This window comes from Chitinophaga costaii, assembly GCF_900094705.1.
Lineage (GTDB): Bacteria > Bacteroidota > Bacteroidia > Chitinophagales > Chitinophagaceae > Chitinophaga > Chitinophaga costaii.
Genome location: NZ_FMAR01000009.1, coordinates 1 through 57,671, shown reverse-complemented (window position 1 = coordinate 57,671; position 57,671 = coordinate 1). Strand labels below are relative to the sequence as shown.

46 protein-coding genes (1 of these 46 running past the window's edge) are annotated in these 57,671 nt (G+C 46.3%); 19 read left to right on the top strand and 27 right to left on the bottom strand.

Going from position 1 to position 57,671, the window contains the following annotated elements:
• A protein-coding gene (locus tag GA0116948_RS13220; RefSeq protein ID WP_205686141.1) for an HTTM domain-containing protein crosses the window boundary here: on the top strand, positions 1–505 show its 3' portion. It extends 872 nt beyond the left edge of the window; the window shows 505 of its 1,377 coding nt (coding positions 873–1,377); its start codon lies off the left edge, out of view; the stop codon is at positions 503–505.
• Positions 502–2,712: a TonB-dependent receptor family protein gene (locus GA0116948_RS13215; RefSeq protein WP_089712954.1), complete on the top strand. Its 2,211-nt coding sequence runs from the start codon at positions 502–504 to the stop codon at positions 2,710–2,712. The genes GA0116948_RS13220 and GA0116948_RS13215 overlap by 4 nt, the downstream gene beginning before the upstream one ends.
• A gap of 66 nt (positions 2,713–2,778) precedes the next feature.
• Here GA0116948_RS13215 and GA0116948_RS13210 read toward each other — a convergent pair whose 3' ends face one another.
• The 4 genes from GA0116948_RS13210 to GA0116948_RS13195 all read right to left on the bottom strand — a co-directional run bounded on the left by GA0116948_RS13210 (position 2,779) and on the right by GA0116948_RS13195 (position 5,666).
• Positions 2,779–3,330: a P-loop NTPase family protein gene (locus tag GA0116948_RS13210; RefSeq protein WP_123891803.1), complete on the bottom strand. Its 552-nt coding sequence runs from the start codon at positions 3,328–3,330 to the stop codon at positions 2,779–2,781.
• Between the two features lie 187 nt (positions 3,331–3,517).
• Positions 3,518–4,282 (bottom strand): SDR family oxidoreductase, encoded by a 765-nt coding sequence (locus GA0116948_RS13205; RefSeq protein WP_089712948.1) that lies wholly within the window; start codon positions 4,280–4,282, stop codon positions 3,518–3,520.
• Positions 4,283–4,363: 81 nt separating this feature from the next.
• Positions 4,364–4,756 (bottom strand): helix-turn-helix domain-containing protein, encoded by a 393-nt coding sequence (locus tag GA0116948_RS13200; RefSeq protein ID WP_165798470.1) that lies wholly within the window; start codon positions 4,754–4,756, stop codon positions 4,364–4,366.
• A 58-nt stretch (positions 4,757–4,814) separates the two neighbouring features.
• The gene (locus tag GA0116948_RS13195; protein WP_089712942.1) at positions 4,815–5,666 is read right to left on the bottom strand and encodes an NAD(P)-dependent oxidoreductase; all 852 of its coding nucleotides are present in this window, start codon (positions 5,664–5,666) and stop codon (positions 4,815–4,817) included.
• Positions 5,667–5,870: 204 nt separating this feature from the next.
• Between GA0116948_RS13195 and GA0116948_RS13190 the strand changes: the two genes are divergently transcribed.
• Positions 5,871–7,019, top strand: a complete 1,149-nt coding sequence (locus GA0116948_RS13190) for a lactonase family protein (protein ID WP_089712940.1) — start codon at positions 5,871–5,873, stop codon at positions 7,017–7,019.
• A 132-nt stretch (positions 7,020–7,151) separates the two neighbouring features.
• Here GA0116948_RS13190 and GA0116948_RS13185 read toward each other — a convergent pair whose 3' ends face one another.
• From GA0116948_RS13185 to GA0116948_RS13170, 4 genes are read right to left on the bottom strand one after another with little or no spacing between them, the layout of a single operon-like run.
• A complete protein-coding gene (locus tag GA0116948_RS13185; RefSeq protein ID WP_165798469.1) occupies positions 7,152–7,589 on the bottom strand; it encodes a DUF2147 domain-containing protein in 438 nt (145 codons plus the stop codon).
• A gap of 59 nt (positions 7,590–7,648) precedes the next feature.
• Complete coding sequence (locus tag GA0116948_RS13180; RefSeq protein WP_089712935.1) at positions 7,649–8,755, bottom strand: ABC transporter permease; 1,107 nt, start codon at positions 8,753–8,755, stop codon at positions 7,649–7,651.
• Positions 8,756–8,778: 23 nt separating this feature from the next.
• The gene (locus GA0116948_RS13175; protein ID WP_089712932.1) at positions 8,779–9,546 is read right to left on the bottom strand and encodes a 3-oxo-5-alpha-steroid 4-dehydrogenase; all 768 of its coding nucleotides are present in this window, start codon (positions 9,544–9,546) and stop codon (positions 8,779–8,781) included.
• On the bottom strand, positions 9,543–10,526 hold the full coding sequence (locus GA0116948_RS13170) for an NAD-dependent epimerase/dehydratase family protein (RefSeq protein ID WP_089712929.1): 984 nt from the start codon (positions 10,524–10,526) through the stop codon (positions 9,543–9,545). Before GA0116948_RS13170 ends, GA0116948_RS13175 begins: the two co-directional genes overlap by 4 nt.
• 194 nt (positions 10,527–10,720) lie before the next feature.
• On the opposite strand from GA0116948_RS13170, the gene GA0116948_RS13165 reads away from it, so the two are divergent.
• Together GA0116948_RS13165 and GA0116948_RS13160 are read left to right on the top strand one after the other, a co-directional pair.
• Positions 10,721–11,098 carry a hypothetical protein gene (locus tag GA0116948_RS13165; protein ID WP_240619206.1) on the top strand — a complete coding sequence of 126 codons (378 nt, stop codon included), beginning with the start codon at positions 10,721–10,723 and terminating at the stop codon, positions 11,096–11,098.
• 107 nt (positions 11,099–11,205) lie between these two features.
• Complete coding sequence (locus GA0116948_RS13160) at positions 11,206–12,276, top strand: alkene reductase (RefSeq protein ID WP_089712923.1); 1,071 nt, start codon at positions 11,206–11,208, stop codon at positions 12,274–12,276.
• 262 nt (positions 12,277–12,538) lie between these two features.
• Here the strand turns inward: GA0116948_RS13160 and GA0116948_RS13155 are convergent, their stop codons facing one another.
• Both GA0116948_RS13155 and GA0116948_RS13150 read right to left on the bottom strand, forming a co-directional pair.
• A complete protein-coding gene (locus tag GA0116948_RS13155; RefSeq protein ID WP_089712920.1) occupies positions 12,539–14,266 on the bottom strand; it encodes a RagB/SusD family nutrient uptake outer membrane protein in 1,728 nt (575 codons plus the stop codon).
• 19 nt (positions 14,267–14,285) lie between these two features.
• The gene (locus GA0116948_RS13150; protein ID WP_089713247.1) at positions 14,286–17,276 is read right to left on the bottom strand and encodes a SusC/RagA family TonB-linked outer membrane protein; all 2,991 of its coding nucleotides are present in this window, start codon (positions 17,274–17,276) and stop codon (positions 14,286–14,288) included.
• A 515-nt stretch (positions 17,277–17,791) separates the two neighbouring features.
• On the opposite strand from GA0116948_RS13150, the gene GA0116948_RS13145 reads away from it, so the two are divergent.
• Positions 17,792–19,324 carry a DUF6377 domain-containing protein gene (locus tag GA0116948_RS13145; RefSeq protein ID WP_240619205.1) on the top strand — a complete coding sequence of 511 codons (1,533 nt, stop codon included), beginning with the start codon at positions 17,792–17,794 and terminating at the stop codon, positions 19,322–19,324.
• A 33-nt stretch (positions 19,325–19,357) separates the two neighbouring features.
• Here GA0116948_RS13145 and GA0116948_RS13140 read toward each other — a convergent pair whose 3' ends face one another.
• Positions 19,358–22,300: a DNA polymerase III subunit alpha gene (locus GA0116948_RS13140; protein WP_089712916.1), complete on the bottom strand. Its 2,943-nt coding sequence runs from the start codon at positions 22,298–22,300 to the stop codon at positions 19,358–19,360.
• A 2-nt stretch (positions 22,301–22,302) separates the two neighbouring features.
• Positions 22,303–23,457, bottom strand: a complete 1,155-nt coding sequence (gene dinB, locus GA0116948_RS13135) for a DNA polymerase IV (RefSeq protein ID WP_089712914.1) — start codon at positions 23,455–23,457, stop codon at positions 22,303–22,305.
• A gap of 123 nt (positions 23,458–23,580) precedes the next feature.
• Here dinB and GA0116948_RS21285 point away from each other — a divergent pair, with 123 nt between their 5' ends.
• A complete protein-coding gene (locus GA0116948_RS21285; RefSeq protein ID WP_165798468.1) occupies positions 23,581–23,739 on the top strand; it encodes a hypothetical protein in 159 nt (52 codons plus the stop codon).
• Positions 23,740–23,811: 72 nt separating this feature from the next.
• On the opposite strand, the gene GA0116948_RS13130 is transcribed toward GA0116948_RS21285, so the two are convergent.
• From GA0116948_RS13130 to GA0116948_RS13105, 6 genes are all read right to left on the bottom strand, one after another.
• Positions 23,812–26,403, bottom strand: a complete 2,592-nt coding sequence (locus tag GA0116948_RS13130; protein WP_089712912.1) for a S9 family peptidase — start codon at positions 26,401–26,403, stop codon at positions 23,812–23,814.
• The gene (locus GA0116948_RS13125; RefSeq protein WP_089712909.1) at positions 26,400–28,400 is read right to left on the bottom strand and encodes a TlpA family protein disulfide reductase; all 2,001 of its coding nucleotides are present in this window, start codon (positions 28,398–28,400) and stop codon (positions 26,400–26,402) included. The genes GA0116948_RS13130 and GA0116948_RS13125 overlap by 4 nt, the downstream gene beginning before the upstream one ends.
• A gap of 94 nt (positions 28,401–28,494) precedes the next feature.
• Entirely contained in the window at positions 28,495–29,853 is a 1,359-nt protein-coding gene (locus tag GA0116948_RS13120; RefSeq protein WP_089712906.1) for a RagB/SusD family nutrient uptake outer membrane protein, read from the bottom strand.
• Between the two features lie 12 nt (positions 29,854–29,865).
• Positions 29,866–33,408, bottom strand: coding sequence for a SusC/RagA family TonB-linked outer membrane protein (locus tag GA0116948_RS13115; protein ID WP_165798467.1), 3,543 nt, complete (start codon positions 33,406–33,408; stop codon positions 29,866–29,868).
• A 256-nt stretch (positions 33,409–33,664) separates the two neighbouring features.
• Positions 33,665–34,825 carry a FecR family protein gene (locus GA0116948_RS13110; RefSeq protein ID WP_089712900.1) on the bottom strand — a complete coding sequence of 387 codons (1,161 nt, stop codon included), beginning with the start codon at positions 34,823–34,825 and terminating at the stop codon, positions 33,665–33,667.
• A 65-nt stretch (positions 34,826–34,890) separates the two neighbouring features.
• On the bottom strand, positions 34,891–35,445 hold the full coding sequence (locus tag GA0116948_RS13105; protein WP_165798466.1) for an RNA polymerase sigma factor: 555 nt from the start codon (positions 35,443–35,445) through the stop codon (positions 34,891–34,893).
• Positions 35,446–35,682: 237 nt separating this feature from the next.
• Between GA0116948_RS13105 and GA0116948_RS13100 the strand changes: the two genes are divergently transcribed.
• The 9 genes from GA0116948_RS13100 to GA0116948_RS13060 all read left to right on the top strand — a co-directional run bounded on the left by GA0116948_RS13100 (position 35,683) and on the right by GA0116948_RS13060 (position 49,329).
• On the top strand, positions 35,683–36,261 hold the full coding sequence (locus GA0116948_RS13100; RefSeq protein ID WP_089712896.1) for an RNA polymerase sigma factor: 579 nt from the start codon (positions 35,683–35,685) through the stop codon (positions 36,259–36,261).
• A 112-nt stretch (positions 36,262–36,373) separates the two neighbouring features.
• Positions 36,374–37,486, top strand: a complete 1,113-nt coding sequence (locus tag GA0116948_RS13095; RefSeq protein ID WP_165798465.1) for a FecR family protein — start codon at positions 36,374–36,376, stop codon at positions 37,484–37,486.
• 173 nt (positions 37,487–37,659) lie between these two features.
• Positions 37,660–41,001 carry a SusC/RagA family TonB-linked outer membrane protein gene (locus GA0116948_RS13090; RefSeq protein ID WP_089712892.1) on the top strand — a complete coding sequence of 1,114 codons (3,342 nt, stop codon included), beginning with the start codon at positions 37,660–37,662 and terminating at the stop codon, positions 40,999–41,001.
• An 11-nt stretch (positions 41,002–41,012) separates the two neighbouring features.
• A complete protein-coding gene (locus GA0116948_RS13085; RefSeq protein WP_165798464.1) occupies positions 41,013–42,446 on the top strand; it encodes a RagB/SusD family nutrient uptake outer membrane protein in 1,434 nt (477 codons plus the stop codon).
• 34 nt (positions 42,447–42,480) lie between these two features.
• Positions 42,481–43,266: a DUF4843 domain-containing protein gene (locus tag GA0116948_RS13080; protein WP_165798463.1), complete on the top strand. Its 786-nt coding sequence runs from the start codon at positions 42,481–42,483 to the stop codon at positions 43,264–43,266.
• An 18-nt stretch (positions 43,267–43,284) separates the two neighbouring features.
• A complete protein-coding gene (locus GA0116948_RS13075; protein ID WP_089712887.1) occupies positions 43,285–44,892 on the top strand; it encodes a PKD-like family lipoprotein in 1,608 nt (535 codons plus the stop codon).
• A gap of 21 nt (positions 44,893–44,913) precedes the next feature.
• Entirely contained in the window at positions 44,914–46,041 is a 1,128-nt protein-coding gene (locus GA0116948_RS13070; protein WP_205686139.1) for a TlpA disulfide reductase family protein, read from the top strand.
• Between the two features lie 82 nt (positions 46,042–46,123).
• Positions 46,124–47,236: a TlpA disulfide reductase family protein gene (locus GA0116948_RS13065; RefSeq protein WP_165798462.1), complete on the top strand. Its 1,113-nt coding sequence runs from the start codon at positions 46,124–46,126 to the stop codon at positions 47,234–47,236.
• 788 nt (positions 47,237–48,024) lie between these two features.
• Positions 48,025–49,329 (top strand): tetratricopeptide repeat protein, encoded by a 1,305-nt coding sequence (locus tag GA0116948_RS13060; RefSeq protein WP_108675046.1) that lies wholly within the window; start codon positions 48,025–48,027, stop codon positions 49,327–49,329.
• Between the two features lie 14 nt (positions 49,330–49,343).
• On the opposite strand, the gene GA0116948_RS13055 is transcribed toward GA0116948_RS13060, so the two are convergent.
• The 3 genes from GA0116948_RS13055 to GA0116948_RS13045 all read right to left on the bottom strand — a co-directional run bounded on the left by GA0116948_RS13055 (position 49,344) and on the right by GA0116948_RS13045 (position 51,445).
• A complete protein-coding gene (locus GA0116948_RS13055) occupies positions 49,344–49,997 on the bottom strand; it encodes a HupE/UreJ family protein (RefSeq protein WP_205686138.1) in 654 nt (217 codons plus the stop codon).
• A 75-nt stretch (positions 49,998–50,072) separates the two neighbouring features.
• Complete coding sequence (locus GA0116948_RS13050) at positions 50,073–50,609, bottom strand: DUF4331 family protein (protein ID WP_089712881.1); 537 nt, start codon at positions 50,607–50,609, stop codon at positions 50,073–50,075.
• 152 nt (positions 50,610–50,761) lie between these two features.
• On the bottom strand, positions 50,762–51,445 hold the full coding sequence (locus GA0116948_RS13045; protein ID WP_240619204.1) for a DUF4331 family protein: 684 nt from the start codon (positions 51,443–51,445) through the stop codon (positions 50,762–50,764).
• A gap of 296 nt (positions 51,446–51,741) precedes the next feature.
• Between GA0116948_RS13045 and GA0116948_RS13040 the strand changes: the two genes are divergently transcribed.
• The gene (locus GA0116948_RS13040; protein WP_089712879.1) at positions 51,742–52,035 is read left to right on the top strand and encodes a putative quinol monooxygenase; all 294 of its coding nucleotides are present in this window, start codon (positions 51,742–51,744) and stop codon (positions 52,033–52,035) included.
• Positions 52,036–52,098: 63 nt separating this feature from the next.
• On the opposite strand, the gene GA0116948_RS13035 is transcribed toward GA0116948_RS13040, so the two are convergent.
• The 4 genes from GA0116948_RS13035 to GA0116948_RS13020 all read right to left on the bottom strand — a co-directional run bounded on the left by GA0116948_RS13035 (position 52,099) and on the right by GA0116948_RS13020 (position 53,805).
• Positions 52,099–52,401 (bottom strand): hypothetical protein, encoded by a 303-nt coding sequence (locus GA0116948_RS13035; protein WP_089712877.1) that lies wholly within the window; start codon positions 52,399–52,401, stop codon positions 52,099–52,101.
• The gene (locus GA0116948_RS13030; RefSeq protein ID WP_089712875.1) at positions 52,401–52,970 is read right to left on the bottom strand and encodes a sigma-70 family RNA polymerase sigma factor; all 570 of its coding nucleotides are present in this window, start codon (positions 52,968–52,970) and stop codon (positions 52,401–52,403) included. The genes GA0116948_RS13035 and GA0116948_RS13030 overlap by 1 nt, the downstream gene beginning before the upstream one ends.
• A gap of 83 nt (positions 52,971–53,053) precedes the next feature.
• Positions 53,054–53,377, bottom strand: coding sequence for a DUF6799 domain-containing protein (locus GA0116948_RS13025; protein ID WP_123891801.1), 324 nt, complete (start codon positions 53,375–53,377; stop codon positions 53,054–53,056).
• 71 nt (positions 53,378–53,448) lie between these two features.
• Positions 53,449–53,805 carry a nuclear transport factor 2 family protein gene (locus tag GA0116948_RS13020; RefSeq protein ID WP_089712872.1) on the bottom strand — a complete coding sequence of 119 codons (357 nt, stop codon included), beginning with the start codon at positions 53,803–53,805 and terminating at the stop codon, positions 53,449–53,451.
• A 404-nt stretch (positions 53,806–54,209) separates the two neighbouring features.
• Here GA0116948_RS13020 and GA0116948_RS13015 point away from each other — a divergent pair, with 404 nt between their 5' ends.
• Positions 54,210–54,977 carry an alpha/beta hydrolase gene (locus tag GA0116948_RS13015; protein ID WP_089712870.1) on the top strand — a complete coding sequence of 256 codons (768 nt, stop codon included), beginning with the start codon at positions 54,210–54,212 and terminating at the stop codon, positions 54,975–54,977.
• A gap of 196 nt (positions 54,978–55,173) precedes the next feature.
• Here GA0116948_RS13015 and GA0116948_RS13010 read toward each other — a convergent pair whose 3' ends face one another.
• The gene (locus tag GA0116948_RS13010) at positions 55,174–55,932 is read right to left on the bottom strand and encodes an SDR family oxidoreductase (RefSeq protein ID WP_089712868.1); all 759 of its coding nucleotides are present in this window, start codon (positions 55,930–55,932) and stop codon (positions 55,174–55,176) included.
• Between the two features lie 154 nt (positions 55,933–56,086).
• Between GA0116948_RS13010 and GA0116948_RS13005 the strand changes: the two genes are divergently transcribed.
• The gene (locus tag GA0116948_RS13005) at positions 56,087–56,398 is read left to right on the top strand and encodes a winged helix-turn-helix transcriptional regulator (protein ID WP_240619203.1); all 312 of its coding nucleotides are present in this window, start codon (positions 56,087–56,089) and stop codon (positions 56,396–56,398) included.
• A 78-nt stretch (positions 56,399–56,476) separates the two neighbouring features.
• On the opposite strand, the gene GA0116948_RS13000 is transcribed toward GA0116948_RS13005, so the two are convergent.
• On the bottom strand, positions 56,477–56,959 hold the full coding sequence (locus tag GA0116948_RS13000) for a YybH family protein (RefSeq protein ID WP_089712864.1): 483 nt from the start codon (positions 56,957–56,959) through the stop codon (positions 56,477–56,479).
• Positions 56,960–57,671 lie beyond the last annotated feature (712 nt).

Sequence of the window (57,671 nt, the reverse complement as noted above, 5' to 3'; positions counted from 1 at the left end):
TTTGCCAGAGCAACAGGTGGTGCTGCCATGGCCGCCTCATAAGGCAAAGGCGATGTATGGACTGCTGGTACTGTATTTTAGCTGGCAGCTATTCATGCCTGTCCGCTTTTTGCTGTACCCGGGCAAATTGCTTTGGACGGAGGAAGGTTATCGTTTTTCCTGGCGGGTTATGCTCATGGAAAAGGGCGGCACTACTTTTTTCTACATAAAAAATCCTGCCACTGGGCGGCAGTTTGAGATTAACAATGCCAGGTTGCTGACCCCCTACCAGGAGCGGATGATGGAAACGCAGCCAGACATGATGTTGCAATACGCACACCTCCTGCATGATACCTATGCGAAAAAAGGCATTCCCGATCCGCAAGTCTCGGTGGCCAGTTATGTATCGCTGAATGGAAGCGGCAGCCGTTTGTACATAGACAGTACGGTGAACCTGGCCACGCAGCGCGAAAGCTGGTTTGGCCACAAAACCTGGATACTGCCTTTTAAAAAGAACCAACCATGAAATTTAATATATTGATCAGTGCCAGCCTGTGTGCCTGTGCGGTGGCGGCTTTCGGGCAGGATACCACCCACATCCGCAACCTGGATTCTGTGATAGTTCGCCGCAACGAAGGCAAAGCCGGCTTCTCTCACCTGCACGATGTGGAGGGCACGTCTATTTACGCCGGCAAGAAAACGGAGGTGATCGTGCTGAAAGACGTGGTGGCTAATACGGCTACCAACAATCCCCGCCAGGTATATGGCAAAGTAGCGGGCCTTAATATTTGGGAAAATGACGGTGCCGGCATACAGTTGGCCATTGGTGGTCGTGGACTAAGCCCCAACCGGGTGGCCAATTTTAATACCCGCCAAAATGGGTACGACATCAGCGCCGATGCATTGGGCTATCCAGAGAGTTATTACACCCCGCCGGTAGAACTGATGGACCGCATAGAAATTGTGCGGGGAGCAGCATCCCTGCAATACGGCACCCAGTTTGGCGGCATGATTAATTTTAAACTCCATGAAGGCCCCACAGATAAAAAGTTCTCCCTGACGGAACGCGCCACCGCAGGATCCTGGGGCTTTTTTAATAGCAGCACCAGCATAGGTGGCACGGTGAAAAAGTGGAATTACTACGCCTTTTACCAGCATAAGTCTGGCAATGGATGGCGGCCTAACGCGGAGTTTAATACTAACACGGCCTATGGCTCACTTACCTACAAGGCCAATGAAAAATTGGCTGTCACCTTTCAATATACTTTTATGGACTACCTGGCCCACCAGCCAGGAGGGCTTACAGACGCCGATTTTGCCAAAGATCCCCACCAGTCTGTGCGCGCCCGTAACTGGTTCCGGGTAAACTGGAACCTGGGCGCGGTGATGCTGGATTATAAAATTAACAGCCACCTGCAATTTAATACCCGCTTTTTTGGTTTGATGGCCCGCCGCGATGCGCTAGGCATTCTCACCTTCATAGACCGGGTAGACAATGGAGAGACCGACCGTGATTTGTATAAAGACCATTATCAGAACTGGGGCAATGAAAGCCGGCTGTTGTACAATTATAACATCGGGAAAGTGGCGTCTACGTTGCTTTTGGGCTTCCGGTATTACCAAGGCCATACCGACCGGGAACAGGGTTTTGGGAACAACGGTACCACGGGCCATGGCAACGACTTTTCCTTTACGCCAGCCTTGCAAACGGATACCCTGCGTTACTCGGATTACATTTTCCCGGAACGGAATACGGCGGTATTTGCCGAAAACATTTTCCGCATTACTTCCCGCTTCAGCATTATTCCAGGTGTGCGTTTTGAACATCTCGTGACCAAGGCAGATGGTAATTACACCAACGTAGCATTTGATTTGGCAGGCAACCCGATAGACCCGCAAAAGGTGATGGATAATAAGATAAACCGTCGCAGCTTTGTGATAGGTGGGGTAGGAGCTACTTACCAGGTACGCAACGATATACAGGTCTACGCCAATTTCTCCCAGAACTACAAGGCCATTAACTTCAATGACCTGCGCACCCTGAATCCAAATCTGCGGGTAGACAGTGCATTGCACGATGAAAAAGGCTACTCTGCCGATGCGGGTATCCGCAAAACTGCGGGTGTACTGCGTTTCGATGTAAGCTTGTTTATGATTAATTACAATAACAAAATAGGCAGTATTTTATCAGTAGACCCCCAGACCTCCATCATTTATAACCTGCGTACGAATGTGTCGCAGTCGCGTCATATCGGCGTAGAGTCTTATGTGGAGGCAGATATATGGAAATGGATAGCCGGAGATAATGCCAAAACAAGCGTATCGATATTTTCCAACTTTTCCTACCTCAGTGCAAAATATGTGAATAGTAAAGAAAAAGTGATTGAAGGCCGCAAAGTAGAATTTGTGCCAGACATTATTTTTAAAACGGGTCTAATGGTACGCCGAAACAAATGGACGGCCAGTTACCAGTTCGCTTACACCGGCCAACAATTTACAGACGCTACTAACGCAGTTTTCACGGCCAATGCGATTGATGGCAAGATACCAGCCTACCACATCATGGACTTATCTGCCGAGTATACATTTAGTAAAATGATCTCATTGTATGGCAGTGTAAATAACCTGGCCAATACGATGTACTTCACCCGACGGGCAGACAGCTATCCCGGGCCAGGTATAGTACCCAGCGATGCACGCAGTTTTTATCTTACGTTGCAGTTGAAGCTGTAAAAAGGGAGCATCATAAGTAGCATGTAAACAAAAGGCTGGTGCGGGGTTGCGCCGGGCCTTTGTTATTTAATCTGCCTGGGATAAGATTTCGCGGATACGCTCCATCATTATTTCTCTCCGCACGGCTACAGACATATCGCCTTTAATGGTAAGCACCGGGCAGCTGAGGGTATTCATCCAGGCGGTGTGTATGGCCAGGCTGCGGCGCACGTTGCCGGTGTCGTAGCTGGAGGCCCACTCCATAAATTCTTCGTGCATGCGTTTGCGTTGAACATCTTTTTCAAAAATATCACCATAGCGCGCTAGTTCCCGGGCGCGCAAACGCTCCATGCGGATATCGTGTGGCACATAGAGGAATACGGCCAGGTCGAACGCCGATTTCCATTCGGGGCCCCAGCTCACAAGAGAGCCGCTGACAATCCAACTGTCGTAAGGTTCCAAGGCAGCCTTCAGCAGTTCGTTGCGTGCTGCGGGAGATCTTCTTTTTGTGAAGGGAATGCTGGACGGTGCCCAGAAATAATCATCCGTATCAAAAAAGGGAATGTTTAGTATTTCCGCCAGGTCTTTCCCTTGGGTGGTGCAACCTGCACCGGATGCGCCAAACAGGTGAATTTTCATCTTTTGTGATTGAAGGTCCTTTACCAAATTTAAGCGGATCAAAGGAATTTGCAAGCTGTGCAAAACTTATATTGCAGGAATGGCCATGTTACACTAAAAAACACCGGCCATCGCCTGAAGTGATGGCCGGTGCCTAAATAATCAGTCAGGCATACTTTTCTGCGTTTAAAGGTTTATTGGGCATGCTTTACAACATCATGCCGCCAGAAACTTCAATGCGCTGCGCATTGATCCAGCGGGCTTCTTCAGTGCAAAGGAAGGCCACTACGCCGCCAATGTCGTCTGGTAGGCCAGTGCGGCCCAGTGCGGTTACGGAAGCAATGAATTTATTTACCTGCTCATTATCCCTTACACTGCCGCCGCCAAAGTCGGTTTCAATGGCGCCAGGAGCTACCGTATTTACGGCAATGCCCCGGCCACCCAGTTCTTTGGCAAGATAGCGGGTAAGTGTTTCAATACCGCCTTTCATCGAAGCGTAGGCTGCATAACCCGGGAAACTAAAACGGGCCAGGCCAGTGGAAATATTAATGATCCGGCCACCATCTTCCAGGAAGGGCAGTGCTTTTTGCGTAAGGAAGAATGTTCCTTTAAATTGAATGTTGAACAGGGTGTCTAATTGTTCTTCGGTGGTGGATTCGAAAGAAGCGTATATGCCAATGCCGGCATTATTTACCAGGAACTGGAACTTTGATGCGCCGAAGGTGTTTTGCAGGGTGGCCTGGAAGGTTTTAAAGAAGGCGTCAAAGGTTTTGCTGTCGCCTACATTGAGTTGCAGGGCGGCAGCCTTCACGCCTAGTTGGATTAATTCCTTCACCACGGTATCCGCTTCCTCTTTTTTACTGTTGTATGTCAGTACCACGTCTATGCCTTTACGGGCAATCGCGTAGGCCATGTTTTTTCCTAATCCCCGGCTGCCACCGGTTACGAGTGCAATTTTTCTTTGTGTTGCCATACTATTGTGTTTTTTATATTGTAAACACAAAATTGAGCAGAAGTAAGCAGAAAAAATGATGCAGACTTCAGTATTTCCAAATCAGGTGTGTTGGGCTTTTAGCTGTTTGCGGTGTTGCAGGGGGGTAACGCCCGTCATGCCTTTATAGAATTTTACAAAATTGGTGGGGGCGCTGTAGGTAAGCTTGTAGGCAATATCGGCGATGGAGAGGTCCGTTTCTTCCAGTAATCGGGTAGCCTCTGCCACCATGGCCGCTTCCAGGTGATCGCAGGGGCTTTTGCCGGTGGTAAGTTTGATGGTATTGCTCAAATGTACCGGATGCACAAAAAGTTGGGCCGCAAAATCCGATGTGTGATTAATTTTATCTACCCGGTCTTGCTTCAGTTCATGCATGTGCTGGGTAACCAACGTTAGAAACTGTTGGGTAAGCTCGTCTTTGCGGGACAATATTTTTTTTGGTATGGTAGGAGGCATGTGTTGGTATATTTCTACATTAATTACGCCCGTATTTAAGCGCTTACAGACAGATGGATCAGGAAACCGCATCTTTGCCAATCACCGTCCAGTCGTCATTGCCATGACCCTGGGCAATGTATCGGTCCATTTCCGCTGCAATGGCGGGAATTACTGCAAGGGGTACGCCGGCTGCCTGTGCGGCTTGCAGGAACAAGCCCGTGTCTTTGCGGGCCATATTCAGTTCCCAGGTAGGTTGACTGTAATCGCCGGTAGACATACGTTTTACGCGGGCGGGCAGCAAAGCGCCGGGGTTCCAGCTATCGAATAATGACAATACATCTGTGGCGGAAATATGCAGTGCTTTGGCCAGGGCCAGGGTGTCTGCAATACCAGCGGTGAAAGTTACCAGGAAGAGATTGCCAATGAGTTTTATACCGGCGGCCTTGCCTTCTTCGGGACCAAAGTTCAATACCTTGCCCGTCATTTTGGAGAGTGCCGGTTCCAGTTTTTTCACCACCTCCTGGTTGCCAGATACCAGCATAATGCCGGTACTTTCCAGGGCATTGGCCGGACCCATAAATACGGGCGCGTGCAGGTAGGTGAAGCCCTTTGTTTTCCATGCCTGGGTGCGGGCAATGGCGCCGGCGGCAGAGGTGGTGGTGTGGTCTATAATAAGTACGCCCGGCTTAAAGCCTGTACTGGCCGTGGCCAATACTTCATCTACAGTGGCGTCGTCTTTCAGGGTGAGGTGAATTACATCGGCGCCTTTCACCGCGTCTGCTACGCTGGCAAAGGCTTTGGCGCCATCTGCCTCCAGGGCCTTTGCCTTGGCCGTCGTACGATTCCAAACCTGTACTTGTTCTCCTTTTTTGATCAATGCCTTTACAAAATTGGCGCCCAGAAGTCCCGTGCCTAAGAATGCTATCATCGTTTTTCAGTTTACTTAAAGATACGCATTTTGGAGCTGGACGCTGGAAATCATCCGGTCGTTCTGTCTGTACGCTGGTGAGGCCCGCTGCAATGATTGATCAAATTTATTCAGGCTGCCCAATTGCGGTAACGCAGCCGGCAGCAGATAAATGCATGGGTTTACAAAAAAACTTCCTTATTTTTCTGCCCAAATTTTCCATGTATGAAAAAAAATGCATCAAGAATTGCCAGCCTGGCGGCGGTTGCCCTGTTTTCCTTTGAAGGTGCCACTGCACAGCAAGCTGCAAAAGCTCCTGCCAGCACGGATCCTTACCTCCTCCTGGGTACTTATACCAATGGCAAAAGCAAAGGCATTTACGTCTATACATTTAATACTGCCACTGGCAACGCTACGGAAGTTAGTCATGCCGAAACCAGCAACCCTTCTTACCTCTCCGTATCGCCCAACAAAAAATTTGTGTATGCAGTAAATGAAGACAATGGTCCCGGTGCTGTAACATCATTTGCATTCGATCATAAAACGGGCAGCCTCACGGCCATCAATCAGTTGCCATCCGAAGGAGAGTCACCTTGTTACATTACCACTAGTAAAAACGGCAAATTCATAGCGGTGGCCAATTACAGCTCCGGCACCTATGCGGTGTTTCCGGTAGATATTACGGGACATATCGGTGCGCCGGTAGAAAAACGGGCAGACGAGGGTAAAGGCCCTAATGCAGCACGCCAGGAAAAGGCCCATGCCCATGCCACCATTTTTTCGCCCGACAATAAATTCCTGTTTGTAGATGATTTGGGTACAGACAAGATCATGTCGTACCATTTTAACGATGCCAGTGGACAGCTCACACCGGCTTCCCCTCCGTTCGTATCAGTGAAGCCTGGCAGCGGCCCGCGCCACCTGGTGTTTGATGCCAGCGCAAAGTTTGCTTACCTCATCACTGAAATGTCTGGGGAGGTAATCGCATTTGCTTACCACGAGGGCAATTTTAAAGCCATCCAGACTATTTCCAGCCATCCTGCTAATTATAAGGGAGAGATCGGTTCGGCAGACATTCATATTTCGCCGGATGGCAGGTTCCTGTATGCCTCTAATCGCGGCGATGCCAATTCCATTGCCATTTTTAAAAGAGATGCAGCCAGCGGTAAGCTAAGCATTGTAGGGATTACCTCCACCAAGGGCATTGAGCCCCGTGGGTTTAACTTTGATCCCAGTGGAAATTTCCTGCTGGTGGCCCATCAAACCAGCAATGATGTGGTGATCTTTAAGGTGAATAAAGAAACCGGCGAACTAACGGATACGGGTCATCGCATTTCAGTAGGCAGCCCGGTATGTGTACAATGGATTCCTTAAAAAATCAATAACTACCGGAGAAGATCCCGCACGGCGACGTGCGGGATCTTCTGTTTTTCCTGCCTGAAGAATGCCGGAAAAATAGTAAAAGTGTTCAGCAGGGAAGCAGGCTGCTGGCGGGGGATCATTATTTTATTCCGACAGTGTCCATTTAATGGTTTTTCCCAATACGGGAACACCCTTGTACACCCGCATGAACAATGTTTTACCTTCTATTGTTATGGTAACGTTGTAGCTGTTACCATCCTCATAGTTGTAAATTTTTCCGTTGGTCCATTTACCATCCTCGTAGGTAAGGCCGGATATGAGTGTATAGTTGCTCAAAGTCCTGGAACGAAGGGCCGGATCTGGATTGTGAATATCTTTCTTATACGTTTTACCATCTGCTTCGAGTTGGCGTGTGCCGTATATCATTTGCGCATGATAAACATTGCCGGATTTCAGGAAAGATATTTTACTCTCCTTGGTGTCCATTTCCCATATATGCAAAATGCGGTCTGCTTTGGGATCATCTTGGGCAAAAGCAGCGATGCCTGAAAAAAGGCTCAATAGGAGGAGGAGGCTTTTCATAATTTTTCCTTTAAAATTAATTATATAATTGTACTGTTTCCGACTTATGTGTAAAAGGATCATTCCCATTTGAATGAGTATACAGATAATCCACCCACTAAGATAGTCCATACCAGTAGCCCGGTTAGTTGGGAGGGTATCTGCCAGATGTGCAACCCTTCAAAAGCTATTTTACGCAAGCCATCTACGAAAAAAGTGAGTGGCAATAATTCGCAAAAATGACGCAACCAGGCCGGGTAATTTTCCACCGGGAAAAATAGTCCGCAAAGTAAAATCTGTGGAACGGTGATAGTGTTGGCTACTGGCGCAATAGAGCTTTCATTGCGGATAAGCCCACTGATCATGAAGCCCACGCCGGTAAAAATGATCAGCCCAAATATCGATAATAGCAACATTTCCAGGAAAGTAAGGATGCCATTCACGAGGGTAAACTGGAACACATAATAGCCCAGTGCTGTAATAATAATAAAGCAAAATATCTGGAACAGCAACCGGCTGATCATTTCTCCGAGCAGGAAAAAGAGTGGCTTTATCGGGGTGGCATAAATGCGTTTCAGTACCAGCGTAGTGCGCAGGTTAAAGAGCGAAAAGGCAGACCCGAAAACGCCTGCCATTAACAGGGAAAAACCAAGCTGGCCAGGTAAGATGAAATCTATTTGCCGGTACTCTCTGCCGGGAACATTGGTGGTTTTCAGCACTGCAACAACAGGTTGGTCGGGTAATACGGCTTTATTGATATTGCCCACCAGTTCCTGTAAAGCGGCACGTATCAGGGGCAGCTTGGTGCTGGCCGCGCTGGATGTGAGCAGGTTCATGTTGAAATGAGGAAGATCTTTTTCCATGTCAGGAGGTGGCACGTACAGGAGCCCGGCTATCCGGCCCTTCTTGAGCGCGGCAATAGCGGCAGCAGAATCTGTTGTGGTAGACACATCAAAGATGCTGATGGCTTTTATCGCAGTAAAAATAGGCGTGGTAGTATCGCTGTTTGGAGAGAGTACAAGCTTTACTTTAACAGCGGTATTGTCTACCATGGCCCCAAATACCAATACGAATATAATAGGAAATAAAAGGGCAAACACCACAGAGGTGGGGCTGCGTAAAGTGGCGATAAGACTGGCTTTAGACAGTGCGAAAGTTGCTTTTACCTGACTATATTTTTGCGACATAAGTTATTTGTATAAAAGTAAATTCACCATATAAAAGGGAATAAGATTTTTCTTTCCGGCGGATACTCCGAAAATTTTTGTTTGTACCAGCGATGATTGGCTACTGCACGTGGTACCAGGTTGGCGCAGGTCCAGATCAGGAAGGTAACGGCTGGCAGGCTCCAGGTGAGCAGTGCGTACCCACTCCATTCTATTATTTCACCCATCAGATTGGGGGAGGATACATATTGAAAGAGGCCTTGTTGTGGTATTTTATAACCAGTTTCCCCATTTTTGCGCAAATTTATTAGCTGATAGTCTGAACGCCAGTTAATGAGCATACCCGAGATATAAAGGATGCAACCGATAATAAAAGCAGGAGAGGAACACCAGTTGTCGGGGTAGTGGGCAAAAAAGGCAAACCATATGCCCAGCAAGGAACCATTAACGGTATTGAACAGTACCGCCGAAAGCATGATCAACGCGGGCATTTTCTTGCCTTTGGTCCTGATCATAAACGGATAAATAAAACTGCGGTGTATGTAATGAATAAGGAACAGGATGATCATAATGCCCGATGGCGATAACCACTGCATTTGCGGCAAAGGCAACCATAGCAAAACGGTTACGATTACCGTGGCTTCCATGACCATCCAGCCCAGTTTGTTGCTGATCATAGGGCCCCAATTGTTGTTACTAAACTTGCCATAAGGGGCTTCCCTGCGTAGCAGGTACAGACCTGCGCCTATGCCAATTACTATCCAGCATGCAATAAAAAACGTGTAATGTTGATAGGAGATAAAATGATTCATGAAATATTGCCTGTTTGCTTAAACCAGTTAATTGTGTCAGTAAGTGTTGTAGATAAGGGCCTTGGGTGGAACTGTAGCTCCGCGCCAGCCCGGGAATGATCTATTTTTTTGTTGCTGTAAATAAGATTGTAAATAGATTGTTTTGTATAAAATGGAGGGCTTCCGCTGAGACGCGCCCATAATTTCACCAAAGGTAATAGGGAAAATATCAGCCACAGGGGTAACACCGGCAGGGATATCTTTTTCCCTTTTACCTGGCCGATGTACTGGCTTAAGGTAACGAGGGTAGCCCATTCCCCGCCCAGCAGGTAAGCCTTACCCGGTGTGCCGAGGGTGAGGGCGCTAACGATGGCGGCAGCTACATCTCTTACATCTACGAAGTCTACCCCACCCGGAAACAGGGCAGGTACCGCCTCCTGGTAAATGCGCATAATGGCACTGCCCAGTAAGGAAGGCTTTAGATCATGTGGCCCTACAATAGCAGTAGGGGCCAGCACAATTACTTCCAGTTCCGGATCATTATACGAAAGGACAATGGCTTGTGCGGCGGCTTTAGAATGCTCGTAAGTGAATTGAGTAGCGGCCTGCAGGGGCCGGGTTTCATCCAGGCGTTCATCAAAAGGTGCTTGCTGGAAAGCGGTAACGGAGCTGAGATGAATAAAACGCTTTACGCCCGCTTTTTTTGCCGCTTCTAATAATATACGGGTGCCGGTAGTGTTGGTATAAAACATTTTTTCATCCGGCTGGTCGTTTAACGATATCACGGCGGCCAGGTGTATAACAACCGTGGCGTCCTGAACCAGCGATTGTAAGCTTGTCTCATCCGTCAGGGAGCCTGTCACATAAGCTACCTGCTCGCCATAGGCTTCCTTTTGAGAAGGGTCGCGGATGAGCAGTCGTAATGCATGTCCTTCTTTTAATAATAATGGCACCAAAGTGGCGCCGAGGAAGCCTGTAGCTCCGGTTATTGCAATTTTCATTTAAAATAGCGGTCAATGTAACGGCGTACAAGATAACACTTTCAACGCAGGAAGGTACTACGCTGATGCAGGAAAATATTTACCGGGAATAAATCATCCTGCCTGAGCAGGAAATATTTTATCATGCGGGATGATGAAAATATGCTTCCCCTTTTAAACAATCCATATTAAAAGTGGTGATAAGTGCTTATTTCATGACCCAATCTTATTTAAGAAAAAGTGGAAAAGCAGGACCAGGCAAGGTATGCATGATTGCTATTTTTTTCTATCTTAACCGCTCATTACCCCTTAATTTTATGGACTCTCTTAAAATAAGATGCCCCAAATGCAAATGGGAACCGGACGGAAAGCCTTATTGGCAATGTAGTTGTGGCCATGTTTGGGATACTTTTACCACCGGTGGAAGATGTCCGGCCTGTCAGAAAGTATGGGAAGACACCTGTTGTATCTATCCGCCTGCTGGTTGTCTCCAATGGTCGCCGCATTTGGATTGGTATGAACATCTCGATAATATATTGCTGGAGATCCGCGAGGTGATCGCCACACCGGTGAAAAAGCCGGTTGAGGAATAATTTTTTACGCCGGGTTATTTAAAGGCACCCAGCCTAGCTTACGGATAGGATGCTTGTTATATGTGGGCCATAATTTGTGGTACTATTCATAACGTAAAGAAAAAAATATGAAGAAGTTGTTATTGCCTTACAAAAGTCAGGCACTGGATTTGAAAAACCATTTGGTGATGGCGCCCATGACCCGCTGCCGGGCCATTCACAATTTGCCGAATGCCTTAATGGCCTCCTATTATAGTCAGCGTAGCGGGGCGGGATTGATTATTGCAGAGGGTACTTCCCCGGCGCCGGAAGGGCTTGGTTATGCCCGCATTCCTGGTATTTTTTCTAAGGAACAGGTGGAAGGCTGGAAGCTAACTACTGCTGCGGTGCACCAACATCATGCTAAGATATTTTTGCAACTCATGCATACCGGCCGCATTGGTCACCCGGCTAATCTGCCGGCAGGTGCGCAGGTAATAGGCGTATCGGCTATTGCCGCCGCCGGGCAAATGTATACAGATACAGCCGGTATGCAGGATTACCCGGTTCCCGTAGCTTTAACTACGCAAGGGGTAGAAGACGTGATTGAAAGCCATGTTAGCGCCGCCAAAAATGCCATCGCCGCCGGATTTGATGGGGTGGAGCTGCATGCTGCCCACGGTTACCTTGTGGAGCAGTTCCTGCACCCCGAAGTAAACAACCGTACGGACAAGTATGGCGGAAGTGTAGAAAACCGGACCCGGTTTGCAATAACTATTGCCCAGCGCATAGCCGATGCAATCGGCAAAGAAAAGCTGGGGGTTCGTATATCTCCCAATGCTACCGTAGGAGATCTGAAAGCCTACGATGCCGCTACCACGCAAGAAACATACATTCATTTAAGCAGGGAGTTTAACCGCATTGGCCTTGCCTATGTACACGTTAGTCTTTTCCCAGAAGCGCCGGCAGCAACGTTGGCCGCCATTCGCGCAGCATTTAAAGGAACGCTCATCTACTGCAATGGCTTTACCCCGGAAACAGCCGAAGCGGCTTTACATAAAGGAGGGCCTGACCTCATTGCATTTGCTCATAGCTTCATCGCAAATCCCGACCTGGATCAGCACATCCTGAAAAACGCCCCGTTAAATGAAGGAGATCCTTCCACTTTTTACTCGGCAGACGCTAAAGGATATACTGATTATCCCGCGTTATCTCAGTAGAGGTACCGGTTTTAGCTGCGTTTAAGGGGTAACCATACAAGCCCAATTGATGTTGTGGATCTATTGCGCCTGGGCGGTGGCCCAGCACTGTATACACAATGTATAAACAGGTAATACTTTGACGATGAAGTCATGAATAACCGGCAGTTAAATGAAGAACAAATAGCTGTAGGAGTGCTACAAACAGGCGCAAAAAAACTGCTGCCCCATATCCTTATTCATGGTTTCCGGAGGGACAGCAGTTTTACAAATGGAGTTGTAATTAATTATATCCGGGATTTTGTACAAACTGTGGGTTCGCGCCCATAATGTCGCGGCCTATCGGGAAGATGGCCGTGTGGTTGTCGGCATCGGGTTGTTTATCCCACCAGGTTCCCGAGTTAAATACGCCCCAGCGAATGAGATCGGTACGGCGGCGGTTCTCTCCAAAAAATTCGCGTCCCCATTCGTCCAGCATTTCCTGGTCGGTGAGTTGGCTGCCGTCGGTCTTATACAAGCTAGTAGAACCAGCGGGATAATTGCGTTGGCGCACTGCATTGAGCAAGCTTGCCGCGCTTGCCTTATCGCCTGCGCGATATTTACATTCGGCCAAAGTGTAGTAGATTTCAGATAACCGTATTTCGGCATAGGCAGAGGTAATACGGTTGGGATCTGGCGTGGGATATAAAGGATATTTGAGGAAGAAAATGCCGGAATTATGGTCGGCATGATTCATATCAGATTCCTTATCGGCAATGCGTTGTCCTGGTTTGGCATCTAGGAACCATCCTACCTGGTCGCGGATAAACAGGGGATAAGATCCTTTATTCCCCCGCACGGTATCGGTAACAGTATTTCCATTTACGGTATGTTGGTAGGGGAGATAGCCAAACAAGAACATACCTTCCCGTTTGCTATTGCCCAGGTTTTTGTATAGTTTAAGGCGATAGTCGTCGGGATAGTGCTGGAACTTTACGAATGGCTTGCCGAGTGTAAAACTATATTCAACACTGTCTACATCGCGTCCAGGTTGCAGCGCATATTTTGGATTGGCCTGGTTAAAATCTGTGAAGCCACAATACAAGGGTGCTGCATCGTAGGTCATGGCATTAAAATACATGCCTCCGTCGTATTGCCAATGGGTACGGTTGAGGCTAGCGGGGAATCCATAAATGGTTTCAGAATTTACGGTAGAATTGGTATAATCAAACGGGGCATCCCAGCGAGTATCTAGCTGATAGCTGCCGTATTTGCCATTGATGATGTCCTGGCATACCGTAGCGCAATCGGTAAATTTATCCTGGTCTACATACACCTTAGCATTGAGGTATAGGCGGGCCAGTAATGCGGCGGCACCGGCCTGTGTCCACCGGCCAATACCATTATCGCCCAGGGCTGCACGCAGGGGAAGGTCTGGCAATGCGGCTTTCAACTCTGATTCTATATAATCAAAAGTTTCCTGCGGTGTAGATTGCTTGTTGCCGGCGGTGCTGTTTTTTACGTCAGTTACGATTTCAATATTGCGGTAAAAATCAAAGGCTCTTAAGTAAAACCAGGCTCTCAACGTTCTTAGCTCGGCTTTAAAGTCGGCCAATTCGGTGGCCGTTACATTGAGCTTTGTAGGGTCTTCAATACTTTCCATATCCTGCAACGAATTGGTGGAAAGTACAATGCCCTGGTAAAAGGCCGTCCATGCCCCGTTGGTGAAATTATCCTGCGTAGTCCAGGTATGATAATGCATGCGCTGGTAATAGTTGCCATCCTGCCAGTCCCCCTGGCGATTATAGGTGCCTATTTCGTCAGAAGAATTTTCATTAACGGCAAATATATCATTGCCTTGTATGCTCCAGTAAGCGTGTTCAAAAGGTCTTAAAAAATCAGTAATTACATCTTGACGCCTGGTCAGGAATTTAGATACATCCACTTTATCATACACATGCTCATCAAGTTTTGTACATCCGCCAATGAACAGGGCGGTAGTTAAAATAGCATTGATTATATACTTTTTCATCTCTTTGCCTGTTAAGTGTTTAGAATGTTACCTGAACGCCTCCTAATAATTGAATAGTAGCCGGGTAAAAGTTTAAATTACTCTGTACGCCAGGGGTTAAACCATTCACTGGATACAGGTCGGGGTCGCCCCCTTTGAAGTGGGTGAAAGTGTGCAAGTTGCTGGCTGCTGCATAAATACGGAGGTGATGCAGGAACCTGGAATTAATACCGAGGTTATAACCCAATGTCACGTTATCGATCTTTATAAAGGAGCCCGACTCCAGGAAATAGTCAGAAGCAAGCCCTGTGGTAGCCGAATTGGTGAGTTTTGAATACTTGCTTTTTGAATCGTATGCCGATTTTAACGTATTAGCATCTGATTGGGTGGCCGGTGTACCTATATAAAAGGCCTGCATGTTAAACAGACTGTATCCAAAGTTTCCCCTTAAAAAGATGTTCAGATCCCAATTTTTGTAGGAAAATACATTGCCCAATGAACCTGAAAATTTAGGCAAACCATTACCCACAAATTGTTTGTCGTCGGCAGAAGCCTGGTTGGCGGTAACAACGGTACCATCTTTTTTATAGACAAGCAATTTGCCATCCTGATCTACGCCTGCCGATTTCAACATATAAAATTCTCCGATACGGTGGCCTTCTTGCAAACGCTCAATAGTACCGGGTGTGCCTGGGCTCGGTAAGGATGCCAGGTCTTGATAAGGAGCGCCCTGGTAGAGGCTATTGGAAAAAGAAACAAATTTGTTATTGTTATAAGCAGCTGTGAGGGTTAGATTGTAAGTGAAGTTCTTGTTCTGTACCGCTGTGCCGCTCATTTGTACCTCAAAACCGGAGTTCTTCATTTTACCAACATTGGTATAGGTTTGCGATTGAGGGTTGGGAGGAAGGGGCACATTATAGTAGCCCAGCAAGTCTTTGTTGGTACGTGCGTAATAGTTTATAGAACCAGCTAAACGGCTATTAAATAATGCAAAGTCTATCCCTACGTTAAAGTTGATGGCTTTTTCCCATCCCAGGCTTGGATTAATGTTCTGCGCCGGCCCATACACCTGGTAGGTAGTGCCATCGAAGTTGAAGAATCCATAAGGACCATATAAAAGCAGGGATTTGTAATTATCGAAATCCTGGTTGCCGGTAATGCCATAATCGGCCCGGATCTTCAAATCATTCAACCAGCTAACTTTGTCTTTTAGAAAATCTTCATCAATAATGCGCCATGCCGCAGACAGGGCGGGGAAGTCTCCCCATTTCTTATCAGCGCCAAATTTTGAGGAGCCTTCATGCCGTAGGCTGGCAGTTAAGATGTATTTGTTATCAAAGTCATAGTTAATCCTACCAAAGAAGGCTGCCAAACGCGAATCGTTCTGGGTGGAGGCTACCGCCCCCTGTCCATTGCCTGCAGCCCCACCATTCCAGGTGCCGGAGCCCAGATTATTCCAGGTAAATACATCGAAAGGAAAATCGTAGTTATTTGCGCTGAACTGCTGGTAATTGAAGTAGCTGTAAGAGTATCCTCCTAAAATCTTAAAGTGATTTTTTTTGAGGTTAAGCCCATAATTGATCGTCCATTCTAGGTTTTGCTGATCGTTGTCCTTTTGCTCCTGAGAGGCATAGTTGGTTTTGGTCACCTGCCCGGAGTGTACAATAGTGCTGAGGGTAGAGGGACTAAAATTTAAGTTCTTGTAAGAAGATTTTATATTCGACACCGTTACGGTAGAATACAGATTTTTCAAAATATTTACCTTCAGCGAGGCGCTCATGTCTAATTCCTTTATTTCCGCCTCACTTTTGATGAGTTTAGCATTCTCCACCGGGTTATTGGCAAAGAAGCCGGTATTCAGGTAGTGATACCCGGTACTGTCGTAAATAGGCTGGGTAGGATTCAGCGTGATAGCGTTGTTGAAATTGCCCTGATCGGAGTTGCTGGTATGCATATACCGGGGCGCTACGTTCAGAGAAACGGTGTACACATCACTTTTGGAAGTATGATTCAGGTTGATGCGGGCACCATACTCCTTTTTATAAGCTCGTAAGTCTATACCGTTTGCATTGCGATAGTCTGCGGAGGCAAAAAAGTTGTCGTATGGTGTGCCACCAGATATTTGTAACGTATGTTTTTGACCGTATGCAGCAGAACGGGTAACGGATTTGAGCCAATTGGTACTGGCACCGTAATCAATACCCTGGCTGGGGCTGGCGTTTACCCTATATTTGCGGAATTCACTGGCGCTGAGGATATCTGGTTTCATAGTGAGCTGATCCACGCTGAAATATCCATTATATTCCATTTTTGAATCGCCAGTGCCCTTTTTGGTCGTAATAATGATAACGCCATTGCTACCCCTGGTGCCATAAATAGCGGAGGCCGCCCCACCTTTAAGTACGTCTATGGATTCTATATCGTTCTGGTTGATGTTATCAATATTTCCACCTGGCACACCGTTGATCACATAGAGGGGGCCCAATCCGGCATTGCGGGAGGATACGCCCCTGAGCTGGATGGAGGGGGAGGAATTGGGATCGGCAGTAGAGGTATTGGAGATGGTGAGCCCAGACACTTTTCCTTGCAAGGACATCAGCGGGTTATTCCCGGCCACCGTTTTGAGCTCCTTATTGCCCACGTGTGTAATGGCGCTGGATACCTCCCGCTTATCCATCGTGCCATATCCTACGCTAATTACTTCTACCCCTTTTAGTTGTTCGCTGGTTGGGGCAAGTTTAACAGTTATTTCGGTTTGATCGGTGAGGTTTACGGTTTGGGAGGCGTAATCAATGGAAGAAAAAAGGAGGGCGTGTGAGCTAGCTGTTACCGATACCTGGAAGGTACCATTTGCGTCGGTGGTGGTGCCTGTGCGGGTACCGCCCACTCTTACCGTTACCCCCGGAATAGGTGTGTTCGTGCTGGAATCAATTACTTTTCCCGTGATCACCCGGTATTGTGCAAATGCGGGGGGAGCTATGGTGAGCAGCACGGTGAGGTAACTTAAAAGTCGTAGAATTTTTACTGGCATAACAATGCTTATTTGGTTCATGAACGCGGGTATACTATCTCATCAATTGCGAATGATGCTACAAATATTTCACCAGTGATGATTATTGATTGACAGGTCAAATTAAATCACTAATTATGCACTGGAGGCCGTAAGCTGGCCGTTTATTGGAAAAATCTAATGGATTTCGTTTTTATTATATTGATTGTCAATAAGTTATGAAAAATAGAGTTTTAGAAAATCTAACCGTATTAAGGACGCATTTCCTTTATTACAAAGCCAAAATGATAATTCAAGGTAGGTTATAATACCTCATAAGTATCAAAAAATGGTATAATAATGGTATAAATAGAAAAGGAAGTTTGAGCGAATTACCAGGAAAAACCAATTGCAGGTGTCCATCCAGCAAGACCCATAATGGCATTCAATTATATTAGATTAGATCTTAGATCTATATGAAAAAACTATTAAGTGTTACTTTTTTTCTAATAACTTCATTGAATGGTTATGCCCAAAAGGAATCAGCAGACAGTTTAATGAAAGTTTTAAAAACCGAGTTGAACCGAGAACATGTGTATGAGGTAGACAAACAAAAGCGTATAAATCAGCTTCAGGCAGCGTTGTTGTGTGTAGATAGTACGGATTTTGATGCTCAATTAAACCTGTACACCAGGATTTATGAGGAATATCATTCTTATAAATTCGATTCCGCAATGGTATACAGCCAAAAGATATTGACTCTTTCGAAAAAGTTTGGGAAAGCCGACGAACTGATCCAGCATAAAATTTCCCAAGGAAATATGTTGTTAAAGGCTGGATTTTACAAGGAGGCCTTTGATAATATTCGGGAATTGGCGGCGGACAGTATCCCCGAAACACTTAAATCTGATTTTCTGAATTTTGGGGCACGGCTCAATGCCGGCATTGCCGAATATGATAATGATGCTTATTTTTCGTGGAATTATAAGCAGCAATCGGCTGAATATGTTAAAAAGGCTAAGCGAATTACCCCTTATAACGAATTTGAACATACCATAAACCTGGCATTCCAGCCAGATTCGGTAAAGCAAAAAAAACTAACTCCTGATTTTTTCTACCATTATATTATGCGGCAGCAATTGCCGGAGCATAGCCTTGCTATGGTGGCCACCAGGATCAGCTATGCCTTTACCGGGCAGGATAGGATATTTTTTCTTGCACTGGCTGCCATTAATGATATCCGTTCCTCTACCAAGGAAACCCTGGCCATCTTCTTACTTGGTCAGGAGTTGTTTAATTTAAATAAAACAAACGATGCCTTCCTGCTTTTGCAAGAAGCGGTACGTAACGCCAAATTTTATGGAGCCAGGAACCGTGCGGTGCAGATTGAATCCTTACTACCCATGGTAGCCGCTAAACTGATCGATGAGCAACAACATGAAAGAGATAAGTTACTTATCGGCATTCTTGTTTTTTTGATTGTGGCCGTGGTATTGCTTTTTCTGCTGGTTATATACCGGAGGCAATTTTTGCAGATCAAAGCGAATGATGGGGTAATCAAAGAAAAAAACAGCGAGCTGGAAAGCGTTAACGAAAAATTGTGGGAGGCTTCTAAAATTAAGGAGGAGCTTATTGGGTTGTTTTTTAAAACTTGTTCTTCCTACATTGAAATGTTGGATAAAGTAAAACTCCAAACCCAGCATAATATTAAGCTGGGAAAATATAATGATGTGAACCAGTTTTTGAACGACGTTCATATTGAAGAAGAAAAAGGGCAATTATATAATATGCTGGACACCGTTTTTTTAACCATGTTCCCCAATTTCATTACATCGTTTAATGCGCTGTTAAAAAAGGAAGATCAGATTTGGCCCAAAACCGGAGAAACGCTCAATGCTACGCTGCGGATATTTGCGCTTATGCGGCTGGGTATTAATGAGCAGGAGGTCATTGCTAAGATCCTGGATTATAGTGTTAGTACTGTGTATACCTATAAAATGCGGGTAAAGTCCCGGGCGTTAGTGCCGGCCAATGATTTTGAGCGGAAGATCATGGATATTAAATTTATAGATGATGACTATCCAAATTAATGATCCTTGCGGAATGCTTGCCGGTTTATTTCCCTATTCCATCACCGGGTTGCCCACTATTTCCAGCTTGGCAAACCGGGCAACCTCTATGCTTGGAAATCCAACATCTTCCACCACCTTTCCCAGGATAAGGTAACAACCCATGCCCCGGAAGGGATAGGCCGGTGTTGTGTTGGGAAAATGGGTGGTGTCGAAAAAATTACCATCGGCATCCAGGAAAGTGCCGAACCACATTTTTTTACCATTCTTCGTGTGTACCGTTTTTTCACAGACATACAGACCTACGATTTTCACGACCTGGCCTACATGGGCTAGCAAATTATGGGCGCGAACATCGCCCCGATAACTGGTTTTCAACAGGTTGAACATAGACAGCGTGAGCGGAAATCCCAGCAGCTCTATTTCGTGGTAGGCGTCTTCCAGCTTGGTGTTCAGCAATTCGGGCAGGTGGTACAATTTGGCTGCCACCTGAAACAGTTCCGGGCTGGATGCCGGCTTTACTTTGTTACCTAAAAATTTATGTACGTCCCACAGTAGTTGTTTTTTACTGAGGCCGGTAAATCGCAACGCCCCCACACGGATGAGGATAATGGTTTGCTCCAGGCCGATGCCCGTTCTTTTGATAAAATCTTCCAGGTTTGCATAATGCCCGTTCTTGTTTCGTTCCTGGATGATACGATCCATCCATTCCGTTTCCAGGCCCAGGATGCCGATGAAGCCCAGGTACACCACATCGCCATTAATGCTCACCACTGTCTGGCTCTGGTTAATGCAGGGCAGTTGCACCGATGCACCGGTTTTGCGCAGTTCATGCACATACAGCCACCGGGCATAAAAGCCACCATAATTATTGAGTACAGCTACCATAAACTCCCGGGGGTAGTAGGTTTTGAGGAACAGGCTTTGGTAGCTTTCTACGGCGAAGCTGGCAGAGTGGGCTTTGGAAAAACTGTAGCCGGCAAAGGAAGCAACCTGTCGCCATACTTCCTGCGTGATAGATTCTTCCCGGCCCAGGGCCTTGGCCTGCTGGAAGAACTTTTCCACGAGCTTGTCGAATTCCATTTTTGACCGGTATTTTCCACTCATGCCCCGCCGTAATATATCAGCATCGGTGCCATCCATGCCAGCATAATGAATGCAGATCTTAATCACATCTTCCTGGTACACCATTACCCCGAATGTTTCTTTGAGCTGTTCTTCCATTACAGGGTGGAGGTACTGGATGTTTTCGGGGTGGTGAAAGTTTTGAATATAGGCCTTCATCATCCCGGATTGGGCCACGCCCGGGCGGATGATGGAGCTGGCCGCTACTAGTGTGAGGTAATTGTTGCAGCGCAATTTGCAGAGCAGTTGCCGCATGGCGGGCGATTCAATATAAAAGCACCCGATGGTATTGCCAGATTGCAGGTGCCTATTGATCTCCGGGTCTTTCATGAACCGTTTTACATCATGCACATCCACCTTGGTATGCTGGTGCTGTGCAATGAGGCGCACGGCTTCTTTGATATGTCCAATGCCCCTTTGGGACAGGATATCGTATTTGTCGTACCCGATTTTTTCGGCTTCGTACATGTCCCATTGCACGGTGGGTAATCCTTTGGGCGGCAGGTCCAGGGCGGTATAGTAGGTAATAGGCTCTTCGGAGATGAGGATGCCGCCCGCATGAATGCTGCGCTGGTTGGGCATGTCGTTCATCAGCTTGTACACGGCCATTATTTTTTGGAAGGTGGGATTATTGCGGTTCGCGGTGTCCTGGGTCGGGTCGGTAAACCCTTTGATCTCTGCTTCCGGCAGTCCCATTACTTTTCCAATTTCCCGGATAATGCTCCGGTCTTTGAATGTGGTCATGGTGCCCAGCAGGGCCGTATGGGCTGCGCCAAAACGGTTGAAGATGTATTGCTGCACGGCATCTCGCTCATCCCAGGAATAGTCGATGTCGAAATCCGGCGGGGAAGTGCGCTGCGAATTAAGGAAGCGTTCAAAATACAAGTCCAGCTCCAGCGGGTCTACATCGGTAATCCGCAGGCAGTAGGCCACTGTGCTATTGGCGCCGGAACCACGGCCCACGTGGTAATAGCCTTTTGCCTGGGTGTGCTGGATAATGTCTTTGGTGATCAGGAAATAGGTGCAAAAATCCAGGTCATAAATCACCTTCAATTCTTCGTTTACCTTTTTGAGCGCCGCGGGGTGGTGCTTGCCGTACCGGTATTCCAGCCCTTCCATGGCCAGTTGGCGCAGGAGGGTGTAATCGCCCTCCCGGCTGCCGGTGAATGTTTTTCTGTTCAGCTTTACCCTGCCTTTGGGGTAGTCCATCACGCACTGGTGTAGCAGGCTGCGGGTGTTGTCGAGGATAAACTGGTACTTGCCATATTTGGCTTCCAGTGCGCCGGGCGGCATAAATGTATCGGTATTGCGGCATTTATCTGCTGCCAGGGTTTTGGTGAGCAGGGTATTGAGGTGTATAGCCCGCAGGTATTCATGCAGCCGGTATTCCAGTTTGTCGGCCACCACCACCGGTTGCAGGGCCACCAGTTTGTTTTTGATCAGCGAGAGGTCTTTCCCGTACAACTGGTGAAGTTCATGGAAACAAATGCCCAGGTATTCGTTGTCGCGGAGCGGTTGTTGATAGCTGAAAGGATAAATGACAAAGCAATGCCGGAAGGCGATGGGTTGGTCGGGCAGTTCTTTTTTTTCCAGGTTATGGCTGGTCAGAAAATCATTCAGCTCTTTCATGCCCTCCCTGTTTTGGGCAATGCCAATGTAACACAGTGTGTTACCCCTGCGGAATTCTATGCCCCCCACCGGCTTAATGCCGCTACTATGGCATGCCCGCATAAACTCCATGATGCCGGAAGAATTGTTGATATCGGTGAGCGCCATCTGCGTGATCCCGCAGGCCATGGCTTCGTCTACCAGTTTGGCGATAGACATGGTGCCAAACCGGAGACTGTATTGTGAATGTACGTTGAGATACATAACTAAATGTCTATGTCGAGCGTGGAGGCCAGTTTGATGGCGTGTTCTCCAAATCTTTTCCTGATCTTATCCATGGCCTGCACCAGATTGTATTGTTCCTGCGAATCGTTGTACAGGTCTATTTGCTCAAACCCGTTGACCAGGTTAGAGAGGCGTATGCCTACCAGCCGTAGCAGCATGCGTTTTTGATAAACCTGGGCAAACAGTTCCTTTGCCTTTTTAATCAGCACACTGTCCAGCGCCGTATAAGGAATGGTTGCCTGTTTGCTTACGTCTTCAAAATTGGAATACCGGATGGTTACGGTAATGCAGGCTGCCTGCTTGCCTTTGTCCCGTAGCTGGAAGCCAAGACTGGTGACCATGGAGGTGATCAGGTTGCCAATCATGGCTACATCAATAGAATCGGCATGGAAGGTGCATTGGGTACCAATGCTTTTTTGCTCCTGGAAAGGGATGACCGGAGCAGTATCGATACCGTTGGCTTTTTGCAGCAGCACCAGGCCGTTTTTGCCCAGGATGGCGCTCATTTGCTCTGGGTGGATTTGCGAGAGGGTCTGTATTTTTTTGATACCCATGTCGCTGAGTTTAATAAAAGTTTTTTCGCCCATTCCTGGTATTTTGCGGATGGAAAGCGGGTTCAGGAAATTCCGGACCTGCTGTTCTTTAACATTCAGTTCCCCATTGGGCTTACATTCGTTGGTCGCAATCTTTGACACGGTTTTATTGACCGACAATCCGAAACTAATGGGTAAGCAGGTTTCCCGCATCACCAGTTGCCGTAATTCATGGGCGTACTTTTCTACATTGTGAAACTTGTCCATACCGGTCATGTCGATATAATGTTCATCAATGCTGGCCTTTTCAATGAGGGGAGATTTTTCGCGCAGGATTTCGGTGATCTCGTGTGAGGCCTTGGAATATTCATCCATATTGCCGCGCACAAAAATGGCGTGTGGACATAATATTTTGGCCATGCGGGAAGGCATGGCTGCATGTACGCCAAATTTACGGGCTTCGTAACTACAGGAAGCCACCACGCCACGGTCTGAGGTGCCGCCGATGATGACCGGCTTACCGACAAGGCTGGAATTCTTTCGCACTTCCACGGATACAAAAAACGCATCCTGGTCCATATGTATAATGTGCCTGTCTGACATGGTAATAGTTTTTTAGCTGGTGATACAAAAGTATGCTAAACATTTTAGTATAAAAATGTAAATGCTAAAATAATTAGTAATCTACAGGGTGTCAGATGAATAAGCATATAACTAAAAGGGGGTATGATGATTGGCCGGCTGCAGGCGAAAGGAGGAGATCGCCAGCAGGGGAAAATGTGGGGTAGCAGGCAGCGTTTTCACTGGCGCAAGGGGGTAATTATTAAGCGATGCCCGGGAGCAGGCATCGCTTTAAAACCAGCGTTGCTGGTGGGCTGGAAATAGTACAAAGTGGGCAATTAAATGGGGTAGAAGCCGCTGGCCGCAGTATCCCTATATCTTGTGAACAGCCGGGTGTTACTCTGTATATTTTTGTGTATACTTTCGCTCGTCTATACTGATGCCTTCCTTCATCCATAACGGCATGGGCTGTTGCTTCAGGTAATGATCAAAAAATTGCTGCATGCGGATGGCGTAATCCCGTTGTGCTGCTTCGTTATCCAGTGTATGTCCTTCTCCTTTGTAATTGAGCAGCCAGGCGGGCCTTTGCAGCCTGCGCATGGCCAGGAAAAGGTCCAGGCCCTGGGTGAAGGCTACAGCACCATCTTTATCATTGTGAAAAATGAGTAAGGGTGTATGGATACTGTCTGCCCGGAAGATGGTGGAGTTTTGGATATACTTTTCCTTCATCTCCCACAGGCTGCCACCCATGCGGGATTGCCCGCTTTCATACAGGAACATGCAGGGGGCGCCGCTGGCGCGGATAGCGCTGTAGTTGTAGGTCATATTTACCACAGCGGCACAGGGGCTGGCGCAGGCGAAAATATTGGTGCGGCTGGCCACATAAGCGGCCTGGTAACCTGCCCAGCTATGACCTTGCAATCCTATCCTTTTTTTATCGGCAATGCCGCGGGCCACCATGGCCTCGGTGCCGCTTACCACGGCATTGTAAGCGCTTTCGCCCGGATCGCCCAGGGTATAGTGTACGTCTGGCTGAAATACGATGTAGCCATTACTTACATAGGTCACAATATTGAGGATGGAGGTAGGGTACTGTGGGGTGATATAGGCGTGTAAATTGTGCGCATGCGTTTCATAAAAATTTACAATCATCGGGTACGACTTGGTGGAGTCGTAATCCTGTGGGAGGTAGAGTAATCCTTCATTGTTGTTGCCGGCAAAATTTTTCCAGGAAACTACCTTCACCGTGCCCCAGTTATATTGCTGCTGCTGCGGGTTTAGCCGGGTAAGCTGGCGGGTGGTGCGCAGGTTGGCGCTACCCCACCACAGGTCGGGGCTCTGCTGGTAGCTTTCTTTGGTGAACAGCACCGATTTCCCATCGGAGGCGGTAGCCAGTATTTTAATGCTGTAAGCTGGCTGGTCTGCCACTGCGGTTATGTGTTGGCGCTCGTACCGGTATATGCCGGCAGACTTTGTATGCTCGTTAAAGCTGCGTAAGGTAATGGGTTTATCCAGGTTAAGCAGGCCTGCATAATCGGCACCCTGCAAGCGTAGCTGAATGCCTTTAGCCCGGCCTTCCTCCCTCGTTAGTGCATACGTTGGTTTTTGCCCAGAAAGGTCTGCCACCCACAGGTCGTAGCGGTCGTATAACACCGCGCTGCTACCGCCGTTCAGCCAGCCTGCGAGGCCATATGCCAATGGCGGGTGGGCCATATCATAGTCTTCATCGTACACCGGGTAGGGAGGCGGATGGGGAAGTGGTACAAATTGTTGCCGTGTGGTATCCAGGGTAAGCCATTGCTTGCCGGGTGCATCATACAGTAGGGCATGCCTGCCATCGGGGCTCCATTGCGGATAGTCGTAACTATTGGTGGCCACGCGTACCCGCGCTCCTGTATACACATCTACGAGGTAAATGTCTGCATTGGCACTGTATTTCCAATCGATGGAGTACAGGTAGGGATGGCTATCCAGGAGAAAGGCATAGCGATAATCGTTGCCTTCCGGCAGCATGAGCTGGCCTGCGTTCTCGGTCAATACCTGTACGCATTGTTTCGTTAGCGGATGGTAAATAAACCTGGCATCGTCCTGTGGTGTTTTGTTGTACACGCCTTTGCGCTGGCGGCGCTGCGACACACCTTCGTTCCAGGTCCACAGCTCCAGTTCAAAACCTGCATGCAGTGGTGGTGCAGGAGGAGGGGGCGCGGCCTGGTCCTGCCGCACGTCCAGCAGCAGGCTGCTGGTGCCGGGGCTTACGTCGTAGGCGCGTAACACCGGGTGATAAGGTGCTGGTAATTGTATGTCGCGGAAGTCTATGCATTTTACGGGTGGGCCGCCGGATAACGTGAACGTATATACGCAGCTGTCGGACAAAATGCATCCGGTCTTTTTTTCCGGGTGAAAGGTATAATCGGAGAGTGGGCCTTTATACACTACCCGGTAAGGCCCTTTCAACGGGCCATCCAGTAGCGTGTCTTTCCGTTGAAAGCATATACGCTGGTCGTGGTCGTACAACTGGTATTTAGGTACCTCTTCAAAAGCAATGCTGTCGTGCTTTTCCAGGTTATACACTGTAAATCTGCCCGGTTTGCCGATGGTGGCGGCTACTAGCCGCGCCGACTCCTGGAGGGGCTGTGGCCTGCCGTGGGGCCAGTATATTTTTTGATGGGTATCCGGTTGCCAGAAAAAGAGGGAGTCGCCGCTCTTCCGGGATACGGTGTAGGATATCCAGTTTCCTTTGGCAAAGAACGCTACATCGCGCACGCTATCCAGTTGCAGGGACTGGCCGGTCTGCGTATTCACGAAATAGCGGGTGCTGCCACTGCCTTGCAGGAGGCTGTACATCACCCAATGGCCAGTACCTGCCATCAAGGGGCTGGTAATGGTTTTCCAATCCTTATAGGCGCTGGAATCCAGGCTTTTCAACTGCGCCTGCACCACTCCCAGGCAGCAGAGGCAGCACCATGTTATCATTAACCTGCGTTTCATTCGTTTTCTGCTTTCAGTATAGAAATTACGGTGGATATTTCTTCCATCAGCCCACTGGGGCTGCCGGCGTATCCTTCGGCGGTGTAGCGGATATAACCATCTTTGATGATAACCTTGCGCGGAATGGCCGATGAGTGAAACAGGGGCGTCATGCTGCTGAATACACGGTCATTAGCGCCGGTCTTTTTGTTGTTGTCGTCCAGTAATACGTGAAAGCGGTAGCCGCTGGTTTGCAGGTATTGTTGAATATCTTCTTTGTAGCTTTTTTTGCGTTCCATGGTGGCGATGAAATAAAAGGCCACCGTACTGTCTGCCGCAAAATGATCTATGGCCAATTGCATGCCTGGGAAGGCGGCCTTGCAGGGAAAGCACCAAGTAGCCCAGTAATCGATTACAATAATTTTGTGCTGCCAGTTATTACTGTTTACGATTTGCCCATCCAGGCCGGTAAGCTGGAAGGGGGTAATTTTTTCATGGATCATTTTGGCTTTCAGCGCTGCGTGGAGGGCCGCTACATCGGCAGCAGGTTTTAAGCTGGCTACATAGTTATCATACCCATCGAGGTTGCCATGTTTTTCGGTATAATCTTGCTTTAAAGCCGCTATCATGGCGGGGGTGGCTGCGCTGTACCGCATGCCCATTTCCAATACCGGCAGTACCATGGCAGGGGCGCCGGTATGGGCCAGTATATCGGCATGTGCTTCATTCAGCGCTGCGTCGCTGTATTTTCCCTGTTCCGATAGGTAGGCCAGGTAAGGTTTTGCCTCTTCGTAACGCCCCATTTGATCCAGCAAGCGAATGTGGATAGATAGTTTATTATCCAGTTGCAGGGTAGCTACCTCCAGTGCCTGTTGGGGCGTGTAGCGGGTGCCATCCATGTAAGAAAGGTCATTTCTTTTTTTAATCATTTCATCGATCAGGGCATGGGCTACGGGATAAATACGTTCCAGGGGTAGTTTGTGCAAGGTAAAAATGCGGTCTATGTTCCATCGGAAAATCTCGTTAAGGGTACTCAGGTCCATATCTGGTATCAGTGCCCGCAATTTATCGTCCTGCTGGCTGGCGAAGTAGGCGGAAGCCAGTTGGCGATACATATTGTAGTAGATAAAATTTTGTGTGCCGTCGTGGGTCTGCCGGTAAGCATTCACCGGGAAGTCATGTAACAGGCCTTCCATAGCGACGAGTTTCTTTTCATCCAGCGGCATGGCCGAAACATCATTATAGCGTACCTGCCGGGCTATTTTTCCCTGCGGGTACCGGGATAGGATAAAGCGATGCACGGAGTCTGCTTTAGCGGTGTCTTTCAACTGGAAGCGGTAGCAGTTCATCACGGTAATGAGGTCATCTTCCGCAGTGCCGGGTTCTTTGGCATATTTTACCAGGTTACGTTCGGCGATTTGTGGGAAGGCTGCGGAGTCTTTTGCCTGCAAGGCGGCCAGGTACACCTCGAAATACTTATGTATATTTTGGGGAAAATGTTCCCGCTCTTTAGTCATCCATAATTGCCATGCTTCTTTGCTAATGGTAAACTGGTGGAAGTAACCGGTGGGGGCTTTGCCCAATGCGGGGTAGCGGAAAATGCCCCAGGCCAGGTCTGCTCCCGGCATGATCCTGCCAGCTTTATCGCGGGTAGTCATAACAAACCCGCGGTCGTCATTATTATCGGCTATCGTTACAACGCCGCTCACGGTTTTTACAAATTGAATGGCCAGGAAAGCGCATGGTGCCGGTACCAGGTAATGGCCAGTCCAATGTCCGTTTTCCTGTACCAGGGGCAGGTCTACTGCCACCCATTTGTAATCATTGAAGGCGTATGCCATGGCGGTAATATGCTGCTCCTGTTGCAGTGGGCCACCAGCAGGGTAGTAAGTAAAATGCATGGAATCGCCTGCTATGGGCACCGTAATGCCCCGCAGCCGTCCACTGTCGGTCTGTGCGTATAGGCCATGCGAAAGCATCAGCAGTGCAATGAATAAACGTATCCAATATTGTTTCATGGTTTTCCTTTAAGCATGCGGGCAGCAGGCTACCCTTCAGTAGCCTGCTGCCCGCATGCAGTGTAAATAGTCGGTTATTCGTGCGGATGGTTGGTTAATAAGGATTTTGTTCCAGCTCCGGGTTCAGCAGGGTGTATTTAGTCCCGATCGGGTATACGTATTGATTACTATTGGGTGCCAGTGTATAGTCGGTACCCAGGAAATTGCGCGTTACGGTTTCTGCCAGGGCGGACTCTTTATTGTAGCGTTTCTGATCGAACCAGCGCATGCCGGTGCCAAACAGTTCCCGTCTTCTTTCCTGAATCACTGCATTAAGTGCGGCGGTGGGCGTACCCACCGGCAGGCTGGTATAATCTGCCGGTGCAAAACGTTGCTGTCGCAGGGTATTCAGCGTGCCGATGGCAGTAGCCGCATCGTTGGTGCGGGCGGCGCATTCGGCTTTGATCAGCATCATTTCCGGAACCGATGGGCCCTGGTAGATGCCTTCCGAGGTGTAGCGATACCGCCAGTAGCCATACCCATTGAACGAAGGACTAAAACTGCCACCTGGTTTTACAAAGAGTACATAGCGCAGGTCGTTGTTGCCCAGCAGGGAAAGCAGGGCTGTATCGAGTTGAATGCCCTGGTAGTTGGTGCCGGACTGCACTTTCGAGAAAATGATTTCCGGGTCTTGCAGGCGGCGGGGAATGGCGCTGGTATTGTTTACATAAGTATTCAGGTTGGCCAAAGACGATTGCAGTTGTAAGGCCTGGCCGGCGTAGGTGCTGGCATGTGCGTAGTCGCCTTCACACAGGTAGGTGCGCGCCAGTAAGGCATACACTGCGGCCTGTGAAGGGCGGGTCTTATAATCCGGCAGGTCGGGCAGGTCGGGGGCAGCGGCTTGCAGATCGGTGATGATCTGTGCATAAACCGTTGCTACCGATGCGCGGTGCAGGCTGGCAAAAAGGTCTGGCGTAAGCAGCAGGGGCACGCCCAGGTCTGTGGCGGCGGTGGAAGCATCGTATTGTTTGGCATACATATTCACCAGGCACCAGTAAAAATAAGCACGGTGTACTAACGCTTCCGCATATACGGTCTTTTTCAGTTGCTCATCGGTACCTTGGCTGGTGAGTACGCCGTCTGTCACCTGGTTGCACACGTAAATGGACTTATAGAGGGTTTCCCAATCTACGTCGCCCTGTGTTTCAGTGAGGTAAGGCGCCTGCCAGGAGTAGGCGTGCTGGTAGATGTCTGTCAGTTTTTTTTGTTTGGTAGTGTCCAGGAAACGGGTATCGTCGCAGGAATAAATAGGCATGCCATACCCGTTTTCCATCACGCTGTTGTTGTCTAACACCGCGCGGTAATCGCTGGTGAGCGTGAGGGTACGGGTGCCAATCTGCGTCACTTCCACGTATTTGCGGCAACTGCCCATGATCAGGAGCGGTACTGCCAGTAGATATATTAATTTCTTCATGATACGCTTTGCTTAGAATGATATATTAACATTGAACAGGTAGCTGGTTACCGGCGGCAGCGCTGCATAGGTAGCCGTGCTATTGAGGTATTCCGGATCCAGTTTCTCTTTATTACGCGCCCATAGCATGCCCAGGTTGCGCACATTGCCGCTGACAGACAATCCCCTGATTACCTTGCGCGACAATAGCGAAGCCGGGAAATTGTAGGTGAGGGAAATTTGCTGCAAGCGGATATTATCTGAACTCCGGACTAACTTGTCGGAATAGCGGTAGCGTGTAATGCTGTTGGAATTTACATAGTCCAGCCCCGGCACGTTGGTGGTGGCTTCATCGCCGGGTTTTTCCCAACGTTTGGCCAGGTCTTCCTGGCGTCCCAGTGTGCCGCTAAAATAGCCTGCAAAGGTGGGATAGTTATTGATAGCAGGTTTCAGGAACACGCCTCCCATGTAATAGGTCATCTGCACGCCCAGTTCAAACTGTTTATACCGGAATGTATTGAAGAATCCACCGAAGTAGGGTGAAACGCTGGTGCCGGCATATTTCACGTCTTTCTCTCCAAAGTCGGAGGTAAGATTGGTTGTACTGGAAATGATCTTGTTATTGTGGTCGTAGATCTGGGTTTGTCCCTGGTTGTCCAGGCCCGCAGAGCGATACACATACACGCCACCTATGGGACGTCCTTTCACGGGAGTACTACCCTGAATTAAGGAACTGCCGCTACTGGGTTTATAGCGGCTGTCTGTCACCATGTTGGCACTGTAGGAGAAGTTGAAGGTAGACGTGATGCCCCAATCCCGCTGGTCCACGATCTTGCCGGTGATGCCAAGTTCTACGCCATGGCTTTTCATGGTGCCGGTATTAAAGCTCACATAGCTCCAGCCGTAAGTGGGATTAAAAGGCAGGTTAGCGAGAATGCCGCTGTTTCTTTTAAAGTACACGTCTACGCTGGCGGTAATACGGTCGTGCAGTACGCGCAGGTCTGCACCCATATTGAACGTGTGGGTAAGTTCCCATTGCAGTTGTTCATTGGCGGGTGTTTGTATGGTGCCGGTAGGCAGGCCGGTGTTGTAATCGGTACTGTTTACCGTAACAACAGGCAGGGTGCTTCCAGCCAGCGGTACACTGCCGCCGGTGCCATAAGTAATGCGCAGGTCCAGGCCATTTACCCATGCGATGGGTTGCAGGAATCCTTCTTCCTTCATGTTCCACTTAAAACCAACGGAGTAAAAAGGTTTGGCGCGTTTGCTGCGGGCCAGGCCCAGCAACGTATAGTCGTCGAATCGCATGCTGCCGGAAAGGTTGTAACGGCTTTTGTAGGTATAAGCGGCATTGCCAAAATAGGAGAGATAGCGGTTGCGCTGCTCGGTCACCGGATCAAAGGGGTTGCCCAGCGTGGAGGTCCAGCCGTACATGGTGGCGTATGGTGTTGTAGGGTTTACCGTGCCAAAGGTGTTGGATAACGGGTCGTAACCATACTGGGTGCTGCCGTATCCTTTGTTGTAGGCTTGTTTTATTTCTGCACCTGCCAGGGCGGTAAACTGGTTGTCTGCGTTAAACTGGCGGCTGGCATTTAACTGTGCGCGCAGGTTATAATCGTAGGCCGATGCATCGTGGAGGCGGTAAATACCTCCTTTGGGCAGGTTGTACACAACTTTGCCGGTACTGGAAATAGTAGTGGCGTTGTTCACGAAAATACGGCCCAGGTAACTCTGTAATTCATCGATCCCGTTACTGTTGGTCATATTGCGCTGGTACATACCCGTAATGTCGGCATTGAGCCAGTCGGTGATCTTTACGTTAATACCGGTGTTGATGCGGAACTGGTTGGTTTTGCTGATGGTGTTGGAGTAATTCAATTCGTCTACGGCGTTGTAAGAAAACGGCAGATATCCTTTGGCTACCAATCCTTCGGCCACTTCCGGGCGAAACAGGATGTCGTGTTGGATATGCTGTCCGCTGCTGTCTACCAGCATGTCGTAGGGGCGCAGGGACGTTTGGGAAAGGCTTAAGGCATCTACTGCCGAACCATTCACCTTACTGGTGGCATACTGGTAGTTGATGCCGGTGGTAACCCTCACCCTTTTATTAAACAGGTCGTTGGTCAGGTTGGCTGTCAGAAACATGTTTTCTGCGCTGTTGCTTTTATAAATGGGCTGGTCGCGGTTGTAATTGGCCGAAATATAATAGGTGTTGGAATTGTCGCCACCCGATAAGGAGAGGTTGTATTGCTGGGTCACGGCATTTTGCAACAGGTACTTTTTGATCTGGCCGCTGTTATCGCGCGTCGCTATTTTACTAATGGCCGCATCGGCTTCAGCCTGGGTGGCCGTACCGCGCTGCACTTTAAACAACCATTCCTGCACTTCGCTGGGATTGTAGGCCTGTAGCGGGTTGTAGTAGGATGTTTGCGTAGCGTCGGTGATGAAACCTTTATTAACCAATTCTTTTTCGAGGTCTACATACTGGGCGGTATTCATCCAGTGCAGGTCAGAAAACTTAGGGCTGCCGGCTACGCTTACGGTAGAGGAGAGGTTCAGGGTGGTCATGCCACGTTTACCTTTCTTAGTATCTATCACGATCACGCCATTGGCGCCGCGAGCGCCCCAGATGGAGGTGGCTACGGCGTCTTTAAGGAAAGTGATCTGCGCAATGTCTGCAGGATTGATAGTGCTCAAAATGGCATTGTTGGCCATGGTGGAGTTGGTGAGCGAGGTAAGTTTCTGGTTATCGCCCGACTCCAGCATGGGGAAGCCGTCTATTACGATCAGCGGCGGCGTTTGATTCAGTGTATAGGTATTTACGCTGCGTAACTGTATGGTGTTGCGCCGCACGTCTATCATAACGCCAGGTTCTTTACCCTCCAATTTTTCCAGGATATTAGTGGAAGGCACATTCTGCAGTTCTTTGGCCGTTATGACCCCATAGGAGCCGGTGGCGCGTTCTGCGGTGATCTGCTGGTAGCCGGTAGATACGGAGGCCACGGTTACTTCTCCAATGTCTACCCGTGCGGTGTGCAGCTTTATATCTAGATTGGTACTGTTGCCCACGCGAATTTCCTGCGGCTGAAAACCTACGAAGGTGAACACGAGTACGTCGCCCACATTGGCCGTAATGTTAAAGCTGCCATCGTTGCCGGAAATCACGGAACGGTTGGTGCCTTTGATTTTAATGGTGGTGCCGGATAGGGGATTGCCCACTTCATCATAAATGTGGCCCTGTACCGGTACGCCTGGCGATGCCGCTTCTGCCGGTATGGGGGCAGCTTTTGGGCTTACGAAAATAGTTTGCTCCCGCACCAGGTATTGCAGCGACTGGTTTTTGAGCAGCAGGTCCAGGAATTTCTGTAAAGGCATGTTAGTGGCGCTTACCGTTACCGGCGCCGCCTGCGACAATAGCCGGTCGTCGCAAAACACGTGGTAGCCTGTTTGCGAACGGACGACGGAAAATACCTTTTCCAGCGATACATTTTTGCCCGTGAAGGTCACGGACTGAGAAAGTACCTTAGCGCTTACACTCATGCAAGCAAGGGTAAGCAGTAACGCGGTTAGTTTCATGACTAACTTGATTTTGGTTGATAACCGGAGGCCGTATGGAGCCTGGAAAGGCATGGCAGGGACGTTCCGATCACAAAGCGCAATTTTTTGCATAATTTGCAATTGGTTTGGAATGATAAAACAGTTGTCCAGAAAATAATTGTTCACTTTCCTGCTACTCAGGCCGTTCCAACTCTCACCCTGGAACGGCTTTTTTGCAGGCAGAGGTTTGCCTGATCGCTATCTATTTACATTTTTTTCTACCTACTGCATGCTGTTACGGCAGCACGATGAGCCTGCGGCCCGCTTCCAACCTGCAATGCAGGCCGGATAACCGCAATCCTTCCAACACATCCGACAACTGGAGATTACGGCCTATTTCTCCGTAAAACCGGGTGTCGGGTACGCCATTTTCATATATGATCTGCAAGTCGTACCAGCGCGCCAGTTGACGCATGACGGCTGCTACATCCATTTTATCGAAATCGAAGATGCCCTCTTTCCAGGCAACTGCTTGTGCTATGTTTGCCGCCTTTACCAGTTGCACGCCATTGGCCGCTACTGCCTGCTGGCCTGGTTGCAGTAGTAAGTCTTTGCCGGAAGCACTTACCCGCAGGCTGCCGCTTACCAGGGTGGTGCGTACGGCCTGTTCGTCCGTATAGGCGTTTACGTTAAATTGTGTGCCAAGCACCGATATCGTAGATCCGTCGCTCACCTTCACCTGGAAGGGCTGTTGTGCGCGGGGGGCTACTTCAAAATATGCTTCCCCGCTAATGGTAACGCTACGCTCCGGCCCGTTAAAGGCGGTGGGATAGCGCAGGGCGCTGCCGGCATTGAGCCATACGGAAGTGCCATCTGCCAGCACAACCTTAAACTGCCGGGCGGCCGGAACCGTAATGGTGTTATACGCCACATCCGTCGCAGCGGGCTGGTGGCCGGCATAGTTCAATTGCCCTTTCAGCGTATCCAGTTGAGCACCCTGCTGCGCCACAATCGCTGTGTTTCCGGCGCTATCCAGGTTTACCACCACTCCATTGGCTAGCGTGAGCAAGGCTCCGCTTCTGCCGGGGGCTACATCCACATGGGCTATAACTGCCGCAGGAGAGGCAGTAGGCTGGCGGCGCAGCAGGTAAGTAACGCCTGCCATGATCAGTAAAGAAGCCGCTATCCACCAGCCTATGTGCAGGCGGCGTAATTTACCGGATACTGCAGGCACTGCTTTGATGGAAGTATCGGCGGCGTCCAGGCTGCTTTCCAATTGGTTGCGGAAGGTCAGTGGCATTTCCCTTCCCGCAGGTTCCCCCGCTGCATGCAGCAACCTTTGTACATCTGATATAGCGGCCTGATGATACCAGGAAAACAATGCCGCTTCCTCGTCGGGACTTAAATTCCCTGATTTATATTTAATAATTAATAATATGATATCCTGGTCTTGCATGCAGTAGATTATAATATACAGACGAAGTAAAAGAAGGTTCGTATATGGTCGTCGGAAAAAAAAATTTAATGGCGGGTCCAGAGGATAAAAAGGAAAGCAAACAGGCCGCCATGTTCACTGATCAGGGTTTTGAGGGAATGATAGGTATCGTAGTAATGTTTTTTGACTGTCACCACGGCCAGGCCCATTTTTTCGGCGATCTGTGCAAAGGGCATGGCTTCCTGGGTGCGGAGCAGGAATATGTCGCGTTTCAACGGGTCTAGCTGGGCAATGGCGGTGGCGGCAATATCGTAAAACTCTTTGTGCAAAAGGGGATCTTCGTGGTCAATGCCATTTTCCTGCGCACGGAGGGCTTCCAATGCGCGCTCATGTACTTTTTCGCGGCGCAGCAGGTCGTACAGGAAATTGCGGGCTATGCGGAAGGCATAACTTTCAAAAGAGCGTACCAGCACCAGCTTTTCCCGGGCAGCCCACATGCGCAGAAAGGTTTCCTGAAGAATTTCGTCGGTCTGGTCGGTATTTTTAGTGATGAAGTTAATGGCTGCCTGCAAGGTAGGATAGTAATGCGTGTACAGCCGGGCAAACGCGTCCCGGTGGCCTTCGGCGGCCTGTTGTACCAATGCATGCTCAATATCCAGTGGTGCCTGTTGAAACAGATGACAAGTCTTTTAATGCGATGAAACTTAGGGCAAGGTAATTAATTACCTGCAATTAAACCGGGTGGGCCGGGTGGATGCTGGTTCATCATTTCTATGGGCAGGCACCCTGGAAAATCAGCCTGTATTTTTTTACGAATTATTTTTACCCATAGTTTTGTTATTTTAGGCGTCCTTAAGCGGGCAGTGAACCAATAGCGTATGCCGGAATACAAGACATTAAATGATCAGGTTTTATTTGACCTCATTAAGGCAGATGACCAGACGGCATACACCGAACTTTACGACCGCTACAAGGAAATATTACACCGGTATGCCTATAAGTGGCTACAGGAGCGTGAAATAGTGAAAGACATTATTCAGGATCTATTCATCACCCTGTGGACTAAACGCGGCACACTCACCCTGCCGCAAAATGTAGCCGGTTATTTATATACCTCCGTACGGTATGCCATTCTTCGCGCTATTCAGGAAGACAAGCGTAAAAATAACTACGCCCTTGCCTTACAGGAATATGCGGATAAGGGTATAAGCATTACCGACCACCAGGTCAGGGAAAAGCAGTTGCAGGCTATTATTGAAAAAGAAATATCCGCCCTGCCCGAAAAAATGAGGGAGGTATTTGAACTCAGCAGGATTAATCATCTCACCTACGCAGAGATTGCGCAACAGTTAGACCTGTCTGAACACACCGTTCGCAACCATGTAAAGAAGGCACTTAAAATACTGCGTTCCCGCCTCGGCCTGCTCGCCTATCTATATTTATTACTTCGCTACTAGTACATTTTTTTCTGCTTTAAAGGGTAACCGGCACTGCGAAAAAAAAATTTTCGCGGAGGATGACCCCTAAGCCTTTTTCCCGTCTCTTCTTTATGGAGCTTATATGCAAGACATGAAACAATACAATGGCGTTGACCTGCTTGAACGGTATACGAATGGTACAGCTTCACCCGAAGAAGTTGCGATCGTTGAGAGCTGGCATTTACACTTTTCACTGGACAACCGGGAGGTACTCCCCGCTGCTGCCATGGTAGAGGATCTGGCCGCCATCCGGCAACAACTAATTACCATTTCCAATAAGCCGGTGGTAAGGCCCTTATGGTATAAAGTGGCCGCAGCAGCGGTGTTGCTGGCCGGTATAGCCATGGGTACCTATTTATTGGCCCACCGGCATCCTGTGATGACTGTCCGGGAACTGGCAGCGCATGATATACAGCCTGGTAAAAACGCAGCTACCCTCACGCTCTCCAACGGCACCAGGATAGTGCTGGACGAGCAGCTTCAAGGGAAGGTGGCCGAACAGGCAGGGGTACGCGTTACAAAAAATGCAACTGGAGAGATTGTATACGATGATGCCGCCGTAAGCGGCGGGGGAGAACATCTTTATAATACCCTCACTACCTCGAAAGGAGAAACCTACCAGTTGAACCTGCCCGATGGGTCTAAGGTGTGGCTCAATGCCGCATCATCGCTGCGGTATGCAGCCTCCTTCAATGGTTTGTCGGAAAGAAAAGTACAGCTTACCGGTGAGGCTTATTTTGAAGTAGCCACCGATGCACAACATCCCTTTATTGTAGTGGCCAACCGGCAGGAAGTAAAAGTGCTGGGTACCCGTTTTAACATCAACAGTTATGCCGATGAGCCAGTTACCAAGACTACACTGGCAGAAGGTGCTGTAAGCATAAACGAGCAAGCTATTTTAAAACCCGGACAAGTAGCCACGTCTAGCCAGGCTGGCCTGCTACAGGTACAAACAGGCGATGTGGCAATGGCGCTGGCTTGGAGAACCGGGCAATTCTATTTCAAAGACCTACCGCTACCCGCCGTTATGCGGCAAATTTCAAGATGGTACAACCTGGACATCGAATACCAGCAAACGCCTACAGATGATACCTTCAATGGTGTCATAGACAGGAATGCCAGCTTATCACGTATATTAAAAATATTGGAAAGAGGCGGCGTGCGTTTTCAGGTTCAGGACAGAAAACTTATTGTAATACCATGACATAAAAATGTATACAATTTATTCACCATTAACAAACAGGTAATGTTATAAGATTAGAAACCGGTTAAATTATCTTATGCTTTAAAGCAATCCACCACTTGCACAACAATACGTATAGCGTCAAAATGTAGTAGGTACGCCAACAAATTACACTCAACCAAAATTTACTTAGAATGCAACCAAATGTATGTGGATCGTTTCCGCCTAACTGGCTACGTGTGCCCTTTAAGCGCTTGCGCGCCAATCAACTAAAACGCACACTCTCCCTGATTACGCTCCTGCTGTGCTTTTCCGCAGCTGCCTTGGGGCAACGGATTACTTTGACGGAGAAAAATGAATCTACTGTCAGTATCCTTAATAAGATACAACAGCAAAGTGGCTATGATATTTTTTATAAAAAGAATATTGTACAGGACATTAAGATCAACGTAAACCTGATCAACGTAACATTGGAAACTGCCCTGAAAACGGTGCTGGGTTATCAAAACCTGGAATTCAGTATTGAAGACAAGGTGATCACCATTAGCCTGCCGCCTAAGTCAAAGAATACCGGCACCAGCACGCCGGCAGAAAAGATTAAAGGTACGGTAGTAGATGAAGAAGGTAAACCCATGCCGGGAGCTACCATACAGATTGTTGGAAAAAATGTGCTGGGGTTCCGGGGTAGTGATGATGGTACTTTCGATTTTTCGCCCTCGCCCGGTGATACCGTGATCCGGGTTAGTTTTGTAGGATATAAAACACAATTGATCCGCATAGTACCTGGCAAAACGAATTATAAGATCACCCTTCCTACAAATGATGCCCGCCTGAAAGACGTGGTGGTAACTGGTATCTTCGATAAGCCCAAGGAAAGTTTTACCGGTGCAGTAACCGTGATCACGAAAGAACAGATCAAGATGTACGGCAACCGCAATTTGTTGAAGACCATCGGCAACATCGATCCTTCTTTTGATATTCAGGAAAGAAATAACCTGGGCTCTGATCCAAACTCTCTGCCTGATATTGAGATCCGGGGCAGTACTACACTAGCCAATATTAACGACCTGCAAAGCAATGTGCGTAATACCCTGAACCTGCCGCTGTTTATTTTAGACGGCTTTGAAGTTTCGCTGCAAAGGGTGTATGATATGAACCAGAACGATGTAGAATCTGTAGTGATCTTAAAGGATGCCAGTTCTACCGCCATGTATGGCTCCAGGGGTGCCAATGGTGTGGTGGTGATCACCTCCATTAAGCCGGTATCTGGTAAATTGCGTATTTCCTATGCTACAGGGCTCAATCTTGAAATACCGGATCTTTCCTCCATCCACCGCCTCAATGCCACGGAAAAGCTGGCCCTGGAAAAGTCGGTAGGCCTGTACTCCAGTACCGACCTGTCTTCCCAGGCCACCCTGAGCGATTTGTATAACGCTAATCTGAAGTCTATCAAAGAGGGCGTTAATACCAACTGGGCCCGCGTGCCGCTGCGTACGGGCATTGGCCAGTATCATAAGCTAGACCTGAGTGGGGGGGATGCACAGTTTCGCTACATCATGAATGTATCGTACGACCAGGTTACCGGTGCCATGAAAGGATCGAAGCGTGATAATATCAACGGATCTATGAGCATTGCTTACCTGCTGCCCAAAGTGCGTTTCACCAATAACCTTGGCATTGGTATTAATAATTCTGCCAATAGCACCTGGGGCGATTATAGCAACTATGTGTTGATGAATCCTTACTGGAACCCCTATAATACAGACGGCAGCTCGGTAATGCAGTTCAATACCTTTAGTGGTACACAAGCTAACCCTGCCTACAATGGCTCGCTAACAGACTTCAACAAGGCCCAGTATACGATGATCCGCAATACCACTGCGGTGGATTGGGACATTACCCCCACGCTGAAGTGGAGTAACTCTGCCGGCTACACGCGGCAGATAGGCAGTGCAGATGTTTTTAAATCGCCATCCAATATCGACTTCCTTCAGTTTACCCAGAAAGGTTCTTACGCTAAGACGAACAGTATGCAGCAGGGGTACCAGTTCCGCACTAATCTTAGTTACGGCCAGGTATTCGGAAGGCATAGTGTGTATGTGGGCGCCAATGCTCAGGTGGTTGAAAATAAAAATAATGCCAACTCCTTCATTGTAGTAGGTTTTGCCAACGACCAGCAAACCGATATATCTAACGGGGCGTCCTACAGTGGTAATCAGCCATCTACTACGGAAGCTACTGTGCGTAGTTTAGGGTTTAGTGGTACAGCAAATTATAACTTCGATGGCCGCTATTTTGCCGATGCATCTTATAACATGGAAGGAGGCTCGTCATTTGGGCCCAACACACGTTATGGCAAGTTTTACTCCGCCGGCTTTGGTTGGACGGTGAGCAATGAGAAAATTTTTAAAGACAATGTTACCTTTATAAATCTGCTGCGTTTGCGCTATAACTATGGCGTAACGGGTGGTCTCAATTTTGCCCCCTACCAGTCGCTTACTACTTATACTTACGACCGCACCCAATTGTACCGCTCTATGGTGGGGACTACACTTACAGGAATAGGCAACCCTGATCTTTCCTGGCAAAATACCTACCAGCAAAATTTTGGGGCAGATGTTTCCATTTTCAACGGAAGGGTTTCTTTGGATTTCAACTATTACAAGAAGCGCACACCAAATACCATTACGCAGGCCACGCTGCCGCTGTCGCATGGGTTTAATAGCTATACGGAAAATTTGGGACAGGTAAACAATAGTGGGTACGATTTTTCGGCCTCTGTGTACATACTGCGCAACAATGAAAAAAAGTTCAGTTGGTCTATACAGGTTGCCGCATACAGTAATAAAAACGTGCTCGTAAAACTGAGCGATGCCTTGAAGGAGGCCAATAAAACGCCGGCTGGCACCAATTCAGACCGGTCGTTTTACTATGAATACGTAGAAGGGCAGTCTATCGATGAAATTTATGTACTTAAATCACCCGGCGTAGATGCTGCTACTGGAAAAGTGCTTTACCAGAATATAGATGGTACGGTAAGCAACAACATATCCGGCTTTCAGAAAATAGCGGTGGGTAGCTCTCAACCCAAAATAAATGGACGCCTGAGTACTTCGGTACGGTATGGGTCTTTCGTAGCCAACCTTGGTTTTGCTGCCCGTTTTGGTGGTAAAAAACTGAATCAAACGTTGATGGGACAGGTAGAAAACGCGTATGTAAGAACAAACGTAGACCGTCGCGTATTGAGCAATCGCTGGCAGAAACCGGGGGATATAGCGCCTTATAAATCGCTACTCAATAACACTTCTACACTGGCTAACGATCGCTTCGTGTTTACGGAAAATACCATCTTGTTCAATAGTGTAAATATCATGTATGAGCTGCCGGCACGTTGGCTGTCACGTATAAATATTCAGCACCTGGGCATTTCTGCATCCATGAGCGATTTGTCTTACTGGAGCAATATTGACCAGGAAAGGGGTACCAGTTATCCTTATACGCTCAAGCCTACATTCGCTTTATCATGCACGTTTTAATGAATAAAATCATGAATAACATAAAGATCCTTTTATTATCAGTTACACTGTTAATAAGTATTACCGGGTGCAAAAAATACCTCACCGTGGAACCGGCGCAGGAAACCACCAAAGACAAGCTTTTTGCCAGTACGCAGGGATATACGGATGCGCTGGTAGGTATTTATATAGACATGCGTAAAAACTATTCACCCTCCAGTTTTTTTGTAAATGGCGGTGTGGAATTTATGGCGCAGTTATATTATTCCAATAAGCCTGCTACCCTTAATTATGAACTGATTCATCACGATTATACTGCTACTGAGGCAGATCAGTCATTGGGTACAACGTTTATCAACCAATACAACGTACTGGCCAATATTAATAGCTTGCTGGATGCACTCTCTACCCAAACCATTCTGGAAACCAGGGTAGCCAAGCTCATAGAAGGGGAGTCGCTGGCGCTGCGGGCGTTTAATCACTTCGATATGATAAGGCTGTATGGCCCCATGCCGGGCAATGCGGGTACTAAAACTTATCTGCCCTACGTAACCAGCGTTACTAAAGACGCCATCCCGTACGATACCTATACCAGTTATATGACAAAATTGCTGGCCGATCTGGATAAGGCAGAACCTTTACTCCAAACTTACGACCCTATTGTGAAATATGCTCCCTATTCGCTGAACACAACATGGGCTTCTAAATCTGAATATACCAGCATGTTCTGGTATTACCGGCAAAACCGCATGAACTATTATGCTGTGCTGGGTCTTAAGGCCAGGGTGTACTTATGGATGGGCGATAAAGAAAATGCGTTGAAATATGCGCTGATGGTGATCAATGCGGTGAATACCGACAACAATACCAAAAAATTCAGCTTTGGGGTGCGGGCCAACCTGTCTGCCAAGAACTACGTGTTTTTTACGGAGCACCTTTTTGGCCTGAACATGACCACCTTCGATGATGCGGGAATGTCCAGCGGCTCGCAGGCGTCTAATGTTACTCCTCAAACCAGAACAGCTGTAGACTTATATCAAAACATACCCGACCTCCGGTCCTCCCTTTTCTATAGTGTGTATTCTTATACCGTGGGCACCACCTGTTCTTCTACTAAGAAGTATGCGGAAATGATTGCGGCCACCGGCAACAACAACCCTTTTTCTGTACCATTGATCCGCTTATCGGAAATGTACCTGATAGCCAGCGAATGCGCACCGCTGGATGAGGCCAACGTTTACTTTGCCACTTATAGAACGGCGCGGGAAGCTACCTCAATTACGCTTACAGATGTAAATCGTAATTCCGTACTGCTCACAGAATACATTAAAGAATTTTACGGAGAGGGGCAATCGTTCTATGCGTACAAGCGCTTTGGTATTACCGATATGTTATGGAGCGACCATAGCACTGGCGAAGCCCAGTATGTATTGCCATTGCCATCATTAGAAACTACTAATCTATAGTTAACCAGCTTGGTGCTATTTAAAAATAATGACCATGAATAAGAAAATCACACATATGGGTGCGCTGCTGCTCACCATCTTGTTGTGCGGCTCCTGCAAGAAAGACATGCCTGGGGTGTATTCCGGCCAGCAATTCCTGGAGTTTTATTATGACAATGATATTAAAGCAGTGACGGCAGGATATTCTACCTTTTTTTATAAAGACCCTTCCGTACAATACGATACCGTGCTCTTTCATGTACGCGCGGTAGGTACAGTGCCAAATAAAGACAGTTACATCAAGTTTACAGCCTTTGCTGATACATCGGCCAGCCCGGCTTATCCCGATGCGGTAGCCGGCGTGCATTACGTACCCTTCGATAATGCAGCGCTAAAGCTGTTATGGAAAATAGATGCCGATTCTTTCCAGGCTTATGTGCCGATCATTACCATCCGCGATACTTCGCTGAAAACATCTACTTACCAGTTGCATTTCAAGATAGACCAGTCAGACGATTTTGCACCAGGAAATAGTAACCATACCGAGGGTATTGTGTATATCTCCGACCGGCTCAGTAAACCCTCTAACTGGACGGCCAGTTTCTTCCTGGGTACTTATGGCCCCGTTAAACACCAGTTCCTGATAGACCAATCGGGCGATCGCTGGGATGCAGATTTCATTGCCACCATTGGCAGCAACACCAGTTTGCAGGCTTATTACCTTTTTAAATTCACCCAGGCCCTGAAGGCGGTCAATGCGGCCAGGCTGGCCGCCGGACAAACGGAGCTGCGGGAAGATCCTGCATTAGCCACGTCTGCCGTTACCTTTCCACCTTTGTAAACCATAAAAATGTAGCGCATGTTTAACTCTATATATTACCGTCACTGCCTGCTCCTGATAGCAGGCATCACGATCCTGGCTGCTGCCTGTAAAAAGGAAAATAATAACATCAAACCATTGCCGGATATTGTTATTACCACTCCGGCGATCACTGAAAAAAGCATTGGCGACACGGTTACCATCAGCCCCACGATAGACTATGGAGGCCAGGCAGCCACATTTACTTACAAGTGGTTTCGGTATGCCAGCCGGCCAAATTATGTACAGGTGTTAGAACTAGTGTCGGAGCATAAAGATTTTGTGCAAGTGATGGATAGCCTGGGTACTTACCAGGTACGGGAAGAAGTAACCAACGTTGCCACTGGTGTTACGGCGGCCATTACCCTTTCCTGGAATGTAGTAAGCCGTGCAGAACGTGGATGGTACGTACTGAAAGGGACGGCAGATGGTAATACCGATATGGATGCCTTCCTGATCTCCTCCAATGGTGCTTCGACCAACACGAATATTATTTCGGCCAAATACGGCAACCCGCTCAGCGGTACCCCGGTAGGACTCGCGTTTACATCCCTGTATAATTACCTGGAACCGGTAAGCCACACTTTTTACCAGAACAACAGTTGCCTGATGCCTATGAGCAGCAAGGAATTCCTGGCCTACCGGATTAAAGATGAAAAGGTGCTGGCCAATAGCGATCAGCTTTTTTATGAAGTACCACCGCTTGCTACCCGCAATTACCAGGGTCTGGTGGCAGATCCTAATCTCATGGTATTGGTGAATAATGGAAGGGCGCAAGGGATGAATCCCAAGTCTAATAGCTTCCTTCCGGAACGTACTGGCAATTATTCGCTATCTCCTTATTTCACGATTACACCCAGCGCTGGCTCTACAGATGTGGGGTATGTGATGGGGTTTGATAAACTGAGTGAATCGTTTGTAACAGTACGGTTCCAGCAAACCGATGTTACTTACTTTCCAGACGAGTATTTAAATAGTAGCGGAGGTGGCCAGCAATACAATATTTCTGCCAATCACCTGGGGGGCCAACTGGTGTTCCTGGAAAATACAGACGGTTCGCTGGATACCTTACTTACTACCAATGGACGGGCCTACGGCTTGTTGAAAAGAGATAACAGCAGCGACATGGTATTGCTGGGCTTAAACCTGGCGGAGCTGATTCCTTCCCGCTACAATGGTGCGCATAGTCCCATCCGGTATGCAGACACCCTGTTGGCCAGCCAGTACCCAAACCTTACATCGGCCAGCCTGTATGCACTGAATAAAAATAATCCCATTTTATACTTCGCCAATGCCAATAAGATCGGGGCTTATAGTATCGACAGCAAGAATTACATCGATAATTTATACAGCTTCCCGGCTGGTGAAGAAATCACTTACATGAAATTTATTAATTGCCAATATGATACGCCTGCCAGCTATAATTTTACCAACCTGGTAGTGGCTACCTATTCGGGCGGAAATTATAAAATTTACCAGTTTAATGTACTAGGCAATACGCTGAATCAAACCGGCAGCGTATACCAGGGTACAGGCCGTGTAAAGACTATGCTCTATACAACGCCCAACACGACTTCCTTTTATTACAGCATGTACCGGTACTACTAGTCAACAAAAAAACCGTTAAATATGAAAAGCAAATTGTGGCTGCTGATGACCGCGTTACCGCTGGGCGCAATGGCCCAGCAAAATTATACCGTGGTTGGTAAGGTGAAACACATCCATTATCCGGCCAAAGCGTATGTATGGTACCAGGAGCATGGGGTACTGCGGAGCGACTCGGGCATTGTGGAACACGACCAGTTTATTATACAGGGAAAGGTATCTGAGCCGATGAAGGCCTATGTATTGTTATTTCAAAATGGCGCTTCACCTAAAGACAGGCCGGGACCAGACCAGGTAGGGGTTTATCTGGAAAACGGCACTGTTACGGTAATTTCTCCCGACTCATTGCAGCATGCGCGGGTAGGTGGTACTGCCCTCAATAAAGACCAGCAGGAAATGATGGATTTACTGCAACCATTTAAACAACAAGAAGCTGCGGTAAACGCGGCCTACCTGAAGGCGGAAGGAAATGATGCATTGCAGGTGAAACTAAAAGATGACTATACGGCGCTTTTAGCAAAGAAAGAAAAAGCTCAGATAGCTTTTGTTAAAACTCACCCTGGGTCTGTGGTAAGCTTAAACCTCATCCGTTCATCCTTTACACCTGCTACCGATCCTCCAAAAAGCAGGATGCTGATAGGTATGTTGAGTCAGGATTTGCAGGATTCAGGTCCTGCCCAGCGCTTTTTGGCCGCTACAAAAAAAGCCCGCGAAGTGAACGTAGGATCACCGGCACCGGAATTTTCAATGAAGAACACCAAGGATGAAATGATTTCCCTGTCGTCTTACAAAGGCAAATATGTTTTGCTCGATTTCTGGGCAAGTTGGTGCGTGCCCTGCCGCAAGGAAAATCCAAACGTAGTCAAAGCCTACAATACATTTAAAGATAAAAATTTCACTGTAGTAGGTATCTCATTGGATGGTGGTGCAAGCGACTCCCGTGAAAAATGGCTGGCCGCCATTGAAAAAGATGGCTTGCCATATGAGCAACTGTCGGATCTCCAAGGTGCAGGCAATGCCGCTGCCGGCATGTACCTGGTGTCGTCTATTCCGAGCAATTTTCTGATAGACCCTAGCGGCAAGATCATCGCTAAAGATCTGCGCGGTGAAGATCTTATTAAAAAACTCGAAGAAGTGCTGCCAAAATCTTAACATAAACGAATGACCTGCGCCGCTTCTCAGCGGCGCTATTATCTGTTTTTGTGCATCAATGTCCACCATTATACTATCCATCATGAACAAGGTTTTATTATTGCTTTTAGCATTTATACCCGTTACTGTTTTTGCCCAACAGCATTATGTAATTGAAGGCACTGTAAAAGACCGTAGCGAACCCGTTACTGCCTGTGTTTTTTACCGCCTAGATCGGAAAGGATATACCGATACTGCAGCCATTAGGAATGGGCATTTTATCATTACCGGTACGGTTCCTTATGCGATGAAGGCAACGGTATTTATCCGTTATAGTAAATACCCTTTCTATACAGAACCAGCCCGCATGGATCAGATTGATGTATACCTGGAGCAAGGTACCATTACCATCAATGCTACAGACTCCCTGAAATACGCCACCATCGGAGGTACGCAGATGAATAAAGATTACCGGGAATTAGTGCAACTGCTAAAGCCTTTTAATATAGAATCGGAGGCGCTGTACATCGCCAAAAGAAGGGCTCAGGATATCCCCGAACTAATGCCAGCGGTGCAGGCAGCTTACGACGAACTGGCTAGCCGGCAAAATCCTGCGCAGGAGGCATTTATTAAAAAACATCCCAACTCGCTGGTAAGCCTGGAACTACTGGCAGATGCTATAGATCCGGCCTACAACCTGGAAAAAGCTAAAGCGTATTTCTATAAATTCCCTAAAAACCTTCAGACGTCGCCATCCGGAAAGGCTTATGCCAACCTATTTAATGTGGCCGTAGGTTGTCAGGCGCCCGACTTCACCGTTAAAAATTTACAAGATGCTAATGTGTCGTTATCAAACTACCGGGGCAAGTATGTATTGGTGGATTTCTGGGCTAGCTGGTGCATGCCCTGCCGCGCAGATAATCCGCATTTGAAAGCCGTGCACGAACGTTATAAAGACGTACCGTTCGCCATTTTGGGTGTGTCGATGGACTATACCGATAAGGGCAAAGAATACTGGTTGCGTGCCGTTACAATGGACGGTGTAACTTGGGACCAGGCGTCCGACCTGCAAGGGTTTGGTGGGGGATGTGGCAAGTTATATGGCCTTACCGCCGTGCCTACCAACTACCTGATAGATCCAACGGGCAAGATCATCGCAAAGAACCTGCGTGGTGATAATTTGGATAGAAAACTGGTAGAATTATTCGGAAAGTAAATAGGTTTGGAGATAGTGAAAATGTATAAAAGGATAGCGGTGTTGTTGTTTTTTTCGTTAGAATGAGCGGGGTGCCTGTGGCAATGGCTCAAGCGCCAGGTATGGATAAATTGCAACCCCAAATACAATAAACTATTGAACAAGTGAGCCCTGCCTGAGTATACCTGACCAATTACGATGAGATATTTATTAGGAATAATGTTGCCGTGCATGATCCTGTAAGCTTCATGAATACTATCCGGATGAACAGGCCTAACGACCAGGTTGCTGTAGTATGCCGTCAAAAGGATGTTATCGACACATTAACGGCGCAGTTGCGTTCCTATCCTGTCACTTCCCATCACCAGGCAGCAATGTTTGATGGTGGGAGAAGTACGGTGAGGGATGGCTTCCGGCATATCTTTGTTCAAGATGGTGTCATTACCGCATCAGCATGTGGAGGTCCGGTGTTTGGTATTCAGAAACATTTTGTAGGAATCAATATGGCGTGTTATAGCCGTATAAGTACCATTGTGGTTACACCGCAAGCGCTCTGTGATTTTGTTCAGCCATTCTTTGCAGTCAGTAATCATAATAGTGACTTTTCAAACGGAGCGAAAGGATCTCGATAATGGCGGTTAGTTATCTATCATTCTTAACAAGGTGTTTTTATATTAAAAATAATTTAATATGTCATAAGTAATAAAATGTTTACTTAGCCGGTATTCCTACATCAGCTCACTTTTAGGAATGAAAGCCTAATATTTTGTAAGGAACGTCGTCTACATACGTCATTTAATTAAACACAAATGATGAAACCTTTTTTCCGCTATGGTACAGTGTCCATTTCCCTCATGATAATTTTTGTCTTTAATGCATGCAAAAATGGCAAGCCCATCGTAGATGCTGCATTTGTGGACAGTCTTCAGCATATTTACACGTGCGATTCTTTACTGGCCTCCAATCAACGTAATATGGACTTCTGGTCTGGACGTATAGATTCGTTGCGACCTGGTAATATTAATGAAATGCAGTACGCTGCTACTTTGGTGAATCGATTTAAATTAGCTGGAAATCTACAGGATCTGGATAAGGCGGATGTTATATTGAAACAGGTGGATGCCACTTTTGCACATACTCTAGCGGCGCCACTGTTAAATTTGGTTTCTCTTTCTATTATGCATCATCGTTTTGCAACAGCAGATACTTTCTATCAAAAGGCTTGCAAAATAGGGGTGAAAGCTTATCAAAGAAATGCGTTAGGATTTGATGTTAATTTTGAGCTGGGGAAGTATGAGCAGGCTGCTGGGGTATTGAGAAATAAAGATTATATCCGGGACTATAATTATTTTTTTAGAAGATCAAAATTAGATCATTTGAATGGTGAGCCTGATAGTGCGTTTAGTGCCATGCAACAGGCAGTGGCTTTAGCCGGTAAAAATCCTTATTTACAAAATCTTGCCTGGTCTATGTTGGGTGATTTAGCGGTGCATCAAAAAAAATTGGCAACTGCTGCGAATGATTTAAAACAAGCTATCCGTTTCAATCCTGGAGATATGCATTCGCTGCTGCAATTAGGATGGGTGGCTTTAGTGCAGGATAACGATACTGCTAATGCCAACGCGTTGTTTAATCTTGCGGTGAGCAGAAATAAATTGCCTGATCCATATTACAAAATGTACCAAATGGCACAATGGCAACATGATGAAAATAAAATTATATATTATGCCAACAGGTTTGTTAAAGAGGCTTCTTTGCCTGAATATGAATTGATGTATGATAAATATCTAATTGAATTGTATGCAACGGTACTGAACCGGCCCCAAAATGCGGTGGATGTAGCTTTTGCAGAATTAAAGAATCGTGCAACGCCGCAAACTTATGCCTGGTATGCTTATAGTTTGTTGTGCAATCATCAGCAGGAAAAGGCATATCAGGTATTTCAACAACATATTGCAGGTAAACCCCTGGAAGGAATCGAATTATATTATGTAGGCAAAGTCCTTAACAGTATTCGCCATGGTTTTGATGCAGCGAAATGTTTTGAGGCGGCCATGCAAAACAAATATGATCTTAGCCCATACATGATAGAAGATATGGAAAAGATGTTGTAGTTGTTTTTTTGGCCTTACGCCCAAATGCGTTGAATGGTCCAATAGATTGCGGTCAGCGCGATTATTATGGATATGGGCGTAACAATGTACTTTTTATAATCTAATTTTTTGGAAACCCATTTCACGAGGATAATATAAGCCACTAAAATCACGGTTATTTGTCCGAATTCTACACCAATGTTAAACATCAATACGCCCAATAGATAACTGCTTTGGGGCAATCCTACACCCATTAGTGCATTGGCAAATCCCATTCCGTGTATCAATCCAAAAAGAAATACCACTATTAAACGGGAGGATCGCAACTTGCTGGAAAATATGTTTTCCAATGCCACTATTAAAATGGTGATGGAAATTAACGGTTCCACCAGCTGTGGGATAGGGTGTATGCATCCAAATACCGATAATCCTAATGTGATAGAATGCGCTATGGTAAATGTACTGGCTTGAATCAATAAGGGTTTTAATTTAGGGCTGAGTAACAACAAAGAAAGGATAAATAGAATATGGTCAAATCCCAGTGGTAAAATGTGTCGGTATCCAAGCTTCAGGTATTCCCAGGCGATGGTATTTGATGATTGATGGGAGAGTTCATCTACAATCACATGTGCATGACCAACTATTGGTGTTATTAGCAATAATGCCAAAATGTATAAAGTGTATTTCATTATTTTAAATACATACAGAAGGCTGGGTTTTTACCAGCCTTCTGTTCATTAACTAAAATTTTTCCAATAAATACATTACCAGGGTGTGGCTTCGTAAGGAAATGTGTTGGAAAATTCCTTGTCATTATGATCTACGTGATCAGATGTTAATCCAGGCTTGTCTGTTCCATTTGGGCCACCAAAGATGAGGGTGAAGCTATCATCAATAACATCATCCGTCAGGTTCCGGCCTGTAAGTACATGTGTGCCGTCGTAGTAAGTGGTAGGCCCGGTCAATGATACATTAAGTACATCCGTAGAAAGAGCGCCAGCAAATTGGTCGGCAGTAAGCCCAATTTTATTGGTGGTAAAATCTGGATTTAAAGACAATAGTTTGTTTTTAATTTGTGTTCCAAAAATAGCTGCCATTTGGGAGGGCTCTGTCTGGTTGAAGATGTCGTGATCGGTGCTGCTGATAAATACAACATTTAAACCTGGACGGCCTACCTGATCGCCCTGGATGGTGTACGTATTGCCCTTGTTAGGGTCTGTTGGTGACGTTTTCTTGTCTTTGTGGCAAGCACTGATGCCTACCGCTAATGTAAAAAATACTGGATAGAGAATGTTTTTCATCAATATTGTTTTGATTAGTTAATGAAGTAAATGTTGCCTGTTATGGCTTGTTTTGGTCGATGAACATGAGGAGGTGAAAACTTCTTAATCGATGTTAAAATCAATTTTGTGGATTCAACAGTAATCTTAAGCCGTCTTTTTTATTGGTGGCATTAACTTTTTTGTTTTGTTTCCAACCACACATTGATGCTGCTTCCATTACCCAAAAGAGATTTTGGCAATTCCACCACTACACTTAGTACGTTAGTTCCAGCCAGGGCATCCGTTCCTGGATTATTAAAACTAGTTGCCTGATTAGAGACCACTTTCAGATACTGCGGCAAATCAAAAAAGAAGGGATCATCACGAGGCCCTGCAAATATCTTAATTCCCTTGGAGGTAGTGGTTACGATGGGCGTAGATGAAGCGTAAGGGGTGATGTCGACAATAGCACTGGCTTCGCTATTAATAGTGCTAGATGCAGTACCCACGGTGGCTGGTTGTACAGGTCCATACACATACATTTTCCCGTTTTTGGGTACACATTGAATTACTAGATTTTCTTTGTTGTCATTGTCCGTGTCAATTTTAAATTCCAATAAAGTCTTTTCGTCAAATGCCGCTGTTTTAGATGCTTCCGGACTTAAAAGGCCTTGTACATTTCCCACAAAAACCAGGTTATTATTATTTTCCGGGCTTTGGAATACATACAGGTCTGTAAGGTCTGTTGTTTTACCGCTTATAGCAGGCGCGTCGCCGTGGTCTGAAGCCCATACGGTAGCGCCTCCTAAAATCATCGCCGCAACGACACTTACCAGGATCGTAGTTTTTCTTTTTTTGTGCATGTTAAGTTTCATAAAATAAATTTTGTATCTGCATGGACGAAAAAGAATGATCATCCTTACACATGGAACCTATAATTTTTTTTGTGAAATAGAATTGATAGGTCATGCGCCGACTATATATGCAAGCCTTTCTAGTATGGTCGTGTATCAGGGGAGAGTAGGGGGCAATGTTCTATAGCGCATTCATATGCCTGGTATATTACAGTGCAAGGGTGGATTTAAATTAGATTGTAAGGATAAAATGCTGTATACGTCTATAGGAGAGAAAGGGAATATTTCCTTATTTTTTTAAAACTAAATTTTTAGAAATGATTACAAAGGCATTATTGGCGAGGCTTGAAGCCAAACCAGGAAAGGAACAAGAAGTAGAGACGTTTTTAAAAGGCGCTTTGCCATTGGTGCAAGATGAAAAAGGAACGATACATTGGTTTGCTATAAAATTTGGGACTTCCACTTTTGGTATTTTTGATACTTTTTCCGGTGAAGAAGGGCAACAAGCGCATCTTTCAGGAGCGGTTGCCAAAGCATTGATGGATCAAGCGCCCAATTTGTTTTCCACGCCACCAGACATTGCGCTGCTCGATGTGTTTGCTGTAAAATAAGCATTAGGAGCATTGCTAAAAAAAGCAATGCTCCTTTTTATTAATATCTGTAACACGTTGCTATTATCCCTGGTTTAAATGATTGTTTATTAAAATATTTAAGGCAGCTTTTTTATCCTCACTCATGGAAAAGGTGGAATTTTTGCGCTGCTGAAAAATTTTAACTATCATCTGCTGTATTAAACGGCTTTGCAATTTGTATAATGTACAAAGCGGGCATATAGCCAGATGAGCTTGCATTTGTAGCCATTCACCAATTGTTAAACGGGTGTTTTCTTTTTTTTCAATAAGAAAAGTTGCGCGCCTGCAATTTGACTGTGCATGCAGCTGCATGATCGTATTCCTGATAAGTTTATTCTTTATCATCACCAGTTATTTTGAAAGCATTCTCTCAGGTTTAGTTTAGCGCGATGAATAATCACCCAATAATTAGCGTTTGTAATATTCATTTGTTCGCAGATGACTGAGCTGTCTTCCTCATCGATGTGCTTTAAGGAAAATACAGATGCCCATAATTTGGGTAATTTTTTCATACACATTTTAAGGATCTCGTAAAATTCCTTTGCCTGTAATTTTTCATCTGCCTGCTCTGCAAATGGTTTAGGCGCAAATGCCTCTTTCCAAATACCATTTTCATCAAAAAAATCTAGGGCTTCTTCTTGCTTTCCCGGCATATTTATCATGATTTTGTTTAGTCCGGAAGCTTGTTTGCGGTAGTGATCTATAATTTTATTTTTGAGAATGGCTCTAAGCCAGGTTAGTTCGCTGGAACGCCCTTCAAATTTGTCCATACCTTCTAAAGCAGATAGAAAAGTATCCTGGATCAAATCATTCGATAATGCTACATCATCTACCCGTTGATGTGCATAATGGAAGAGATAGTCGGCATATTCATTGACCCATTTATGAGCCTGGATGTTTTTATTGGATTGCATGCAGGAGAGCTGTTTTATACATAAAAAAGGTAAGGGTGATTTCTCACCACCTACCTAAAGTTAAAAAAAGGATGTTAACAAATCTATTTCTCTTGATACATTGACATTTTTCCGCCCATTGTAACCATTTCATTTTCCTTGATCCTTATTTTCGTTCCATTCAGCAGGGTTACTGTACCGTCTGTATTCACTTTTGCACCGTTATTTAATTTCACCGGTTCCGTCATCGGGGAGGGCTTTCCGTCTACTATTTTCATCATTTTACCCTTATACATCATTACGTAGTTTTCTTTCTTTGTACTGTCGGATGTTACGGAACAGGTAGATTTGTGCTGGTTTTGAGTAGTCTGTGCATTTGCGGCCATGCCAATGGTAGATACCAGGATGGCCATCATTATTTTTTTCATAATTGAATTTTTTAGTTTTTTCTATAGACGCAGTTATAAGGAAGTCCTTACACGGCCTCGTTAATTAGTTTTTAATAGTAGTACACCTCTTGTACAATCTTGCCATCTGAAACGAGGAACACACAAACTTCTGTAAACACTACTTTTCCATTTCCTTTAAAATCAGCATCTAATGTAAAAGTGAGTGCAATGGTATTGCCAGCTACAAGGGGTTCGGAGATTGTTAAACTATTCACTTTTTCAATGCCCTCCCTGAATTTGGCTCCTTTATTTAAGATGTTAGCTAGCCCTACAGTTTCTTTAGGAAAAAATGTAGCATTGGGCTCAATGCTGACAGCGTCCTGAGCGAGTAGCTTTTTTTGGGCTTCTTCAAAATTACCGGCTCTCAGCAAGCCTACTAAGGTTGTTGCGATTTCTTGCGTTGTCATATTTGATTTTTTTTGTGAATAATCAAATAGATAGACGCGTCTGGTATTAGTTCCTTACAGCATTTTTTTTATTTTTTTTAAGTCGGAGTGGGGGTTGCCTGGCTATAATCGCTATCTGGAGTTGTAAAACCGTTTTATTGTTTGGTAAGGCTGTCCGCAAGGCCAGTACGGTCCTGCGGATGGATGGCAATACTGCGCAGCGGTACGGGAAGCATAAGTATACCATATCCGTTTATAGGTATTGTCGTACTTTTACAATTATTAATGTAGGTTGGAACTTACTATAATAAAGTGGATGCTTTATGCAGCATATCGCTGTGTCTATTATTTAAAGGGAACGCCAGCATAAATTGTATGGAGTAAGGGGATGCTTGGTTGTAAGACTCAAAATTAAAAATTAAGATATGAAAAAAGAATTATTAAGCGCTGGTTTACATGAAAGGAAATTTAAAATTCTATTATTAGTCTTTGCTTTGTTGTTTTCCATGATAACCAGTAAAGCACAGTCATCCGCAGGCGGTGACACCCTGTTATATAAGATCAGGGAAGCAACAAGCAAAAACAATCCCGTATTGCTAATCCTGTTGCATGGGTATGGGGCGAATGAAGATGACTTATTAGACCTTGCCCAATTTTTCCCAAATAATTATACCATTGTTTCTCCAAGGGCAACATTCCTCTTACAACCTGGTTCCTATCAATGGTATGAAAGCGTTAAAAAAAATGGTGGCTTTGGTGGCAAACAATCTGATCTTGAAAAGAGCCAGCAGCTTATCCGTTCATTGACATTAAAACTTCAGAAAAGATTACATATCAGCAGTGCGCGTACCATTATTTCAGGATTTAGTCAGGGTGCCAATATGAGTTACCAAATGGGATTGCTCTACCCTGGTTTATGTAAGGCGATAGGTGTTTTCAGCGGTGTAATTTTTGAGGCTCAAAAAGAGGCGATTCTTAAGCAACACAACACATTGCTTGCCATTTTTATCGGGCATGGAATGGAGGATAACCGTATTCCTTTTTCAGAAGCTGAAAAATCAAAACAATGGCTGGAAAGTAAACAATTTAAGCCAGCCTTTTATGCTTACAACGGGATGGCGCACGCCATATCTCCGCAGGAAATGCAGGACTTTAAATCATTTGTTGATAAGAATATTGAACTGAAAAAGTAAAATAGCCTAACGGGGTGTGCTATTTAATTATTGGGGAATGGAGAAAAGGATGTTTTCTGGCGTAAGGTAGGGCTAATAATCCTGTTTTTTCATCTCGCGTTGGCATGGTAATGTTTGTCTTAATTGGTATTTAAAAATCGTCAGTAATCCATTTGCTATATAGATTACTGACGAACAGGTGTATTTTACTATAACGTTATTTCAGTGCATAGTTTGTCATGCCGCCATCCACTAAAAACTCGCTGCCTGTAATAAAACCGGCCTTGTCAGAAGATAAGAAGAGTACAATGTTTGCAATTTCTTCAGGTTCTCCCATTCTTTTTACTGCAGTAGTTGCTATGATTTGTGCTGTAACTTGCTTTTCTACTTCTTTCGGCATGCCTACTTTAGACAAAACACCGGTGTCTGTAGGCCCAGGAGTAACAATGTTTACACGGATTTTCCGGACTGCCAATTCATTTGCTGCAACACGGGCAATGGTATTTACTGCAGATTTTGTAGCTGAATAGGCACTGACATTTATATTTGATAAATGTGCAGCATTAGATGAAGTGAACACTACCGAAGCGCCATCTTTTAAATGCGGTATCATTTTTTGCAGCGTGAAGAAATATCCTTTTACATTAGTATTGAATTGTGCGTCAAAGTCTGCTTCCAGCGCGAATTCAATCGGTGCAAATACTGCAATGCCAGCATTTAAAAACAAAACATCTAATTTTATTCCGCTTTCTGCAATGGCCTTTTCTAAAATCTCTATTCCAGCCAAATTAGAAGTGTCGGAAACAACCGTTTTTAATTGGGGACTATTGATGGTTGCCGCTGCTTTTTGCAAATTGCCGGCACTTCTTCCTGTTATCCAAACGTTTGCTCCTGCGCTGATGAATGCTTTTGCGGTGGCGAATCCTATGCCTGTACTACCGCCTGTTACTACTACGTTTTTGTTTGTAAAGTCCATTTTTTAATCTTTATTTTTTCGTTTAACAACACGAAGGTAGGCTATAAAGTTATTTTTAGTAACTTTGTGCTTTAAAATAACGGTAACATCCGTGTAACAAGGTATCATTATGGGGTGTAAAATTGAAGCGTTCCAACAGGAACAAAGGAAAAGAATGAGATCCGTTCAGGATTCAATGGACGCGCTTAATGGGAAATGGAAGATTTCCATTATTTCTTCTATTTGCTGTTATGGGAAAAGACGGTTTTCAGATATTTTGAATGATGTAGAAGGAATTTCTAACAGAATGTTGAGCAAAGAATTAAAGGAATTGGAAATAAACCAACTGGTAAAACGAACTGTTTTAAATACGCAACCCATAACCGTTCAATATGAACTTACGGAACACGGTAATACGCTACAAACTATCATCAGCAATCTTTCAAATTGGGGAATATTACACCGGAAAAAAATTGTTGGTAAATAGTTATTGGCAAGCTGTTATTATAGAGTATTTAAGCCTGTAGGCAGCGTTCAACTATACCGTGTTTAAAAATAGAGGATGCTATTTTATTCCCTTTTCCAATTTAGCATTTTGCCCGGCAAGGATCTTCCAGTTACCATCGCGTTTTACCAGCACGATCATCCTGCGAAACTCAAATGTTTGTCCGGGAAACCGTTCGTCTCCATCTAAACCGGTACGTACATGAGAGATGGCAAAGTTGGGATAAGGATAGGTAATATCTTCGACGGCGCGGGTATAGTAATGTGTGGCTTTGAAATAGGTAGTGTGCACTTGTTGATAATGATATTGAATATCATCCCGACCTTTGTAATAAGACCCAAACCAATTTACCCACGTGGCATCAACGGTATAATTATCAGCCAGGCCTTTAGGATCATGGCGATTCCAGGCATCTTCATAATTTTTGACCAGTTGCCTTATTTCTGTATTTTCTTTAGCAGTGTCTATTTGTTGACTGTAAACCTTAGACCCACTTAACAAACACAGAACGAATATTATTGACTTAAAATTACTGATTTTCATACCTGTTAATTTAGTTTAAAATATTTTAGTATATAGATGGCTGTTACAGCCCTTTGAAGCCGTGTTGATTTCACGCAACAGCAGTAATGTAGCATCTTGTCCGTCGCTTTAGGGGCATCATATCAAGTATGAATTGTACAGGGGTGGAGTTCACAATCACTTCATTTGGTAAAACTGCATGTCGCCATACCGGCTGTTACATCGCATCCCATCGCCAAGAAAATTTAATGGTGTTAATCAGTAGCTAAGGCACAGGCAATGAGGCGTATAGCCCCAATAATTCCACTAAATACTATGTAGTCTTGGCAAGATGATTTAGAATTTCCGGCAACTCTGTGAAGCCCGGTGGTGGCAGCGTTAGCAAGTTATTAAAGGAAGTATTTTTATTATGGTTCATTTGGGATCAAATTTTGGTGATCTTTCTACTTCCCTGTTTCTTTATGGCTCTTGGCTTAACTTGAGTTGAACAGCATATCTAAAATATCACTATTGTCCGGGAAAATTGTTATGTTAAAAATAAGAAAGGGGCAATTACGCCCCAATAGTTTATAATTTTGGGTTACGACACTCAAAAGATAAACTTGGATAAAGGTAGAAAATTTCCCGGACAGCCGGTATTGTCACAAATATTAGATGTAATACCAAATTCACTAATATATTCTGCTAACCGGAAGCATAAATCAAACCGCTATTATAAGCGGCTCCCTTTAAG

Bases quoted from the DNA above. Each gene is read 5' to 3' on its own strand.
- GA0116948_RS13215 (WP_089712954.1), top strand. From the start codon at position 502: ATGAAATTTAATATATTGATCAGTGCCAGCCTGTGTGCCTGTGCGGTG.
- GA0116948_RS13000 (WP_089712864.1), bottom strand. From the start codon at position 56,959: ATGAAAATCAGTAATTTTAAGTCAATAATATTCGTTCTGTGTTTGTTA.
- GA0116948_RS13045 (WP_240619204.1), bottom strand. From the start codon at position 51,445: ATGAAACTTAACATGCACAAAAAAAGAAAAACTACGATCCTGGTAAGT.
- GA0116948_RS13185 (WP_165798469.1), bottom strand. From the start codon at position 7,589: ATGAAAAGCCTCCTCCTCCTATTGAGCCTTTTTTCAGGCATCGCTGCT.
- GA0116948_RS21285 (WP_165798468.1), top strand. From the start codon at position 23,581: ATGATGATTGGCCGGCTGCAGGCGAAAGGAGGAGATCGCCAGCAGGGG.
- GA0116948_RS13055 (WP_205686138.1), bottom strand. From the start codon at position 49,997: ATGAAATACACTTTATACATTTTGGCATTATTGCTAATAACACCAATA.
- GA0116948_RS13140 (WP_089712916.1), bottom strand. From the start codon at position 22,300: ATGTATCTCAACGTACATTCACAATACAGTCTCCGGTTTGGCACCATG.
- GA0116948_RS13210 (WP_123891803.1), bottom strand. From the start codon at position 3,330: ATGAAAATTCACCTGTTTGGCGCATCCGGTGCAGGTTGCACCACCCAA.
- GA0116948_RS13065 (WP_165798462.1), top strand. From the start codon at position 46,124: ATGAACAAGGTTTTATTATTGCTTTTAGCATTTATACCCGTTACTGTT.
- GA0116948_RS13015 (WP_089712870.1), top strand. From the start codon at position 54,210: ATGAAAAAAGAATTATTAAGCGCTGGTTTACATGAAAGGAAATTTAAA.
- GA0116948_RS13155 (WP_089712920.1), bottom strand. From the start codon at position 14,266: ATGAAAAAGTATATAATCAATGCTATTTTAACTACCGCCCTGTTCATT.
- GA0116948_RS13130 (WP_089712912.1), bottom strand. From the start codon at position 26,403: ATGAAACGCAGGTTAATGATAACATGGTGCTGCCTCTGCTGCCTGGGA.
- GA0116948_RS13150 (WP_089713247.1), bottom strand. From the start codon at position 17,276: ATGCCAGTAAAAATTCTACGACTTTTAAGTTACCTCACCGTGCTGCTC.
- GA0116948_RS13195 (WP_089712942.1), bottom strand. From the start codon at position 5,666: ATGATAGCATTCTTAGGCACGGGACTTCTGGGCGCCAATTTTGTAAAG.
- GA0116948_RS13005 (WP_240619203.1), top strand. From the start codon at position 56,087: ATGAGATCCGTTCAGGATTCAATGGACGCGCTTAATGGGAAATGGAAG.
- GA0116948_RS13035 (WP_089712877.1), bottom strand. From the start codon at position 52,401: ATGATAAAGAATAAACTTATCAGGAATACGATCATGCAGCTGCATGCA.
- GA0116948_RS13180 (WP_089712935.1), bottom strand. From the start codon at position 8,755: ATGTCGCAAAAATATAGTCAGGTAAAAGCAACTTTCGCACTGTCTAAA.
- GA0116948_RS13075 (WP_089712887.1), top strand. From the start codon at position 43,285: ATGTTTAACTCTATATATTACCGTCACTGCCTGCTCCTGATAGCAGGC.
- GA0116948_RS13200 (WP_165798470.1), bottom strand. From the start codon at position 4,756: ATGCCTCCTACCATACCAAAAAAAATATTGTCCCGCAAAGACGAGCTT.
- GA0116948_RS13205 (WP_089712948.1), bottom strand. From the start codon at position 4,282: ATGGCAACACAAAGAAAAATTGCACTCGTAACCGGTGGCAGCCGGGGA.
- GA0116948_RS13080 (WP_165798463.1), top strand. From the start codon at position 42,481: ATGAATAAGAAAATCACACATATGGGTGCGCTGCTGCTCACCATCTTG.
- GA0116948_RS13115 (WP_165798467.1), bottom strand. From the start codon at position 33,408: ATGAAACTAACCGCGTTACTGCTTACCCTTGCTTGCATGAGTGTAAGC.
- GA0116948_RS13040 (WP_089712879.1), top strand. From the start codon at position 51,742: ATGATTACAAAGGCATTATTGGCGAGGCTTGAAGCCAAACCAGGAAAG.
- GA0116948_RS13030 (WP_089712875.1), bottom strand. From the start codon at position 52,970: ATGCAATCCAATAAAAACATCCAGGCTCATAAATGGGTCAATGAATAT.
- GA0116948_RS13095 (WP_165798465.1), top strand. From the start codon at position 36,374: ATGAAACAATACAATGGCGTTGACCTGCTTGAACGGTATACGAATGGT.
- GA0116948_RS13050 (WP_089712881.1), bottom strand. From the start codon at position 50,609: ATGAAAAACATTCTCTATCCAGTATTTTTTACATTAGCGGTAGGCATC.
- GA0116948_RS13170 (WP_089712929.1), bottom strand. From the start codon at position 10,526: ATGAAAATTGCAATAACCGGAGCTACAGGCTTCCTCGGCGCCACTTTG.
- GA0116948_RS13070 (WP_205686139.1), top strand. From the start codon at position 44,914: ATGAAAAGCAAATTGTGGCTGCTGATGACCGCGTTACCGCTGGGCGCA.
- GA0116948_RS13160 (WP_089712923.1), top strand. From the start codon at position 11,206: ATGAAGAAGTTGTTATTGCCTTACAAAAGTCAGGCACTGGATTTGAAA.
- GA0116948_RS13120 (WP_089712906.1), bottom strand. From the start codon at position 29,853: ATGAAGAAATTAATATATCTACTGGCAGTACCGCTCCTGATCATGGGC.
- GA0116948_RS13090 (WP_089712892.1), top strand. From the start codon at position 37,660: ATGCAACCAAATGTATGTGGATCGTTTCCGCCTAACTGGCTACGTGTG.
- GA0116948_RS13085 (WP_165798464.1), top strand. From the start codon at position 41,013: ATGAATAACATAAAGATCCTTTTATTATCAGTTACACTGTTAATAAGT.
- GA0116948_RS13125 (WP_089712909.1), bottom strand. From the start codon at position 28,400: ATGAAACAATATTGGATACGTTTATTCATTGCACTGCTGATGCTTTCG.
- GA0116948_RS13175 (WP_089712932.1), bottom strand. From the start codon at position 9,546: ATGAATCATTTTATCTCCTATCAACATTACACGTTTTTTATTGCATGC.
- GA0116948_RS13020 (WP_089712872.1), bottom strand. From the start codon at position 53,805: ATGACAACGCAAGAAATCGCAACAACCTTAGTAGGCTTGCTGAGAGCC.
- GA0116948_RS13010 (WP_089712868.1), bottom strand. From the start codon at position 55,932: ATGGACTTTACAAACAAAAACGTAGTAGTAACAGGCGGTAGTACAGGC.
- GA0116948_RS13190 (WP_089712940.1), top strand. From the start codon at position 5,871: ATGAAAAAAAATGCATCAAGAATTGCCAGCCTGGCGGCGGTTGCCCTG.
- GA0116948_RS13060 (WP_108675046.1), top strand. From the start codon at position 48,025: ATGATGAAACCTTTTTTCCGCTATGGTACAGTGTCCATTTCCCTCATG.
- GA0116948_RS13100 (WP_089712896.1), top strand. From the start codon at position 35,683: ATGCCGGAATACAAGACATTAAATGATCAGGTTTTATTTGACCTCATT.
- GA0116948_RS13145 (WP_240619205.1), top strand. From the start codon at position 17,792: ATGAAAGTTTTAAAAACCGAGTTGAACCGAGAACATGTGTATGAGGTA.
- dinB (WP_089712914.1), bottom strand. From the start codon at position 23,457: ATGTCAGACAGGCACATTATACATATGGACCAGGATGCGTTTTTTGTA.
- GA0116948_RS13110 (WP_089712900.1), bottom strand. From the start codon at position 34,825: ATGCAAGACCAGGATATCATATTATTAATTATTAAATATAAATCAGGG.
- GA0116948_RS13025 (WP_123891801.1), bottom strand. From the start codon at position 53,377: ATGAAAAAAATAATGATGGCCATCCTGGTATCTACCATTGGCATGGCC.
- GA0116948_RS13165 (WP_240619206.1), top strand. From the start codon at position 10,721: ATGACCCAATCTTATTTAAGAAAAAGTGGAAAAGCAGGACCAGGCAAG.